The following is a 57,671-nucleotide window of genomic DNA, read 5'->3' as shown; positions in this document are numbered from 1 at the left end:
TCGGCCGCCCCGGACGCCTGGACGCGCGGCGCCCGCACCCTGGACGCCTGGCCCGCGCGCGGCGAGCTCGCCGGCGACCGGGCGTTCGTGCGGCGCGCCGCGGCCGCGTGGGCGGGCGCGCCCGGCGGCCGGCGCGCCGCGGGCGGCACCGCCCAGCTCCTCTACGCGGGCCGCCTCGACGGCACGCCCCTCGCCCTCTTGCGGCGCGGCGGCCTGCTGGCCCGCTACACCCCCGGCCGGCTGGACGTCGTCCCGGCCGGGACCGGTCCGTCCGCCCCGATCGCCCTCGGCGGCGGGCGCTACCTGCTCGCCCCGTGGGACGCCCGGCCCGAGACGCTCTCCGGCGACCGGCTGGCGGTGTCCGGCGGCGTGACCGCCCCCGCCCGCGCGGACACCGGCTGCGGGCGCGGCCCGCTGTTCCACCTCGGCTCCCGGACGGTCGGCGACCTCGGCGGCCCGCGCGCCGCCGTCCTCGGCTACCGCCCGCCCGGCCGGCGGCCGCGGGACGAGCGGCCGGAGCGCCTCGGCGGGCAGGGCCGGGAGATCTGGAACCGGCTGGCCTGCGCGACGCCGCGCCCGGCCAGCCCGGTGTCGGAGGCGACGGCGTTCGGCTTCTGGTCCGGGAGGCTGCCGCACGGCGGCGGGCACGCCGACTGGGTGTGCACCCGGCTGACGTACGCGGCGGGCGGGAGCACCGCCCGGGCGACGCTGCTCGGCGCGGAGGCCCGGCCCACGGGCGCGTGCGACGCCGGCCGCCCGGTCAGCGGCACGTGGTGGCGGGCGCCGTCGGACCGCTGGTACTACGTGGCCGCCGCCGGACGCGGCCTCGTCCCGCACGCCGACGGCGTGCGCCGCTCGACGACGCACAAGGGCCTGCTGGTCGCCACCGGGACCCCGAAGACCCCGGTGTCCCTCACCGCCCGCTGACCCGCACCCGAGTCAGCGCGCGCTTACCTGGATGGTGCACACTGGGGGAGACCGAACAAGATTCAGGGAGTCGCAGATGGGCAAGGGGCCGCTGTCCGGAGTACGGGTGATCGAGCTGGCCGGGATCGGACCGGGGCCGTTCGCCGCGATGCTGCTGGCCGACCTCGGCGCCGACGTGATCCGCGTCGACCGCGCCTCCGCCGTCCGGGAGGGCGAGACGGCCGGCGGCACCGACTTCACCAACCGCGGCAAGCGGTCGATCGCCATCGACCTGAAGAGCGAGCGGGGCCGCGAGGTCGTGCTCCGCCTCGCCGAGAAGTCCGACGTGCTGCTCGAAGGGTTCCGGCCCGGCGTCACCGAGCGCCTCGGCATCGGCCCGGACGACTGCCTCGCCCGCAACCCGCGGCTCGTCTACGGCCGGATGACCGGCTGGGGCCAGGAGGGGCCGCTCTCGCACACCGCCGGCCACGACGTCGGCTACATCGCCATCACCGGCGCCCTGCACGCCATCGGCCGCGCGGACGGCCCGCCGCAGGTCCCGATGAACCTGCTCGGCGACTTCGCCGGCGGCAGCATGTACCTGGTCGTCGGCGTCCTGTCCGCCCTCCTGGAGGCGAGGACGAGCGGGCGCGGCCAGGTCGTCGACGCCGCGATCGTGGACGGCACCGCCCACCTGTCGACGTTCATCCACGCGTTCCTCGCGGGCGGCCTCTGGGAGGACCGCCGCGGCGTCAACATGCTCGACACCGGCGCCCCCTGGTACGACGTCTACGAGACGTCCGACGGGAAGCACATGGCCGTCGGCGCCATCGAGCCGCAGTTCTACGCCGAGTTCCTCCGCCTCGCCGGCCTGGACGGCGAGGACCTCCCGCACCAGCACGACCGCGCCGGCTGGCCGGTGCTCCGCGAGCGGTTCGCCGCCGTCTTCAAGACGAAGACCCGCGACGAGTGGACGGAGATCTTCGTTCCCAGCGACGCCTGCGTGGCCCCCGTCCTGTCGCTGACGGAGGCGGCCGAGCACCCCTACAACACGTCCCGCGGCGTGTTCCCCGACCTCGCCGGCCACCGCCAGCCCGCCCCGGCGCCCCGCTTCTCCCGCACCGCCGCGGAGACCGACGGCGTTCCCGCCCTCCCCGGCGGCCAGACCCGCGCCATCCTGGACGACCTCGGCTTCGACGACACCGAGACCCTCCTGAAGGAGGGCGCCGTCGCCCAGGCGTGAGCCGCCCGCACCCGGCCTGCGGCGGATCGCCGCAGGCCGGGCGGTATGCGCGCCGATCCAATTGTGAGTCGGCTGACAAGGCCGCCCGGCAAACCGGCGGCCATTCCACAAGACCGCGCCCCGAAGCGGTCGTACGTTGTGGGAACTCCACCCCGATCATCACGGCGATGAGCGGCCGGACCCGGTGAATTCGTGCGGGTCGCGGCCTCTTTTCGGCGTGCCCTCACGAGGGAGATTCCCATGCGTTTCAGACGACTCCGGTCCTGGGCGGCGACCGCCGCGGCGGCGGCCGCCGTGCTCGCCGCGACGGGCCTGGCCGCGCCCGCCGCGCACGCCGAGACCAGCCCGGACGGCGCGAACGACTGGAACTGCAGGCCGTCGTTCTGGCATCCCCGGCCGGTCGTTCTCGTGCACGGGACGTTCGAGAACATGGCGTTCAACTGGCAGAAACTCTCTCCGGCCCTGAAGAAGGCCGGATACTGCGTCTACGCCCTCAATTACGGCGGCCCGGAGGACGGCCCTATCCAGGGAATCCATGACATTCCCGCATCGGCCGGAGAACTGTCGGCGTTCGTCGACAGGGTGCTCGCCTCGACCGGTGCGTCCAAGGTCGACATCGTCGGGCATTCGCAGGGCGGAATGATGCCCCGCTACTACATGAAGTTCCTCGGCGGCGCGGCGAAGGTCGGCAGGCTCGTGGGGCTCGTCCCGTCCAACCACGGCACCAACCTGGCGGGCCTCGTCCAGCTGGGCAGCCTGCTCGGCATCACGCAGGCCGTCGTCAAGGCCGCGCCGGCCGCGGGCCAGCAGATCACCGGCTCCGACTTCCTCAAGGAGCTCAACGCCGGCGGCGACACGGTGCCCGGCCCGGCCTACATCGTCCTCGCCACCAGGTACGACGAGGTCGTCACGCCCTACACCTCGGCGTTCCTCAACGGCTCGAACGCGCAGAACGTCCTGCTGCAGGACAAGTGCCCGGACGACACCAACGCGCACGTCGGCATCGCCTTCGACCCGGTGGCGATCAAGTTCGTGCTGAACTCGCTCGACATCTGGGGCCCGTACTGGCCCATCGACTGCGGCAGGCCGCTCGGCTGACCGCGCCCGGCCGCGGCGCCCGGCGGTCCCGCCCTTTCGCCGCCGGGCGCCGTCCCGCGTTCCTAGAGGCCGAGCCGCTTGGCCGCGATCTCGTTCATGATCTCGCTGGTGCCGCCGCCGATCCCGAGGATGCGGGCGTCGCGGTAGTGCCGCTCGACCTCCGACTCCCGCATGTAGCCCATCCCGCCGTGCAGCTGGACGGCCTCGTGCACGACGTGCTCGCAGGCGAGGACGGCGGTGTTCTTGGCGTAGGCGGTCTCGGCGAGCACGTCCTCGCCCGCGGCGTGGCGCTCGGCGACCGCGCGGACGTAGGTGCGGGCCACGTCCGTCTGCCGGGCCATCTCGGCGATCTTGTGCCGGACGAGCTGCCGGGACGCGAGCGGCCGGCCGAAGGTGTCCCGCTCCCGGACCCAGCCGAGCGTGAGGTCGAGGCAGCGCTGCGCCGTCGCGTACGCCTGCACGGCGAGGGACAGCCGCTCGGTCACGAAGTTCTGCACGATCTGCAGGAACCCGCTGTTCTCCGCGCCGACCAGGTTCGCGGCCGGCACGCGGACGTCGCTGAACGACAGCTCCGCCGTGTCCGAGCAGAGCCACCCCATCTTGCGCAGCGGCCCCGACACCGTGAAGCCGGGCGTGCCCTTCTCGATGACGAGGAGGGAGATGCCGTCGACGCCCGGTCCGCCCGTCCGGACCGCCGTGGTGACGAAGTCTGCGCGGACGCCGGAGGTGATGAACAGCTTGGCGCCGTTGACGACGTAGTGGTCCCCATTGCGGACTGCGGTGGTGCGGATGCCCGCCACGTCCGACCCCGTGCCGGGCTCGGTCACGCCGAGCGCGCCGATCGTCTCGCCGGCCAGCGTCGGCCGGGCGAACCGGTCGATCAGGGCGTCGTCGCCGGACGCGATGATGTGCGGCAGCGCGATCCCGTGCGTGAACAGCGAGGCGACGACGCCGCCGGACCCGCCCGCCTGGATGATCTCCTCGGCGACGATCAGCGCGTCGAACAGCTCGCCGCCGGACCCGCCGGCCTTCTCCGGGAACCCGGCGCCGAGCAGCCCCGCCTCGGCGGCCCTGGCGTGCAGCGCGCGGGGGAGCTCGCCGGCGTCCTCCCACGCGGCGAGGTGCGGGACGATCTCCCGCGCGGTGAAGTCGCGGACGAGCCGGCGCAGCTCCGCGCGCTCCGGGGTGTGCCAGGGGCCCAACGCAGCCTCCTCGATGTCAGAACGGGGTTCGGAATCTAACAGGAGGCGGCCGGCGGGCGGGGATGAGGGGCGGCGCGGTCCCGGCCGCCCCTCACCTCCCCCGGTTCAGGCGAGCGCGTCGCCGACGGCCGCGGCCCACAGGCCGAGGGCGTCGTCGATCTGCCGCTCGGTGACGATCAGCGGCGGGATCATCCGGACGACGTTGCCGTGCGCGCCGCAGGTCAGCAGGAGCAGGCCGCGCTCGGCGGCCGCCCGGTGCGCCCGCTGCGCGGTGGCCGCGTCGGGTTCCCCGCCGGCCGTGGTGAACTCGCTCGCCTGCATCAGGCCGAGGCCGCGCACGTCGCCGATCTCCGGGTGGTCGGCGGCGACCTTGCGGAGCCCGTCGCTCAGCCGCGCGCCCTGCCGGGCGGCGTTGCCGACGAGGTCCTCGTCGGCGATGACCTGGAGGGTGGCGAGCGCGGCCGCGCACGCCACCGCGTTGCCGCCGTAGGTGCCGCCCTGGGAGCCCGGCCACGCCTTCTCCATGAGCGCGGTGGGCGCCGCGATCGCCGACAGCGGGAAGCCGCTGGCCAGCCCCTTGGCGGTGATGAGGACGTCGGGCCGCGCGGCCGAGTGCTCGTGGCCCCAGAACCGGCCGGTGCGGCCGTAGCCGGTCTGCACCTCGTCCATGATCAGCAGGATGCCGTGCCGGTCGGCGCGCTCCCGCAGCCCCTCCAGGAACGCGGGCGGCGCCGGGATGTAGCCGCCCTCGCCGAGCACGGGCTCGACGATGAACGCCGCGGTGTCGGAGGCCGGGCTCGCGGTGACGAGCAGGTAGTCCAGCTCGCGCAGCGCGAAGCGGGTCGCCTCCTCCTCCGACCACCCGTACCGGTACGCCTGCGGGAACGGCGCGATCGCGGCGCCCGGCATCAGCGGGCCGATGCCCGCGCGGAACTTGGTGCCGGCCGTGGTGAGCGCGGCGGCGCCCATCGTCCGGCCGTGGAAGGAGCCGTGGAAGACGACGATGTTCTGCCGCCCGGTGGCGTGCCGGGCCAGCCGGACGGACGCCTCGACGGCCTCGCTGCCGCTGTTGAGGAAGAACAGCGAGTCCAGGCCGTCGGGCAGGACCTCGCCGAGCGCGTCGACCAGCCGCAGCAGCGGCTCGTGCATGACCGTCGTGTACTGCCCGTGGATGAGCGTGCCGACCTGCTTGCGCGCGGCCTCCACCACGCGCGGGTGGCAGTGGCCGGTGTTCGTGACGCCGATGCCCGCGGTGAAGTCCAGGTGCCGGCGGCCGTCGGTGTCGTAGAGGTACACGCCCTCGCCGCGTTCGGCCAGGACGGGAGTCGCCTGCTTGAGCAGGGGTGAGAGCCGAGCCATGCGCGTCCCCTCCGGTAGATTGTCGACAATCTGCAATGTAGGTGCCCCCGGGAGCGGATGTCCAGGGGGCGCCCCTCCGCTACGGACGGGAGGTGCTGAGCCGGCGGATGGAGTCGGTCATGTGCTCCTCGATGAGCGCGAGCAGCCGCTCCTCCTCCCCGTCGCCGATCGCGTCGACGAGCCGGCGGTGCTCCTCGACGAGGTCGGACGGCTCGGGGTAGGTGTCCTGCAGCGCGTTCAGGCACATGCGGGTCTCGACGAGCAGCGTGTGCGCCATCCGCTCCAGCCGGGGGCTGCCGGACGAGCTGACCAGCACCTCGTGGAACGCCTGGTCGGCGTCGCTCATCGCGACCCGGTCGCGCTGCTTCGCCGCCTCCACGAGCGCTTCGAGGGCCTCGGTGAGGCGGGCCACCGCCTCACCGCGGTTCCGCTCCATGATCAGCTTGCACGCCTCCCGCTCGATCGCCAGCCGGGCGCGGTAGACGTCCTCGACGTCCCCCTCGTCCAGGGTGATCACGAACAGCCCCCGATGCGGCTCGCTGACCAGCAGCCCCTCCTGGACGAGCCGCTGCATCGCCTCGCGCAGCGGGCCGCGGCTGATGCCGAGGCGGCCCGCGAGGTCGGCCTCGCCGAGCTGCGCGCCGGGCTCCAGCGACCCGTACATGATCGCCGAGCGCAGCTCGTCCGAGACGATCTCGACGGTCGACTTGCGGGGGACAGGTTCCAGCTCACCCAATCGGCCCATGCCGCGGGCCCCTTTCGTCATAGCTGCCAGGTATGTCGTCCCGGCCCGGCGGCGCTGCCGGCGGGGACGGCGGAGACGGCGGCGGGCACGGCGAACAGCCGGCCCAGCCCGGTGCGCGGCGGGAGCCCGCCGGGACCGGACGCGAGCCGCAGCCCCTCCCACACGCTCACCTGGTTGGCGGTCAGCACCGGCTTGCCGGTCCGCGCCTCCAGCTCGTCGAGCCAGGACACGGTGTGCAGCGCGGTGTCGGGCACCAGCACCGCCTCGGCGTCCGGATGGTCGTTGGCCGCGACGAAGGCGAGCACCTCCTCGCGGCCGAGCGTGCCGACCTCGGCGGCGGTCACGATGCCCCGGCAGGACAGCGCGACCACCTCGATGCCGGCGTGCCCGAGGAACGCGACGAACCGCTCGGCGACGTCGGACGGGTAGGTCGCGGCGACCGCGACCCTCCGCACGCCAAGCGCCTGCGCGGCGTGCACGAACGCGAACGACGTGCTGGACGCCGGCACCCCCGCCGCCTCCCGCACGCCCGCGACCTGCTGCGCCGCGCCGTCCCAGCCGAACACGAAGCTGCCGCTGGTGCACGCCCACACCGCGGCGCCCACGCCCATGCCGCGCAGCGCGCGGGCGCCCTCGCCGAGGACGTCGGCGCCGCCGATGTCCAGCAGCGCGTCGACGCGGTGCGCGTCCTCGCGCATGAGCGTGTGCACGACCGGCAGGCTCACCTCGCCCGGCCCCGAACGCCGGAGGGCGCGTTCCATGGCGGGGTAGTCGTCCTCGGCGCTGTAGCCCGGGTACAGGAACCCGGCGCGCACCGTGCTCTGCCGCATGTTGTCGACAATCCTACCTTCGCGGATCATGGCGGTCAGGCCGCCGTGGTCGGGGCCAGCTGCGCCAGCGACTGCCCGGGACCGGCCGCCGTGCGGCCCATCGCGCGCAGCGCCGAGCACATCGTGACCTGATTGGCGGTCAGCACCGGCTTCTGGATCATCTGCTCCAGCGGCGCGATGATGTCGTAGGTCGGCACGTTCGTGCAGCTGATGAAGACGGCCTCGGCCTCGGGGCGGTCGACCGTCGACACCGCCGACACGATCTCGCCGTAGCCGACCTTCCAGATGTGGCTGAGCAGCCCCATCCCGACCGACGACACGACCTCGATCCCGTACTCGCCGAGGAACGACACGAGCCGGTCGGTGACCGCGTCTATGTACGGCGTGACGACGGCGATGCGCGACACGTCGAGCAGCCGCAGCGACTCCACCAGCGCGCCGGACGTCGTCGTCGACACCGGCGCGCCGACCGACGTCATCGACTGGTGCAGCTCCAGCTCGCCCGCCTTGCCGCGGATGAAGCTGCCGGACGCGCAGGCGTAGGCGACCACGAGCGGCTCGGGCGCGAGGACGTCCCGGGTCGCCTGCCGGACGATCGACTGGTCGGACAGCGCGGACGCCATCTCCACGGTGACCGGGACCGGGACGTACGGGAGCCGGGTCATGAACAGCGACACGTCGTCGGGCGTCCACCGCCACAGCTCGCGGTCCAGGGCGAAGTCGAACGGCGCGACCACCCCGATACCGTGCTGGGCCAGCAGCTCGGGGCCGACGACCAGCGTGGGGTCGAATGCCATCTGCGAGGCCACCGCTCTAGGACTCGGCGCGGGTGTAGACGAGGCGCTCACCGACGCCCCCGGACCGCCACACGTCGTTGCACGCCTCGGCCATCCGGTCGAGCCCGTCCACGATCGTGGCGTACACGTTGCCCGGCACCCACCCGACGTCCGCGTTCAAGAGCAGGTTGTTGCGGCCGTAGAAGATGGCGAGGTCGATGACGCCGGGCAGCGCGTGGATGTTCTTCTCCTCCTTGAACTTGCGGTCGAGCATCCCGCCCGAGAAGGAGAAGTAGACGACGTCGCCCGGGATGGGGGTGACTGTCGGGTTCTCCAGGCCGACCTCTTCCTCGGAGAACCGCTCGACCATCGTGTAGACCTCGTTGCGCGCGTACTTGGCGTGGTACGCGTCACCGCCCAGAGGCAGGGCGCGCCAGACCGCCTCGCACGTCCGCGGCGCGTCCTTCTCCAGCAGCTCCGCGACGCATGAGACGCCGCGACGCTCCAGTGTGATGGTCATGAGCTTGGGCATGCTGGACCTCCCCGTGAACAGGGGTGGGCGAGAGCGTCGCCACCCGAAGGACTCTTCCTTTAGAGCGCTCTGGGATCCGTCCTGGCCTGTGCATGGGCAACGGTTGCGACGGTCTTGCAGCACGTGTCAGTGCGGTGAACCGGGGCCGCGGTGCACCGCGCTGATTGTTGACAATCCTACGAACGCTTCCTAGCGTGTCAATGCCTCCCCGAGTTGCCTTCACGTAAACTCCGCACACCCCGGAAGTGACGCCGATGGAGCCTGTTCAGCACGCCGCCGGTGGGCCGCCTGACGTGGTGGTTCTCGTGGGGGACGACCACCCGCGCGGAATGGCGGAGGCGGAGGGGCTCGCCCGTATCCGCTACGTGCGCGAAACGGAGCTGGCCGGGGCGCTTCCGGGAGCGGACGCCGTCTTCGTGTGGGACTTCCTGTCGGACGCGCTCGCCGGCGCGTGGCCGTCCGGGGACGCCCCGGGCTGGGTGCACATCGCGAGCGCCGGAGTCGACCGGCTGCTGTTCCCCGCCCTGGTCGAAGGCGACACGATCGTCACCAATTCGCGAGGGGTGTTCGACGAGCCGATCGCCGAGTACGTCCTCGGGCTCGTGCTGGCCTTCGCCAAGGACCTTCCCGCCACCCTGCGGCTGCAGGCGGAGCGGCGCTGGCGGCACCGCGAGACCGAGCGCGTCACCGGCGCCCGCGCGCTGGTCGTCGGCACCGGGCCGATCGGCCGCGCCATCGGCCGCCGGCTGACCGCCGCCGGGCTCGCCGTCACCGGCGCCGGCCGCACCGCCCGGCGCGCCGATCCGGACCTCGGGACCGTCCTGCCGATGGAGCGGCTGGACGAGGCGCTCGCCGAGGCCGACTACGTCGTGCTCGCCGCGCCGCTCACCCCGCGGACGCGCGGGATGATCGACGCCGCCGCGCTGGACCGGATGCGCCCGTCCGCGCGGCTGATCAACGTGGGCCGCGGCGCGCTGGTCGCCGAACCCGACCTCGTCAAGGCGCTGCGCGACGGCCGGATCGCGGGCGCCGCGCTGGACGTCTTCGAGGACGAGCCGCTGCCGCCGTCCTCCCCCCTCTGGGAGATGCCGAACGTCGTCGTCTCCCCGCACATGTCCGGCGACGTGGTCGGCTGGCGGGACGAGCTGGTCCGGCTGTTCACCGACAACCTCGGCCGCTACACGTCCGGCCGCCCGCTGCGCAACATCGTCGACAAGCGGCTCGGCTATGTCGGATCGAACCAGAGGGGGGAGCCATGACCGACGCGGCCGACCTGACCGCGACCGAACTGCTGGCGGAGTACGAGGCGGGGACGCTGTCCCCGGTCGAGGCCGCCGAGGCCGTCCTCGCGCGCATCAGGCGGGACGACCCGGAGCTCAACGCGTTCTGCCTGGTCGACGAGGAGACGACGCTCGACATGGCGCGGGCGGCGGCCGACCGCCGGGCGCGCGGCGCGGTGCTCGGGCCCCTGGACGGCGTGCCCGTGTCCATCAAGGACGTCCTGCTCACCCGCGGCTGGCCCACCCTGCGCGGCTCCACGACCATCGACCCCGCCGGCCCCTGGGACGAGGACTCCCCGGCCGTGGCGCGGCTCCGCGAGCAGGGCGCGGTGTTCGTCGGCAAGACGACCACGCCGGAGTTCGCCTGGAAGGGCGTCACCGACGGCCCGCTCACCGGCGTCACCCGCAACCCGTGGGACACCTCCCGCACGCCGGGCGGGTCGAGCGGCGGCGCCGCGGCGGCCGTCGCGGCGGGCATGGCGCCGCTCGCGCTCGGCACCGACGGCGGCGGCTCGGTCCGCATCCCCGCCGCGTTCACCGGCATCTTCACCATCAAGCCGACGTACGGGCGCGTCCCGCACTACCCGGCGAGCCCGTTCGGGACGCTCGCGCACACCGGCCCGATGACGAACACGGTGGCCGACGCCGCGCTGCTGCTGGACGCGGTGTGCGGCGCCGACGGCCGCGACTGGTCGGCGCTGCCGCCGCCGGACGTCCCCTTCGCCGGCGGCGGGCCGGACGACCTCACCGGCCTGCGCGTCGCGTTCAGCCCGGACCTCGGGTTCGCGGAGGTCGATCCGGAGATCGCGGCGTCGGTCGCGGCCGCGGCCGAGTCCTTCACCGAGCTGGGCGCGAAGGTCGAGCAGGCCGATCCGGGGCTCGGCGGCGACCCCGTCGAGGAGTTCGAGGTCCTGTGGTTCGCGGGCGCCGCCAAGGTCGTCGAGCACCTGCCCCCCGAGGCCCGGGCCCGGCTCGACCCGGGCCTGCGGGAGATCTGCGAGCAGGGCGCGCGGTACTCGGCCGCCGACTACCTCACCGCCACGGCCCGCCGCATGGAGCTGGGGCGCCGCATGGGCCTCTTCCACGAGCGGTACGACCTGCTGCTGACCCCGACGATGCCGATCGCGGCGTTCGAGGCGGGCCGGGAGGCGCCGGAGGGCTCGCCGTCCCCGCGCTGGACGAGCTGGACCCCGTTCACCTACCCGTTCAACATGACCCAGCAGCCGGCCGCGAGCCTGCCGTGCGGGTTCACCGCGGGGGGCCTGCCCATCGGCCTGCAGGTGGTCGGCGCCCGGCATGCGGACGCCCTGGTCATGACCGCCTGCGCGGCCTTCGAGCGGGCCCGCCCGTGGCGCGGCCGGCGGCCGTAGCGGACGCGCGGTTCACGCGAAGGCGATGACCGCGCGGCCGCGGTGCACGCCCTCGTCCATCGCGGCGAGCACGCGCGGCGCCTCGTCCAGCGTGACCGGGGTGACCTCGGGGACGATCCCGTGCGCCACCGCGAAGTCGAGGGTGTCGCGCAGGTCGTGCGGCGACCCGGACGGGACGCCCATCACCCGGATCCGGTTCATCACGAGGGCGGCGGGCGGCACGCTCACGTTCTCGGCGCCCATGCCGAGGTAGAGCAGGGTGCCGTCGGGGCGCAGGCCGCCGAACGCGGCGAGGCCGGTCGCGGTGTCGGGCGCGGTGTTGACCACCACGTCCGCGCCGCCCCACGCCTTCAGGGCCTCGGCCGGGTCCTGCTCGGCGGTCGCGACGAACTCCTCGGCGCCGGCGGCCAGCGCCTCCTTCTCGGCGCGGCGGGACCGGGACACCACGGCGACGCGGGCGCCCATCGCGGCGGCGAACCGGAGCGCCATCGTGCCGACGCCGCCGGTGCCGAGCACCGCGACCCGCGACCCGGCGCGGGCGCCGGCGTGCCGGAGCCCGTTGAAGGCGGTGATCCCGGCGCACATCAGCGGCGCGCCGGCCACCGGGTCCAGGCCGTCCGGCAGCGGGGTGACGAACCCGGCGCGGCCCACGAAGTACTCGGCGTAGCCGCCGTCGGTGCTGACGCCCGTGATCTGCTTGGGCGCCCCGGTGCACAGGATCTGGTCGCCGCGCGCGCAGTAGTCGCAGTGGCCGCAGGAGCCGTGGATCCACCCGGTGCCGACGGGGGTGCCGACCGCGGGCCAGTCGACGCCCTCGCCGAGCGCGGCGACGACGCCGCTGATCTCGTGCCCGGGGACGGTCGGGTACCTCCCGAACGGGTAGTTGCCGCGCAGGTGGTTGACCTCGGAGTAGCACATCCCGCACGCGGTGACCTTCACCAGGACCTCGCCCGGGCCCGGCTCCGGCACGGCGCGGTCGACGATCTCCAGCGGCTGGCCCGCGGCGGGCAGTACGGCGCTGCGCATGAGCGCATCCCCTCTCGTGTCTCCGGCGGCCGCGACCGGCCGCCATAGCGTTGGTATAGCAATGACTATAGTGGCGCTACACGCTTCTGCATAGCGATGCTCGCCAAATTTCTGTAACATTGATGTTGTGACTGCTCAGAAGGACCCCGACACGCGGGACCGGATCGTCCGCGCGGCCGCCAAGCTGATCGCCGAGGCGGACGGCGAGCCGGTCTCGACGCGCGCCGTGTGCGCGGCCGCCGGGGTCGGCGCGCCGACCCTCTACCACTACTTCGGCGACAAGCGCGGCCTGTTCGACGCCGTCGCCGCGCACGGGTTCGAGCGGTACCTGCGGAGCAAGCGGGCCCAGCCCAGCACCGGCGACCCCGTCGACGACCTGCGCCAGGGCTGGGACCTGCACGTCGAGTTCGGCCGCACGCACCCCGCGTTCTACACGCTGATGTACGGCTCGTCCCGCACCCCGCCCGTCGCGGAGGAGGCGGACCAGATCCTGACGGGCCTCGTGGAGGCGGTCGCCCGCGCCGGGCGGCTCCGCGTCCCCGTCGGGACCGCCGTCCGGATGATCCACGCCGCCGGGGTCGGCGTCACGCTGGCGCTCATCTCCGGCGAGGACGACGGCGAGCTGTCCGTCCGGACCCGCGAGGCGGTGCTGACCGCGATCACCATCCCGGAGGAGGACGCCGACGAGAGCACGCCCGCGGCCCGTGCGGCCGCGCTGCGCGCCGCGCTGAACGCCGGCCCGCCGCCCGCGCTGACCGCGGCGGAGGCGGCGCTGCTCGCCGACTGGCTCGACCGCATCGCGGCCGGCTGAGCGCTACTCGCCCTTCTCCAGCTCCGCGCGGCGCGCCCGCTCCGCGCGCTTGTCCGCCTTGCGCCTGCGGCGCTTCACGCCGACGCCGCCCCAGAGCGCGAAGCCCTTCACCACGACCGTGGGGGAGCCGGGCACCCCCGGGCCGCTCGCCCGCTGGTCGAAGCCGCCCATGATCCCGATGCCCTTGACGTGCACCGTGATGTCCTCGGGCACGATGATCTCGAACCCGCCCATGATCGCCAGCGCGCGGATCGTGACCTGCCCCTCCTCGAACCGGGCCTCGCGCAGGTCGATCTTGCCGCCGCCCCAGAACGCGAACGAGGTGAACTTCCGCGGGACGTTCCACACGCCGGCCCGCTGGAAGCCGCTCATGATCCCGATGCCGATGCGCCAGGACGGCGCGCCCTCCACGGGCCGCCAGTCCGCCCCGGCGGCGGGCGGCGCGGCGGCGCCCGGCGCCGGCAGGTCGCGGGTCAGCGGCGCCAGCTCCCCGTACGTCTTCGCCGCGTACACCGCGTCGAGCCGCTCGTCCAGCTCGGCGAGCGTCAGCCGCCCGTCCCCGGCGGCCTCGCGCAGCACCTGCGCGACCCGCTCCCGATCGGCGTCACCGGCCCGCATCTCCGGCGCCCCCGGACCCCCGGCGCGCTCGGGCAGATCACTCATGCCCGAAGCCTAAACCGGCCCGCGCCCGCCCCGCGACCCGCGCGGGCCGGGTCCGCCCGTCAGGACGGTTCGAGGCGGATGATCACGGACTTGGAGGTCGGGGTGTTGCTCACCGCGGCGGTGCTGTCGAGGGGGACCAGGACGTTGGTCTCCGGGAAGTAGGCCGCCGCGCAGCCGGGGGCGGTGGGGTAGGAGACGACGCGGAAGCCGGGGGCGCGGCGCTCGATGCCGTCGGTCCACTCGGAGACGAGGTCCACCGTCGCGCCGTCGGCGATGCCGAGGCCGGTGAGGTCGGCCGGGTTGACGAAGACGACGCGGCGGCCCGCCTTGACGCCGCGGTAGCGGTCGTCGAGGCCGTAGATGGTGGTGTTGTACTGGTCGTGGCTGCGGACGGTCTGCAGCAGGAGGCGCCCCGGCGGGACGCGGAGGACCTCCAGCTCGTTCACCGTCAGGTTGGCCTTGCCGGTGGCGGTGGGGAACCTGCGTTCGTCGCGGGGGGCGTGGGGGAGGGTGAAGCCGCCCGGCTCGCGGATGCGGGCGTTGTAGCCGGCGAAGCCGGGGACGACGCGGGAGACGTGGTCGCGGATCACGTCGTAGTCGCGCTCCATCGCGTCCCAGTCGATGCCCGTGGCGGGGAGCGCGGCCTTCGCGAGGCGGCAGACGATCGAGACCTCGGAGAGCAGGTGCTCCGACGCGGGGGCGAGGCGGCCGCGGGAGGCGTGGACCATGCCCATCGAGTCCTCCACGGAGACGAACTGCGGGCCGGACTCCTGGTCGTCGCGCTCGGTGCGGCCCAGCGTCGGCAGGATCAGCGCCAGCTCGCCGGTGACCGCGTGGGAGCGGTTCAGCTTGGTGGAGACCTGCGCGGTCAGCCGGCAGTTCCGCAGGGCGGCCTCGGTCACGGCGGAGTCGGGGGTGGCGCGGACGAAGTTGCCGCCCATGCCGAGGAACAGCCTGGCCCTGCCGTCCCGCATGGCGCGGATCGCGCCGACGGTGTCCAGGCCGTGCTCGCGCGGCGGGTCGAAGCCGAACTCGGCGGCCAGGGCGTCCAGGAACGCGGGCTTCGGCCGCTCCCAGATGCCCATCGTCCGGTCGCCCTGCACGTTGGAGTGGCCGCGCACCGGGCAGACGCCCGCGCCGGGGCGGCCGATGTTGCCGCGCAGCAGCAGGAAGTTGACGATCTCCCGGATCGTCGGCACCGAGTTGCGGTGCTGGGTGAGGCCCATCGCCCAGCAGACGATGATCCGCTTCGCGGTGAGGACGTCGCCGAGCGCGGCGGCGATCTCGCCGCGGGTCAGGCCGGTCGCCTCCAGGACGTCGCCCCAGTCGAGGGCGCGGACGTGCTTCTCGAACGCCTCGAAGCCGTGGGTGTGCGCGGCGAGGAACTCGCGGTCGACGGCGTCGGGCGCGTCCGATTCGAGCAGCATCCGGTTGAGGGCCTGGAACAGCGCCAGGTCGCCGTTCAGCCTGATCTGCAGGAACCGGTCGGCGAGCACCGTGCCCTGGCCGGTCACCCCGGACGGGCGCTGCGGGTTCTTGAACCGCATCAGCCCCGCCTCGGGCAGCGGGTTCACCGCGATGATCCGGGCGCCTTCCTTCTTCGCCCTCTCCAGCGCCGACAGCATCCGCGGGTGGTTCGTCCCGGGGTTCTGGCCGACGACGAAGATGAGATCGGCCTTGTAGAGGTCGTCCAGCAGCACCGAGCCCTTGCCGACGCCGAGCGTCTCGCTGAGCGCGGACCCGGACGACTCGTGGCACATGTTGCTGCAGTCCGGCATGTTGTTCGTGCCGAACGCGCGCGCGAACAGCTGGTAGGCGAACGCCGCCTCGTTGCTCGTCCGGCCGGAGGTGTAGAAGACGGCCTCGTCGGGGGAGTCCAGCGCGTTCAGCTCCGACGCCAGCAGCCCGAACGCCTCGTCCCATCCGATCGGCTCGTAGTGGGCGGACCCGGCGCGCTTCACCATCGGCTCGGTGAGGCGCCCCTGCTGCCCGAGCCAGTGGTCGGACCGCTCGGCCAGCTCGGCGACGGTGTGCCGGGCGAAGAACTCGCGCGTGACGCGCCGCGTCGTCGCCTCCTCCGCGACGGCCTTCGCGCCGTTCTCGCAGAACTCGGCGACGTGCCGGTGGTCGCCCTCCGGCCACGCGCACCCCGGGCAGTCGAACCCCTGCTTCTGGTTGACGCGCAGCAGCGTGAGCGCCGTCCGCCGGACGCCCATCTGCTCGTACGAGCTGCGCAGCGCGGCGGTGACCCCGGGGACGCCCGCCGCCCACGTCTTCGGCTTGGTGACCTCCAGACCCGATTCGTCGTAGTCTCCGGCGGGCGCCTTGCGGGCCATGGCATCCACTTCCTCGTGCTCGGGCGGTCGTCCCCCCACCACTCTCGCACGCCATCGGCGGTTTGACCCCTTACCGATCCGCACGATGGAAACGTGCTTTCGCGCGGCGGCCCGGACGCTACTGGGGAGGGCCCTCCGCGAGGCGGAGGGTGGTGCTCATGCGGGCGCCCTGGCGGGTCGTCCATTCGATGCGGACGGTGTCGCCCGGGTGGCGGTAGTGCATCAGGGTCGTCAGCGCGGACGGCGAGTCGACCGCGTCGTCGCCGAAGGCCACGATGGCGGCGCCGGCCGGGATGCGGGCGGCCTCCGCGGGCGAGCCGGGGACGACCTCGGCGACGAGCGCGCCGGGGGAGCGGCCGTTGGAGCGGACCTTGACGCCGAGCATGGCGGTCGGCCCGATGTGCACGGTCGAGGACGCCTCGCCGCGCTGGATCTGCCGGGCGATCTCCAGCGCCCGGTCGGACGGGATCGCGTAGCCGCGGTGGTTCTTCTTCTCCTGCGTCCCCTTCGCGGACGTTCCGGCGGAGGCAGCGGTGTTGACGCCGATGACCTTCCCGGCGGTGTCGAGGAGCGGGCCGCCGGAGTCGCCCGGCTTGATCGGCGCGTTCGTCTCGATCAGCCCGGTGAGCCGCTCGGACGTGCCGCTGCTGTCGTCGCGGGCCGTCACGGCCTGGTCCAGCGCGGTGACCCTGCCGGTGACGACGGTGGGCGCGCCGCCCTTGCCGCCCGCGTTGCCGACCGCGGTCACCACGTCGCCGACGTTCACCCCGGACGCGGAGGCGAACGCGGCGGTCTTGAGCCGGGCCGCGCCGGTCAGCCGGACCACCGCGATGTCGCCCGCCCGGTCGTAGCCGACGACCTCGGCGGGGTAGGTGCGGCGGTTGTCGGTGTCCGTCCCGGTGATCGCGGTGGCGCCCTTGATCACGTGGTTGTTGGTCAGCACCAGCCCGTTCGGGGTCAGCACGATGCCCGTCCCGGCGGCGCGGGTGCCGTTCAGCTCCTGCTCGGTCTCGATGTTGACGACGCCGGGCTTGCGGCCGCTGGGCTCGGCCTTCTCGGCCTCGGTGGTCCGGACCGGCGGCGGGACGTCCTCCGGCCCGCCGCTCTCCATCACCCGGCAGCCCGGGACGAGGAGGGCCAGCAGCGCGGCGAGCAGCATCGGTATCGCGGCCCGGACGCCGCGGCGCACGCGGTGGTCGCTCACCTCGCTGCCTCCTCCCGCAGGTTCCTCCAATGATTCCCGATTCCAGTGGATTAGTCCGAGATGTGGAGGAGGCAGGGAGATCGAGCAGTTCAGCGGGTGAAGTACCGCCGGGGGTTGTCGACCAGCATCTGGTCGAGCTGGGCGTCGGCGACGCCGGCCTCGCGCAGGGCGGGCAGGACGTCGTCGGTGATGTGGCGGAAGTTCCAGTTCGGCTGCATCGCCGGGACGGTCGCCGGGTCGGGGCCGAACCAGTCGATGAAGCAGCTCGCGTCGTGGCTGAGGACGATCCGGTCGGCGTATCCGCGCTCGCACAGCGACGCGATCGTCGCCACCCGGTTCTCCGTCGGGTTGATGATGTCGAGGCCGAACCGGTCCATGCCGAGGATCGCGCCGGTGTCGGCCAGCTCCATGAGGTAGTCGAGGTCGTTGCTGTCGCCCGCGTGCCCGATGACGACCTTGGCGAGGTCGACGCCCTCCTTGCCGAGGATGTCCACGACCGCGCGGCCCGCGTGGATCGAGCTCTCGGTGTGGACGGTGACCGGGGCGCCGGTCTCGCGGTGCGCCCCGGCGACGGCCCGCAGGACCCGCTCGACGCCGGGGGTGAGGCCGGGCGCGTCCACGGCGCACTTGAGGAACGCCGCCTTGACGCCGGTCCCGGCGATGCCCTCGGTCAGGTCGCGGGTGAAGAGCGCGATCATCGGGTCGGGGCCCTCGTCCAGCAGCGTGCCGGGGCCGCGGTAGTGGAACTGGAACGGGACGTCGTTGTAGGTGTAGATGCCCGTCGCGGCGATGATGTTGAGCTCGGGGACCTGCCCGGCGATCCGCTGGATGCGCGGGATGTAGCGGCCGAGCCCCCACACGGTCGGGTCGGCGATCGTGGTGACGCCGCGGTCCACCAGCTCGCGCAGCTTGGCGACGGCGTCGGCGACCTTCTCCTCCTCGTCCCACCAGTCGCCGAGCCCGTAGTTCTCGACGTTCTCGGTGCTGAGGACGAAGACGTGCTCGTGCATGAACGTGCGCCCCAGGCCGGTGACGTCGACGGGGCCGCGGACGGTCTCTACTGCGGGCATCGGCTCTCCTCGGGAAATCGCGACCGCCGGATGCATACCGACCAGTCGGTTTCTGGCAAGCTAAGACGAGGGACGCACCCCAGTCAATGCCCGCTCCCCAAGGAGGTGCCCAGGTGACGGACACGGTACCGGTGCCGGAGTCGACGGCCCCCGTACGGCAGAGCGCGGTCGAGCGGCGGATCCTGGACGCCGCGCTCCGCCTGTTCGCCGAGCGCGGCTTCGACGGCACGTCCGTGCAGGGCATCGTCGAGGCGGCCGAGGTCACCAAAGGCGCGCTCTACCACTACTTCGACTCCAAGGACGACCTCCTCTACGAGATCTACCACTCGCTGATCGCCCGCCAGCTCGCCGACCTCGGCGCCGTGCTGGCCCGCGGGCTGCCGCCGCGCGAGGCCGTCCACGCGGTGCTGACCGGGCTCATCCGCAGCACGGCCGAGCACATCGACGAGGCGAAGGTGTTCTCCCGCGAGAAGGACCGGCTGGACGACGCCCGGATGCGCTCGGTCCGCGCCGACCGCCGCCGCTACCACGTGATCTTCCGCGGCCTCGTCGAGCAGGGCCAGCGGGACGGCGTGTTCAGCACCGCCACCCCCGCCGAGACCGTGACGATCGTCGCGCTCGGCATGGTGAACCAGATGCCGTCCTGGTACCGCCCGGACGGCCCGAAGAGCGCCGACCGGCTGGCGGACGAGGTGGCCGGCTTCATCCTCGCCGCCCTGGACCGGTGAACCGCCCTGGACCGGTGAAGCGGACGGACGCGCTCAGCGCCTGGTCTGGAGGTGGAGGACGGCGTCGCGGACGTCGGCGAGCTCGGCGGCCCAGTCGTCCGGCGGCGCCATCGGCGCCAGGACGAACTTCGACAGCCCCGCCTCGACGAGCCGCTTGAGGTGCGCCTCCAGCCCGCCGAGATCGGGGACGACGTCGTCCTGCGGCGCCGGCCCGCTCACCCGGCGCACCCGCGCGAACCGGGCCTCCGCCTCCGGCGGGAGCGGCCCGCGCCGGTAGGGCACGACCGCGCCGAAGTGCTCCTCCTCGATCTCGCGCCCGGCCGCGGCCGCCGCCTCCTGGACGATCGCGCGGCCGCGCTCGCCCTCGGCGGGCGTCGGGAACGCGGCGAGCCAGCCGTCCGACAGGCGCCCGGCGCGGCGCAGCTCCGGCTCGGCCGTCCCGCCCATCCACACGTCGAACCCGCGCGCGGCCGGTTTCGGCAGGACGCGCAGGGCCTCGTAGCGGAACCGCGGCCCGTCGTGGGTGACCTCGTCCTCGGCCCAGAACCGGCGCAGCAGCGGCAGCGCCTCCTCGAAGACCGCCGCCCGCTCCTCGCGCCGCACCCCGAACGCCTGCTGCTCCCCCGCGTGCCGCTGCCCGAGCCCGAACGCGGGCAGCAGCCGCCCGCCGGACAGGACGTCCAGCGAGGCCAGCTCCTTGGCGAGCACGGCGGGGGCGCGCCCCGGCAGGGTCATCACGGCCATCCCGAACTTGATCCTGGACGTGAGCGCCGCCGCGTACGTGAGCGCCACGACCGGGTCGAGGGCCGGGCCGGTGACCCGCTCCGACACCCACAGCGAGTCGAACCCCTCGCGTTCGAGGCCGAGCGAGAGCGCGGTCAGCGGCTCGGGGCCGAGGGCGGACGCCGCCGGGGCCATGCCGATGCGAATGATCACTTCTCGACCGTACGCCGAGTCAGTTCTGTGACGCAACCTTCGCGGGCCGGGCGGCGGAGAGGACGTGCGTCGCGGCGGGCTCAGAACGGGAACCGCTCGGCCGCGGCGAGGACGGCCCCGGTCACGGTGGCGATGGTCAGGGCGGACACCCCGGACAGCACCGCCCAGCGCCCCACCTGGTACCCGGCCGGGACGCGGGCGGCGCCGCGCCCCCGCACCGGCCAGGGGGCGCGCAGCGGGGCCGTCCCGGGCGGTTCCTGCGGCGCGTCGGTGAGGGGCGCGTCGCCGTTGGACGCCGCGGCGGGGCCGAGCCCGGTCACCCAGCCGAGCAGGTCCGCGACGTCCGCCGGCTCGGTGGCCAGGCCGGACGCGAAGTACCGCACCTGCGCGGCGACCTGGTCGAGGGTGCGGACGGTGTTGCCGAGGCCGACCCGCCCGAGCCATTCGCGCAGGTCGGTGTCCTCGTCCAGGCAGCGGCCGATCTCGGTGCGGACCAGCAGGTCGGTCTTGGTGACGACGACGGCGACCCGCTTCTGCCGGCCCTGGTCGGGCCGCGACCGCAGGTCGTTCAGCACCCGCTGCAGCGTGTCGGCCGGGTCCTCCTCCGACGACACGGCGGCGTGGTCGATGAACTCGCGCTCGTCCCCGGTGAGGGCGCGGCGCAGGTGGGGGAGGGCGAACGGGTCGACGACGAACAGCAGCGCCTCGCTGTGGTCGAGGTAGCGCAGCGACTCGACCTCCGTCGCGCCCGTGTAGTGCTCGCCCGCCGGGTCGAACAGGTACAGGATGCGGCGGGCGCGCCCCGGCAGCTCGACGTCCACCATGGTGGCCAGGGGCAGCTCGGGGCCGGTCTTGGCGAGGCGCCCGCCGCGCTGGAACTCGCGGATCGCGCCCGCGTACGCCTGCGCGTGCCGCTGCTCCACGAACGCGAGCCGCCCGTGGACGGCGCGGGCGCGGGCGTGCAGCGCCCGGATGCCGAGGACCATGAACGTCGTCTTGCCGGCGGCGGGGCCGCCGACGAACGGCAGCGGCTCCACGCGGACGCGCCCGATCCGCTCCGGCAGCCGCCCGCCGCAGTGCGGGCAGTACGCGGCCAGCCGGAACCGCCCGAGCGGGACGGTCGTGGGCAGCCGCGCCCCGCAGCGGCACACGTTCCGGAACGCGCCGCGCGCGCCCGGGGTGAGGCGCCGGTGCCGCGCCCCGCATCCCGGGCACTCGTACTCCGGCAGGCCGATCCGCTCGTAGCAGAACGGGTGCGGGCAGGTCTGCAGGATCCGCCCGTACATCATGAAGCCGCGCTCCACCGCCGCGAGGACGAGCACGCACACCAGCCACGCCGCGAGCCCGACCGCCGCGACCACCCCGTACAGGGCGGTCAGCGCCAGCACGAACACCGACGCGGGCACGGCGGCGGCGACGATGCCCGCGCACAGCGCCAGCCAGACCGGGAGGACGAAGAACCCCCACGGCCCGCCGAGCAGCGTCCGCGTCAGCCGCACGACGATGGTCCGGGCCGTCCGGTACACCTGCGGGACGACCGTGCGGCTGATCGTCCACCAGTCGCGCCACACCTGGCCGAGCAGGTAGTGCCGGTACGCGACGTCGGGGGCGGCGACCGGCGACGGGCCCTCCAGGCTGGACGGCGCGAGCGTCCGGCACGCGTGCAGGTAGTACACCCCGAGCGCGGCCGCCCCGGCGACGACGAGCGTCGCGGCGAACAGCACCGGGAACACGTACATGAAGCCGAGCCACATGGCGCCCAGCCACACCGCGATCAGCAGCAGCACGATGATCGGATGCACGCGCTCACCCCCCGCCCTCGGCGAGGAGGTCGCGGAGCGCGGCGCGCAGCTCGGGGCTGCGCGCCAGGTGCGCGTCGAGCTGCTTGCCGGCCAGCCACCGCCCGGCCGCGGCCCGCGCCCACGCCTCCAGCGACGGCTCGGCGACGCCGCGCCTGCGCAGCCGCAGCACCACCTCGACCAGGTCGTTGCGCTGCTCGATCTCGCGGCCGAGCAGCGGGCCGCGGCCCGCGCGGGCGCGCCCGGTCAGCTCGGCGGTCCACCGCTCCGCGAGCCGGGCGCGGACCGGCGCCGGCACGGCCGCCAGCAGCTCCGCGCGGAACCGCGGCGGCCGCCCGGCCAGCCGCCGCGCCGCCCCGATGAACGCCTCGTCGGCGAGCTGCCGGGTCGCGCCGCCCGCGTCCGCGATCTCCGCCAGGGCGCGCGCCGCCCGCTCCGGCTTCGCGGTGATCGCCGTCCCGTACGCCTGGACGACGGCGGCGTCGCGCCCGGCGGGCCCGTCCGGCATGATCTCCCGGACCCGCTCGGCGAGCCGCAGCGTGCCGGTGTCGGCGAGGTGCTCGCCGCCGGGGAAGGCGAGCCGGGTGAACGTCCGGGACGGCAGCCCGGCCAGCGCGGGATGCGGCCCGTGCGCGTCCAGGAGGTCGGTGCACTCGCCCGCGGACGGCGGCGCCTCCCACACCTCCCGGAGCGCCGCGTCGAGGTCGGCGCCGTCCAGCCGCAGCAGCTCGCCCGTGACCGCGATGCGGCGGCCCGGATGCCTCCGGGCGACCGACGTCAGCACGGGCACCGCGACGCCGGGCACGGCCCGCAGCCGCTCGGCGTGCGGGTACAGCCGGTCGCAGGCGTCCGGCGTGAGCACGGCCGCCCGCCCCGCCGCGAGCCCGCCGATCAGCCCGTCGAGGACCGCGTCCCGCAACTCGGCGGGGGCCCGGCCGTGCACCGCGAGCGCCAGGTCGAGCCCCATGGACGGGACGCCCGGCACGAGGTCGCGCCACACCCATTCCGGGATGTCCGGCCCGTGCCGCGCCAGCAGGTCGGCCGCCGCGCGCTCCTCCGCCGCCGTGACGGTCGCGTCGCCCCGGCACAGCGCGAGCAGGGCGGCGGCGCCCTCCTGCGCGGGGTCGTTCAGCGGCGCCAGCTCCCCGAGGGCGTCCAGGCCGCCGAAGTCGGCGGCGCGCCAGCAGCCCGCGACGGTCCGCGCGAACCGGCTCGCCGGGCCCTCCGCGCCGCCCTTGTGCAGGTCGAACGCGGACGCGTGCGGCGCGTGGTGGCGCATCGCGGCCCAGATCGCGGGCGTGGTGCCGACGAGCCGCTGCGCGGCGCCGTCCGGGTCGGCGGTGTAGGTGACGAACGACAGCCGCGCCGCCGCCGCGACGGGCAGCGAGTACGACACGACCGCGATCCAGCGCGCGATCAGCTCGACGTCCTCGGCGACCAGCACGACGCGCCCGTGCCCGCGGCCGAGGACGCCGGCGACCGCGTCGACCAGCGCCGCCAGCAGCCCGTAGGGGTCGTCCGGGCCGGACACCGCGAGCCACGCGGCGAGCGCCTCGGGGGCGAGCGCGGCGCCCGGCGTCAGCTCCTCCAGCGGGTCGAGGACGGCGCCGGGCGCCGGCGACCGCGCCCAGTGCGCGGCGTGCCACAGCTCGGCGGGCCGCAGCCCCTCCAGCTCGTCGGGCTCCGCCACCACCGCGTGCGCGAAGAAGTTGCCGTAGCGCCCCGAGTAGTCGCGGCCGAGGTAGCGGCAGCGCAGCAGCAGCGGGCGCCCGTCCACCACGTCGTACAGCAGCGACACCGGGAACCGGCCGAGCTCGGCGTCGTCGGGGGCGGGCGGCGCGTCCGGCGGCGGCCGGTACGACAGGTACGGCGTCACGCCCGCGCGGACCCCGTCCGGCAGGCCGGGCGTCTCCGCGACGAACTGGAACCCGGCCCGGCCGGTCGGCCCGCGCCGCGCGGAGGTGTAGTGCAGCTGCCAGGCCATCAGCCGCCCCCGGGGCGGACGCCGTCGAGCATCCCGAACCGGTACAGCAGCCACAGCAGCGGATCCTCGGCCCGGTACGGCCGGACGCCGCCCGCGCCGACGCGTCCCCGCTCGGGGGCGCCGCCGAGCGCGGACAGCCCGAACAGCGCGTGGTCGGCGTACTGCTGCCCGAGGTAGGTGTCGAGCTGCCCGGCCTGCCAGTCGTGCAGCAGCGCCCGGACCTGCTCGTTCACCGCGTCCCTGTCGTCCAGGTCGAGGACGCCCTGCCCGGACCGCGACCGGTGCAGCGCCGACTGCTCCAGCAGCCCCGGCCGGAGCACGTCGATCTTGGTGAGCGCGACCGCGACCGGCACGGGCAGCGGCTCGCCCGGGCGGGTGCCGTGCCGCTGCCGCAGCGCCTCGGTCACCCGGGCGATGATGTTCAGCGGCTCGCTGTCCGGGTCCTCGCCCGCCGCGCGCGGCGGCGGCACCGCGTCCCGCACGCCCGCCCGCGCGCCGGGCAGCTCCAGCGGATCGACCAGGAAGATGATCGCGTCGGCGGCCTCCAGGTACCGCAGGTGCAGGTCGGTGACCTCCCGGCTGCGCAGGTCCTCGCCCGCCGTGTCGAACAGCACCAGCGCCAGCGACTCGTTGCGCGGCCGCGAGAAGCGCCCCCGCCGCGTCCGCGTCAGCAGGTACACCAGCGGCTCGCGCGGGCCGGTGGCGGCGCTGGCCGTCGTCGGCAGCAGCCGCCGCTCCTCCAGCAGGGGCCGCGCGAAGTCGCGCTTGTACCGCTCGATCGTCCGGTCGTCGCACGCGACGAGCGAGGCGTCCAGCTCCGTCCCGACCCGGTTCATCAGCTCGTGCAGCAGCACCGCGATGTAGGTGCTCTTCCCGGCGTTCTTCGCCCCGACCAGCGCGACGATGCGGCCCGGGGAGTCGCAGTACGCCGACGGCAGCGGGTTGTGGCACTCCGGGCAGGCGCGGTTCCCGGTCGGCAGCCCGCACTCCGGGCAGTCCGCCCGCCCCTTCCGCCCGGACGCGGCGAACACCGGCGGCAGCGACGCGCCCGCCGTCGACCCGGTGTACTCCGCCAGCTCCTTGTCGAGCACCGGCGCGCAGCCCTGCCGCCGCCCCACCTGGCCGCGGCACCGGAACAGCACCCGCTGCGGCGCCACGGACGCGAAGCAGTAGGGGCAGGTGATGCCCTGCCGGGACGGCATCCCGGGGATCCCCACCCGGGCCAGCGGGCGCGCCATCACGTGACCTGCAGCCGGCGGACGGGAGGGTCGCTCAGCTCGACGCCGTCGTCGTCGGCGAAGCAGCGCAGCCAGTACGGCCCGGACGCGTCCGGCGCCGCCAGGGACAGCTCGCCCGGCACCGGCACCTGCTCCCAGGCGCCCAGCGTGTCGCCGTCGCCGGGGCGGTGCGGCATGACCCGGCCGGCGCGCAGCACCAGCGACAGCCGCGCCACCCGCAGCGGGCGGGCCGAGGTGAGCCGGATCGTCAGGGAGCGCCGCCACGGCGGCCCGGACCGCAGCACGTCGTAGCGGACGATGGTGCGCGCCGCGACCACCTCGGTCACCGCCGGCCCGGTGACCCGCGCGCCGCCCACGGTCCCCGCCGCCGCGGCCGACACCTCCACGGCCGCGTCCTCGGGCACGGGCAGCCGCACCCCGCCCTGCGTGGCGTAGGAGGCCCGCGTGACCACCTCGGTCCGCGACTCGCCGCCGACCCGGTACCGGAGGTCGACCTCGGCGACGTCCGCCGGCCAGTCGAACCCGACGTGGACGTGCCCGCCGCGCCGCTCGACGACCAGCCGGCGCGGCGGCGGCAGGTTCACGTGCCGGTGGTAGGCGCCGATCGCGGCGGCGCCCTCCGCGACCGTCACCGCGAGCAGCCACCCGCCGGCCCCCGGCCGCGTCTCCAGCCCGCCCGGCAGCGGGGTGCACGCCATCCGCCGCGTCTCCCGCCGCACCTCCTCCAGCGGGACGATCGCGCTGCGCGGCCACGGCGGCGGCCCGTCCGACAGCACCAGCTCCACGGCCCCGTGCCGGGGCGGGTCGAACCGCACCCGCACCAGCCCCGGATCGGCGGGGTCGGTCTCCGCGCGCATCTCGTACACGGGCTCGGGCGGCGCGCTGGGCGTGGCCGACGCCCGCACCCCGTCGGTCACGACCTCGCGGCCGGACGCGTCGAGGTAGACGGCGCAGACCAGGTAGTGGTGGGTGCGCCCGTTCGGCACCCGCTCGCGGAACCCGTCCCGCCCCGCCGGCACGGCCTTGCCGTCCCGCACGACGACGACCCGCGCCGCCTCCGCCGGGCACCGCCACCGCCCGGTCACCTGCCCGTCACCGGCGATCAGCTCGACGTCCGACGGCTCGGGCCGCACCACGACCGGCCCGGTCACCGCCGGCGCGGCGACGCCTTCGCCCCGGACCGCGAACACGGCGTAGTACACGGGAGCGTTCACCGGCGGCCGCTCGTCCACCACGCCCGCGATCGGCTCCCCGTCCCGCACGTCCCGGGGCGCGCGCCCGGCGCGCCGCACCGCGTGGTACCCGATCTCGCCCGCGGTGGAGGGCGACGCCTCCCACGACAGCCGCACCGTGCCGCCGTCGACGTCGGCGCGCAGGGACGGGACGGGGCGGGGCGGGAGCCGGCGCTGGTGGTGGGCGGCGCCGGGCAGGTCGCGGACGAGGCGGAGGGCGTCGGCGAGGAGGCGGAAGGCGCGGTCCGGGTCGGGTTCGGCGGCCGCCGTCTCGCGGAGGCGCAGCGCGGTGTCGAGGCGGTGCCGGGCCTCGGCGGCGAGGACCTCCTCCTCGGGCGGTTCCCCGTGCTGGGAGGAGCCGTGCTGGGGGCCGGGGGAGGGGTGCGGGATTTTCGCGGCGTCGGCGAGCTCGGCGGCGGCGTACACGTCGCCCGCGTCGAGGAGGGCGCGCAGGCGCCCCGCGAGGCCGCCGCCCGGCCCCGACTCGCGCAGGAGCGCGAAGACCAGGCGGCGGGCGTCGCCCTGCTCGATGCCGAGGTCCTCGATCGCGTACCGCAGGAGGGCGCGCTCCGACGCGCGCTGCCGCAGCCGCTCGCGGAGGCGGTCGACCACGTCGAACAGCAGCAGGGCGTGCGGGTCGTCGGCCGAGCGCAGCGCGGCGAGGACCGTGTCGGCGTGGGTGGTGCTGGTGTCGCGGCTGCGCCGCGCCCATTCGGCGCCGGCGGCGGCCACGGCGGCGCCGTCGAGGCGCAGGTCGCCGCCGGGCGCGGCGAAGCCGCCGAGGACGCGGATCGGGCCGGCCAGCCGCGGCCCGAACAGGAAGTCGGCGAGGTGCCGCTTGCCGAGGACGTCCAGCGACTCGCGCACCTTCCGGTACGCGGGGTAGGGCGCGGCGGCCGGCAGCGGGTCGGGTTCGCGGATCTCGATGCCGTCGGCGGCGGCCAGCGCCGCCAGCTCGGCGCGGGTCACCCCGCCGGTGCGGGCGATCGCCTCGACCTCGGCGGGCGCCGCCGTGCGCAGCGCCCCGGCGGCGTCGGCGAGCCGCGCGCGGGCCTCGCCGCGGCGCCGCTCGGTGCGCTCCGCGCCGCCGCGCAGCCGCGCCTGCAGCGGGCGCAGGTCGCCGCGCTCGGCGGCGGCGAACAGCGGGGCCAGCTCGCGGTGCTCGGCCTCCAGCCGGTCGATCAGCTTGCGGTACTTCAGCTGCCCGCGGGCCCGCCGCCAGCACTGCCGGACCTGCTTCACCCGCGCCGCGACCGCCGCCGCGCCCAGGGAAGCGTCCAGCGCGTAGCGGACGCGCAGGTCCTCGGGGGGCTGGTCGCCGGCGGCCCGCGCGGGCTCCAGCACCTCCCGCCGGTAGTCGTCGTCGAACGCCACGGGCGCCTCCAGGGATCGGGCGGGCGCTAGCTGACCTGGACCCGCGAGAGGGCCTTCCGGGAGCGCTCGACCTCCTCCTCGGACATGCCGCCGACGTCCACCTTCAGCTCCAGCTTCTCGCCGGTCTCCTTCTCCACCGCGGTGACGTTCAGCAGCCCGGACGAGTCGAGCGCGAACGTGACGCCGATGGGCCAGCCCGCCTTCTTGCCCGGCGGGACGCGGATCTCCCCGGTGGCGATCTCGGTGTTGTCGATCAGGTCGGCGGACTCCACGACCCCGGCCTGCTCCATGACCCGGATGTCGGCGGACGTCTGGTCGTCGTAGACGGTGAAGAAGTCCTCGGTCTTGGCGGCGGGCAGCTCGTCGTTGGCGTGCACGAGGTGCGCGACGTTCTCGGCGCCGGTCTCCCGGTCGACCACGACGATCCCGAAGGCGTGCGAGGCGACCGTCTTGATCTGCCGCCCGGCGATCTGCTTCTGCTGCTCGGCGGACAGGCCGGCGCGCGCCGCCATCTCCTCCGCGCGCTCGGCGGCGCCCTCCCGGACGAGCCGCCGGTAGGTCTCCTCGAACGCGTACAGCGCGGCGCCCTTGGCGACCGCGAGGTCGGGGTCCTGGAGGCGGGGCGTGAGGCCCAGCTCGGTCTCCAGCCGCGCCGCGACCACCGGCATCTTCGTGGACCCGCCGACGAGGACGAGGTCGTCGTAGTCGTGCACGCCCTTCTCGGCGGCGGTCGCCAGCGTCCGGCCGGTGATCTCCACGGTGCGGTCGAGGAGGTCCTTGGTCAGCTCCTCCAGCTTCTCCCGCGTCACCTCGACCGCCGCGACCCGCCCGCCGTGCATCACCCGGACGGTGTGGGACGTGCGGGTGGTGAGGGCCTTCTTCGCGTCCTCGGCGTCGCGGCGGAGCTGCTGCTCGGTCTGCTTGTCGTCGAGCGGGTCGCCCGCGCCGGGGTGCTCCTCCCGGAACCGCTCGGCGAGGTGCTCGACGAGCCGCGCGTCCCAGTCGGCGCCGCCCAGCTCGTGGTCGCCGTCGGTGCACACGACCTCGATGTGCCCGTCGCGCAGCGCGATCACGGTGGTGTCGAACGTCCCGCCGCCCAGGTCGTACACCAGGATCGTGCGGTCGGTCTCCGGGTTGAGGACGCCGTAGGTGATCGCGGCGGCGATCGGCTCGGACACGATGTCGATGACGTTCAGCCCGGCGATCCGCCCCGCCTTGCGGGTCGCGTCGCGCTCGGCCGCGCCGAAGTACGCCGGGACGGTGATGACGACGTCGCGGGCGTCCTCGCCGGTGGTGGTGCGCGCGTCCGTCGCCAGCTTCAGCAGGATGAACGCCGACACCTCCTCCGGCGTGAAGTCGATCCCGTGGATCGGCCGCGTCACGTCCCGGCCCATGTCGCGCTTGATCAGGCTGACGACGTTGTCGGGCTCCAGCACCGCGGTGTCCTTCGCGGTGGCGCCGACGACGACGTTCTCGCCGCTCTCGAAGAAGACGACGGACGGCGTGGTGTCGGTGCCCTCCAGGTTCCGCAGGACCGCGGGCCGCCCTACATCGTCGATGGAGGCAATGCAGGAGTACGTGGTTCCGAGGTCGATCCCGTAGACAGCCATGTCCCTCTCACCTGTCGGTCCCGAGTCCTGAGTTGTGTGCGCGTCCGGTTCCAAGAGTCGCGCCGCGTTCCGCCCCCTCGCGGTGACTTGGGACGGTTTTGACCGCGGACCCCGATCCGTTCGCGCTCGCGTCCGCGCCCCTGTCCGCGTCCGCGTCCGCGTCCCCGTCGGCGTCCGCGTCCCCGTCCGCATCCGCGGCGAGCTTGCCGACGCTGACCGCCGCCTTGCGCAGCACCTTCCCGCCCTGCTCGAACCCGTCGGACTGGACGGCGGTGACGGTGCCGTCCGCGAGCGGGTCGGCGACCGGGGTGACGGCGACGGGGCGGTGCCGGGCGGCGTCGTAGGGGGCGCCGGGCTCGACCGTGAAGCGCTCGACGCCGAGCCGCGCCAGCGCGTCCGCGACGTCGTCGGCGAGCGCCGCCAGCAGCTGCGCGGTCCGCCGCGGGTCGGGCGGTTCGGCGAGGTCGGGCGAGGCGAGCCGGTCGGACTCGCGGCGCGCCTGGTCGTGCAGCCGGTACAGCGCGGTGCGGACGGGCTCCAGCATCCCCTGCAGCTCGCCGCGGCGCAGCCGCTGGTTCTCCTCGTGCAGCCGGTCGATGACGGCCTCGCGGTGCGCCGCCCGCTCGTGCTCGCGGTCGAGCCGCGCCGCCAGCCCGGCGAGGGCGTCCCGGACGTCGGCGCGGAACGCCTCGTCGGCATCGTCCCCCGCCGCGTCCCCCGCGCTCGCCGGCGCCGCGCCCGCCGCCTCGTCCCCGGCGGTGGCCGCCTCCGGCCCGGCTCCCTGGTTGACTGAGCACTTTTCATCCGGCCGGTCGCAGGCGGCGTCACCTTGCGCGGGCGGCCGAGGATGAAAGGCGTTCACTGGGGGTTCCCCGTCCCTCGACACGTGGAGTTACCTTAATGCTGGACGGCATGCGTACGGCAGGGTCTGATGATGACCTTGTCTGGACTCTAGTTTGACCCGTACCCGTCATTCCAGCACCGACTTGCGGCTCCGTTTTCTCTGGATGACACCTACGGGTAACACCGGGGAAACGGGTGTCGCCGAAGCTGGGGGCCTCCCGGGGACGTCCCGGCGGGAGAATTGGAGGTGCCCGATGTTGCTGCGGATACGCGTCCGGCTGCCCGACCGCCCCGGCTCGCTGGGGCAGGTGGCCCGCACCCTTGGCGCGGCGGGCGCCGACGTGGTGCAGATGGCGGTGCTGGAGCGCGGCAGCGGCCGGGCGATGGACGACTTCACCGTGGCGTGGCCCGCCGGCATGGGCATCGAGCGGCTCATGGAGGGCCTTGGATCGGTCCACGGGGTGGACGTCGTCGGCATCTGGCCGACCCTGGAACCGCAGGGCGCGTTCCCCGACGCCGCCGTGATCGGGCAGGTCGGGGCCGTCCCGGAGCGCGGCATGGAGATCCTCGCCGACGCCGTCCCGGCCCTGCTGAGCGCCGACTGGGCGGGTCTCGCCGAGCCGGTGGCCGGGGGCGGCGCGGTCCTCGTGCACGCGAGCGCGGGCGGGGTGTCCGGCGCCGACCTGCCGGGCCTGGAGCCGCTGCGGCCGCGCGCGTTCACCGCGCCGGACGGCACCCAGTACGCGGTCTGCCCGCTCGCCATGGGCGCGGTCGCGCTGGTCGCCGCGCGGACGGGCGCGCCGCCGTTCCACCGCACGGAGGTGTTCCGCCTGGAGCAGCTGGCCGGCGCCGCCGACGCCGTCCTCTACGGCGCCCCGGTCGCGCGGACCGCCCGCTGAGCCGCTGACCTGGCCTTCCCGGCGAACCGGCTCTAGAGTCGCAGATCAGGACTCCGCCGCGTTCCCAGGAGGTGGCCGATGGCCGCGCTGCTCCGCCCGTACGCAGACGCCAGGCCGGACGAACCCGCCATCACCGACGAACGCGGCACGACGTCGTGGCGGGAGCTGGACGCCAGAACCGGCCGGCTGGCGGACGCGCTGCGCGGGCTGGGCCTCGCCGCCGGCGACGCGATCGCGGTCCACTCCGGCAACCGGCGCGAGTACTTCGAGCTGATGTGCGCCGCCGGCCACATCGGCGTCCGGTACGTGATGGTCAACTGGCACTGGACGGCCGACGAGCTGCGCTACGTCCTGGCGGACTCGGGCGCGCGGGCGCTGTTCTCCGAGGACGCGTTCGGCGACGTGGCGCGGGAGGCGTCCGAGGGGCTCGGCCTCGCCGCCCGCGTCGCGTTCGGCGGCCCGGTCGAGGGCTTCACCCCGTACGAGGAGTTCCTCGCGGCGGGCGCGGAGGGGGACATCGCCGACCCGGTGATGGGCTTCCCGATGTTCTACACGTCGGGCACCACCGGGCGCCCGAAGGGCGTCAGCCGCAAGCAGCTGGGCGCCGGCGCGCCGATCGAGACGGCGAGCCTCGTCGGCGACGTGTTCGCCGAGCTGCTCCGGATCCCGGAGGGCGGCCGCTCGCTGCTCGTCGGGCCCGTCTACCACTCGGCGCAGTGGCTCTGGTCGCTGGTGTTCCTGCTGCGGGGGCGCTCGGTGGTGATGCGGCGGGACTTCGACCCGGCGGAGACGCTCCGGCTGATCGACGAGCACGCGATCACCAACGTCCATCTCGTCCCGACCCAGTTCGTCCGGCTGCTGCGGCTGGACGAGGAGGTGCGCGCGGCGTTCGGCGGGGCCGCCCTGGCGGCGGTCTGGCACGGGGCCGCGCCCTGCCCGCCCGAGGTCAAGCGGCGGATGATCGACTGGTTCGGGCCGATCGTCCACGAGTACTACGGCTCGACCGAGGCGTCGGTGAACAGCGTGATCACCGCGGAGGAGTGGCTGAAGAAGCCCGGCAGCGTCGGCCGCCCGCTGCCGACGACCGAGGTGCACATCCTGCGCGAGGACGGCGAGCCCGCCGCGGCCGGGGAGCCCGGCCAGATCTACTTCCGGTACACGAGCGGCGACGACGTCGAGTACTGGGGCGACGAGGAGAAGACCCGCTCGGTGCACCGCGCGGACGGGCTGTTCACCACCGGCGACGTCGGCTACCTGGACGCGGACGGCTACCTGTTCCTCGCCGACCGCGCCATCGACATGATCATCAGCGGCGGGGTGAACATCTACCCGGCGGAGATCGAGGGCGTGCTGATCACCCACCCGGCCGTCCGGGACGTGGCGGTGTTCGGCATCCCGGACGAGGAGTTCGGCGAGCAGGTGAAGGCCGCCGTCGAGCTCTCCGACGGCGCCGAGCCGTCCGGCGCGCTCGCCGCCGAGCTGATCGAGCACGTCCGGGCCTCGCTCGCCGGCTACAAGGCCCCGCGCTCGGTCGACTTCGTCGACCGGATGCCGAGGACCCCGACCGGCAAGCTCTACAAGCGCCTCCTCCGCGACCCGTACTGGGCGGGCCGGAAGCAGAAGATCTAGTCCAGGAGGGCGAGGACGGCGTCCAGGCCGGTGAGGCACGCGTCGGAGCCGAGCCCCCGGGCCACGGTCGCCGCGGCCGCCGTGCCCCAGCGGGCCGCCTCCAGGACGTCCCGCCCGTGGACGAGCCCGGTGATGAATCCCGCGCAGTACGCGTCGCCGCAGCCGGTGGTGTCGACCACCTCGACGGGCAGGGCGGGCAGCCGGTGGACGCCCCCGGCGGTCGCGACGAGGCTGCCGTCCGCGCCGAGCGTGACGATCACCGTGCCCGGCCCGCGCTCCAGCAGCGTCCGGGCGGCCTTCTCGGGATCGGCCTCGCCGGTCATCGCCGCGGCCTGCTCCTCGTTCGGCAGGAAGTGGTCGACGTACGGCAGGAACGCGGCGGCGCCGGCCAGCAGGTCGGGCATGTTGGACAGCAGGTCCATCGTGACGACCGTGCCGCCGCCGCGCGCGGCCGAGAGCATCGCGAAGAACGCCGGGTCGTTCAGCCCGAACGTGACGTCCGGCCCGCCGAGGTGCACGACGCCCGCCGCGCTGAGCAGGCCGGGCCCGACCGCGCCCGGGCCGAGGGTCAGGTTGGCGCCGGGGACGTGGAAGCTGGGCCGCCCCCCGTCCGGCCGGATCGGCAGGATCGACGCGCTCGTCTGGTCGGCCGTCCGCCGGACGAGGCCGGTCGCGTCCACCCCGTTCCGGGTCATGATCGTGACGAGCAGGTCGCCGAGGTCGTCGTCCCCGATCGCGCCGACCGAGATGACGTCGTTGCCGAGGCGGGCGAGCGCCACGGCGGTGCCGGCCGCGGCGCCCGCGGCGGTCACCCGGATCTGCTCCACCACGACGGTGTCCTGCCCGTCCGGGATGCCCTCGACGGGACGGGCGAGCACGTCCAGGATGTGCGCGCCGAGTGTGACAACGGTCATGACCGGCCCCTTGGCGGGCCCCTGCCGGCCTCGGTCGACACGGCGGGCGCCGGTCGGCGGAACACCTCGGACGGGGGGCCCGGTGATCGTCAGGGCCGTAGCGTACGCGGTGGAGACCGGGAAACGTGAGAGGTATTCGCATGTTGTTGAAGGATGAACGGCGTGAGCTGTGCGAGACCGGCCGGCGGCTGGCCGGGAGCGGCCTCGTCACCGGCGCGTCGGGCAACATCAGCGTCCGGGCGGGCGACCTCGTCGCGGTCACGCCCGCCGGGATGATGCTCGACCGGATGGAGCCCGCCGACTGCCCGGTGGTGAACCTGTCCTCGCAGCTCGTCGAGGGCGAGCGGGCGCCATCGTCGGAGACGCCCATGCACCTCGCGCTCTACGCCGCGACCCCGGCGGCGGCGATCGTGCACACGCACTCGACCTACGGCGCCGTCGTCGCCGCGACCATGTCCGAGCTGCCGCCGATCCACTACAACACCCTGCTGCTGGGCGGCGTGGTCAAGGTCGCCGAGTACGCCACCTACGGGACGCCCGAGCTGGCGGAGAACGTCCGGGCGGCCATGGAGGGCGGCAAGCGCGCCGCGCTGATGGCCAACCACGGCGGCGTCACGATCGGCCGCGACCTGGAGGAGGCGTACGAGAACGCGCGGCTGCTGGAATGGCTGTGCGGCGTCTACGTCCGGGCCAAGGCGATCGGGGAGCCGCGCGTCCTGACCGAGGCCGAGCTGGCGGAGGTGGTCGAGCGCGGCCTCGCGCCCCCGGAGTTCCCGCGCGTGTAACCTAACGCTTGTTAGGTTCACTCCGGGAGGCCCGCTTTGCCCTTCGTCCTGATCGACAAGCCGCGCCCGCACATCACCCTCATCACGCTCAACCGCCCCGAGCGCATGAACGCGATGGCGTTCGACGTGATGGTCCCGTTCCGCGAGGCGCTGGAAGAGGTGAGCCTCGACAACGGCACCCGCGCCGTCGTCGTCACCGGCGCCGGGCGCGGCTTCTGCTCGGGCGCCGACCTGGAGAACCCCGGGGACATCCCCGGCATCGACGGCCTGACCCTCCCCACCATCGCCCTCCGCTCGATGGAGCTGCTGGACGACGTGGTCCGCGCGATGCGCCGCGTCCACCAGCCGGTCATCGCCGCGGTCAACGGCCCGGCGATCGGCGGCGGCCTGTGCCTGTCGCTGGCCGCCGACATCAGGATCGGCGCGGAGACGGCGCTGTTCCGCGCCGCCGGGATCAACAACGGCCTGACGGCGAGCGAGCTCGGCCTCAGCTACCTGCTGCCGCGCGCGATCGGCTCGTCCCGCGCCTTCGAGCTGATGCTGTCGGGGCGGGATGTGGACGCCGCCGAGGCCGAGCGCATCGGCCTGCTGTCCCGCGTCGTCCCCGGCGACAAGCTGCTCGACTCCTGCTACGACCTCGCCGAGCGGATCGCCGCGTTCAGCCGCCCCGGCGTGGAGCTGACGAAGCGGATGCTGTGGTCCGGCCTGGACGCGGCGAGCCTCGACGCGCACATGGGCCAGGAGGGGCTCGCGCAGCTCTACGTCCGCCTGACGACGCAGAACTTCGAGGAGGCGATCAGGGCACGCAAGGAGCACCGCCCGCCGGACTTCAAGGACTGAACGTGGCAGGCTGGCGGTGTGCCGAAGCTCTCGCCGGACGAGGCGCGCCGCCTCCTGACGACCGTCCCGGTCGTGCGCCTGGCGACCGTGGGGGAGGACGGGCGCCCGCACATCGTCCCCGTGACGTTCGCCGTCCACCGGGGCAGCGTCTACACGGCCGTCGACCACAAGCCGAAGAGCACCCGCGACCTGCGGAGGCTGGCCGACGTCCGCGCCAACCCGCGCGTGGCGCTGCTCGCCGACCACTACGAGGACGACTGGTCCCGGCTGTGGTGGGTCCGCGTGGACGGCGCCGCCCGGATCGTCGCGGACGCGGCGGGCATGGCCGGGCCCGTCGGGCTTCTCGCGGACCGCTACGCCCAGTACCGCGACCGCCCGCCCGAGGGCCCGGTCATCGCGATCACGATCGACGGGTGGACGGGCTGGTCGGCGACCTGAGGCGGCCGCGGATCAGTCCCAGGCCCCGCCGATCCGCGCCAGGTCGTGGGCGTACTCGATGCGCGCGGCCCAGCCGGCGGGCCAGGCGTCCATGCCGAGGCGGGCGCCGGCGAACGCGCCGGCCAGGCAGGCGATCGAGTCGGAGTCGCCGGAGCTGGCGGCGCCGCGCCGGATCGCCTCGACCGGCTCGTCCGGGAACAGCAGGAAGCACAGCAGGCCGGTGGCGAGCGCCTCCTCGGCGACCCAGCCCGCGCCGGTGGCCTCGCACGGGTCGGACGCGCGGTCGCCGCGCCGGACGGCCTCGTCCAGGCGGTCGAGGACGCCGAGGCAGTCGTCCCAGCCGCGGGCGATGAACGTCTCCGGAGCGTCGGCGCCGGACCGCCGCCACAGGCCGGCGAGCCACCGCTCGTGGTAGACGCCGCGCTGGCCGTGGCACCGCGCGCGGAGCGCCCCGGGGAGGTCGGCCGGATCCATGCCGTCGGCCAGCCACCGGATCGCGAACGCGGTCAGCTCGCTGGCGGCGAGCCCGGTCGGGTGCCCGTGGGTGAGGGCGGCCTGGAGCTGGGACGCGCCCGCGCGCGTCTCGTCCGTCAGACCGGGGGCGAGGCCGACCGGGGCGACGCGCATGTTGGCGCCGCAGCCCTTGGAGCCGGCCACGGTCGCCTCCACCCAGGGCCGTCCGGCCTCAAGGTCCCGGCACGCGCGCAGGCACGTGTTGCCGGGCGCCCGGTTGTTGTCCGGGCTGTTGAGCCAGTCGACGAAGCGCCGCCGCCACATGGGAGTGATCAGGTCCGGGGTGAGCGGCGGGTTCGCCAGGGCGTCCAGGAGCCCGAGGCCGACCGCGATCGCCATCTGCGTGTCGTCGGTGACGAGCGCGGGATCGCCGTCGAGCCCCGCGGGCCCGCGGTCGCCGAAGCGCCGCCCGATCTGCTCCATGGTGAGGAACTCGGTCGGCGCCCCCAGCGCGTCGCCGTACGCCAGCCCGAACATCGCCCCGCTCGCCCGTTTCATACCGGGCATTCTTCCTAACCGGCGCGCTGGAAGCGGCCGGGCGACACGCCGTAGCAGCGGACGAACCAGCGCGTCAGGTGGCTCTGGTCGGCGAACCCCGTGCGGGCCGCCACGTCCCCGATCGCGCCGCCTCCGGCGAGCAGGCGCCGGGCCGCGCGCAGGCGGAGCTGCCGCTGGTAGTCGCTCGGCGCCATCCCGTACGCCCGCCGGAACCCGCGGTAGAGCGCGAACCGGCTGCATCCCGCCGCCTCGGCCAGCTCGCCGGCGCCGACGTCGTCCAGGTACCTCTCGTCGAGGTACCGCCTGGCCCGCTCGACGACCCCGCCGGCCCGCCCGGCGGTGACCCGCCGGGTGGCGGCCCGGTCGACCATCGAGCCGACCGTCGCGGCCAGCAGCTCGTCCCGCCGCAGGGCGGGCGCCCCGCCGAGCAGCGCCGCGTGCAGGTTCCGCAGGTTCCGCGCGAGGACGGGATCGTCGATGACGGGCGAGGCGAACAGCGGCGGCCCGGTCCTCCCGCCCGCCATGTCGGCCAGGACGTCCGACACCAGCTCCGGGCCGATGTGCACCATCCGGTAGGTGAAGCCCAGCTCGTCGGCGGCGTGGCCGTCGTGCGGGTCGTCGGGGTTGAACGCGATGACCATCCCGGCCGCGCTGGTGTGGGCGCCGCCCCGGCAGCGGAACGCCTGGTAGCCGTCCTCGGTCACGCCGAACGAGTACGTGTCGTGGCTGTGCCGGTGGTAGACGTGCCGCTCGAAGTGGGCGTGCATCGCCTCCAGGGGGCGGTCGGGCGCCCGCCAGTACCTGCTCCAGTCCACGCGTCCAGTGTGGCGCGGCGGCGGCCGGGACCGCACCAGCGTTCAAGACGGGGCGGCCTCCCGCGCGCCACCCTGGGCGGCATGCGTTTCGACACCAAGATCGGGATCGTGGTCCGCGACGACCTGGCCGCGTGGCAGCGGCTCAACGTGACCGCGTTCCTCGCCGGCGGCGTGGCGGGCGGGGTGCCCGGCCTCATCGGCGAGCCGTACGAGGACGCGTCGGGCAACCGGTACCTGGCGATGTTCCGGCAGCCCGTCCTGGTCTACGAGGCCGGCGCCGAAGCGATCGTGAAGGCGCACGGCCGCGCCCTCGCCCGCGGCATGGACACCGCCGTCTACATCGAGGACATGTTCAAGACCGGCCACGACGAGGCCAACCGCGCGACCGTCCGCGCGGTCGCGGCCGGGGAGATGCCCCTGGTCGGGTTCGCCGTGCACGGCCCGAAGAACGGCGTGGACAAGGTCCTCAAGGGGTTGCGGCTGCACCCGTGAGCCCGGCGAGCGCGGCCAGCCGCTCCCGGTGCAGGGCGGGCGGGCCGAACAGCTGCCGCGACCCCTGGGCGCGCTTGAAGTACAGGTGCGCGTCGTGCTCCCAGGTGAACCCGATGCCCCCGTGCAGCTGGATGGCCTCGCCCGCCGTGCGGAAGTAGGCGTCCGAGCAGTACGCCTTCGCCAGCGCGGCGGCGGCCGGCAGCTCGCCCGGCCTCTCGTCGGCGACGCCGGCCGCGTGCAGCACCGCCGACCGCGCCGACTCCACCAGCACGAACATGTCCGCGCACCGGTGCTTGACCGCCTGGAACGAGCCGATCGGGCGGCCGAACTGGTGCCGCACCTTGGCGTACTCGACGGTCATGTCGAGGGTCTGCTGCGCGCCGCCGAGCTGCTCGGCGGCCAGCGCGACCGCCGCGACGTCGAGCGCCCGCCGGGCGGCGTCCTCCCCGCCGACCTTCCGCGCCGGGACGCCGTCGAGCTCGATGCGGGCCAGCTTGCGCGTCTGGTCGAGGGTCGGCAGGAGCGTCCGGGCCGTCCGCGGCACGTCCTCCGCGGCGTAGACGCCGACGCCGTCCTCGTCCCGCGCCGCGACGAGGACCAGGTCGGCGATGTGCCCGTCCAGGACGAAGTTCTTGGCGCCCCGCAGCCGGCCGTCCTCGAACGCGGCCCCGACGTCGGCGAGATCCCAGGACCCGCCGTCCTCGGCCACGGCCAGCGTCGCGACGACCGACCCGTCGGCGATGCCGGGCAGCAGGCCGTGCCCGCCCTCCCCGGCCTGGAGCGCCGCCGCGGCCGTGACCGTCGCGAGGAACGGCGCGCACACGAGCGCCCGCCCCATCTCCTCGAACACGACGGCCAGCTCCCGCATCCCGAACCCGGCGCCGCCGTGCTCCTCGGGGATCGCGAGCCCCTGCAGCCCGAGCTGCCCGGCCATCTGCGCCCACACGGCCGGGTCGTGGCCCTCGGCGGTCTCCATCAGCCGCCGCACCTCGGCGGCGGGGGACCGGTCGGCGAAGAAGCGCCGCAGCGCGTCGCGCAGCGCCCGCTGTTCCTCGGTGTCGACGAGCTCCATTCCGGCGGCCTCCCACACGCGTCCCGGGGTTTCCGGGCCATCGTGCCGCGCGCCGGCCGCGCGCCTCACCGGCCCTCCCATCCAGCGGGACGGTCAGGGCGCCCAGTCGTGCGGCCCGAGCACGTACCCCCGGCTGGTCGAGTGCAGGTGGTTGATCGACACCAGATGGCCGAGCGCGGCCCACAGATCCTCTTCCGGCGCCTCGACGAGCGCCCCGATGGTCTCGAAGTCGGCCGCGCCGCGCTCCTTGTCGATCTCCGCCACGGTCTCGTACACGACGAGCTCGAAGTCCGACAGCTCCTGGACGTCCCCGCGTCCGGTAAATCGCTCATCCATAGCCAAACCGTGCCCACTCGGACACGTTCTATCTGCCCGCCGAGCCGAAAGCCGTAGGCTGATCCCGCAAGGCCCCGTTGCCGCGGTCTGCCGAGCGGACCGGGTACGCGCGCGGGCATCCCGTTCTACCTCCCGGTGGACCGGGGCGAGCGAACGGTGACGCTGTTCGGCCGCCGTCGATGGGCGGTGGTGAGGGGGGATCATGAAGGCCGTACGCATCCATCAGCGCGGCGGGAGCGAGGGGCTGGTTCTGGAGGACGCGCCCGACCCGCGTCCGGCCACGGGGGACGTGGTCGTGCGGGTGCACGCGGCGGGGTTCGTGCCGGACGAGCTCGACTGGCCCGGCACCTGGGTCGACCGCGCCGGACGCGACCGGACGCCGTCGATCCCCGCGCACGACGTCGCCGGCGTGGTCACCGAGGTCGCCTACGGCACCACGGGGTTCGCCGTGGGCGACCGCGTGTTCGGCCTGACCGACTGGCACCGCGACGGCGCGGCCGCCGAATACGTCGCGGTGGAGGCCCGCAACCTCGCCCGGCTGCCCGACTCGCTGACCTTCACCGACGCGGCCGCGCTGCCGCTCGCCGGGCTGACGTGCCGGCAGGCGCTGTTCGTCCACGGCGGCCTGGAATCCGGGCAGACCGTCGTCGTGCACGGCGGGGGAGGCGCCACCGGCAGCCTGGCCGTCCAGCTGGCCCGCGACGCCGGCGCGCACGTCATCGCCACCGGCCGGGGCCGCGCCGCCGACGTCGCGATCGAGATGGGCGCGCACACGTTCGTCGACCTGGAGCGGCAGAGCTTCGAGGACGCCGTCGAGCCGGTCGACCTGATCTTCGACACCATCGGCGGCGACCTCCTCGCCCGCTCCGCCGCCAAGGTCAAGCCGGGCGGCGCGCTCGTCTCGATCACCGCGCCGCCCCCGGTCGAGCCCGCGGGCGGACGCGCCGTCCTCTTCATCGTCGAACCGAACCGCGACCAGCTCGCCGAACTCGCGGAGCGGGCCGAGGCGGGCCGGCTCCGCGCCCACATCGGCGCCGTCCGCCCCTTGGCCGAGACGCGGGAGGCGTTCGCGGCCAAGCAGAAGGGCGTCCCCGGCAAGGTCGTCATCGAGGTCTGACGCTCACCCGGCCCCGGCCCGGGTGAGGAAGAAGTCCCGGACGTCCCCGGCGAACAGGTCCGGCACCTCCATCGCGGCGAAGTGGCCGCCGCGGTCGAACTCCGACCAGTGCCTGATGTCGTACAGCCGCTCGGCCAGCGGGCGCACCGGCTGGGTGATGTCGTGCGCGAACACCGCCACGCCGACCGGCGCCCGGCACCGCGCGACCTGCCCCCGCGGGGCGTCGTGGTGCAGCCGCGCCGAGGAGGCCGCGGTCGCGGTCAGCCAGTACAGCGAGACGTCGGTCAGCATCCGGTCGTCGTCGACCGGCGTGTCCGGGCCGGTCCACTGCGCGAAGCGCTCGGCGATCCAGGCCAGCTGGCCGACCGGGGAGTCGGTCAGCGCGTAGCCGACGGTCTGCGGGGTGAGGGCCTGCAGCGCCTGGTAGGGCGGCCGGTTCGCCATCAGCTGCCGGATCTTGTCCAGCCGCGCCTCGTCGCTCTCGGACAGCTCGACACCGGCGTCCGGGTCCGGCCGGGTCGGCAGGTAGTTGACGTGCACCCCGGCGACCTGCTCGGGCGCCGCCGCGCCGAGCGCCAGCGAGATGCCCGCCCCGAAGTCGCCGCCCTGGGCGCCGTACCGCTCGTACCCGAGCCGGCGCATCAGCTCGGCCCAGGCCCGCGCGATCCGGGGGACGCCCCACCCGCGCTCGCGGGTCGGCCCGGAGAACCCGTAGCCCGGGATGGACGGGATCACCAGGTGGAAGTCGCGCGACAGCGGCTCGATCACGTCGAGGAACTCCACGAACGAGCCGGGCCAGCCGTGCGTGAGGATCAGCGCGAGCGCGTCCGGCCTCGCCGACCGGACGTGGACGAAGTGGATGTTCTGCCCCTCGATCTCGGTGGTGAAGTGCGGCAGCTCGTTGAGCCGGGCCTCGTGCGCGCGCCAGTCGTAACCGGTGCGCCAGTACTCGGCCAGCTCCTGCAGCCGCGCCAGCGGGAAACCGTAGTCCCACCCCGCGTCCGCGACCTCGTTGGGCCATCGGGTGCGGGAGAGCCGGTCGGCCAGGTCGTCGAGGTCGGCCTGGGGGACGTCGATGCGGAACGGCTTGATCATGTCTCAGCTCCCGGCTAATTGTTGGATCGACCAACGTTGACTCGACCAACGATAACACATTGTTGGCCGAACCAACGATCGGCGGGAGCCCGTCGCCGGCGCGAGCGCATCGCCGGCTCGCCGCCGGGTCAGCCGGCGAGCGTCGCCGAGACCAGCCGGCGGATCGCCGCGAGGTCCACGGCCTCGGGGAGGGCCTCCTCGGCGGGGTCGTCCCCGACCGCCTCCTCGATGTTGAGGAGCGTGCGGAACAGGCGGGGGAGCACGGTGCGGGCGAGCAGGTCCTCCGCGAGGGAGGCCGAGTCCGGGTCGTAGTGCTCGGCCAGGTAGGCGGTGAGGATCTCCCGGGTGGTGGCGAAGATGCCGTCGAAGTAGGCGCGTGCGCTGCCGGGGAGGCGCTCGGCCTCGGCGATGCACAGGCGGCAGGTCCGCACCTGGGGCTCCCACGTCATCAGCTGCAGGAACCGGCCGCAGAACAGGGCCACCGCCTCCGCCGGGTCGCCGGCGTAGTCGTCCGGGGTCTTCAGCTTGACCAGGTACAGCTCGCGGACGAGGCTGAGGACGGCGAGGAACAGCTTGTCCTTGTTCTCGAAGTGCGCGTACAGCGACCGCTTGGAGGTCCCGGCGCGCGCGGCGACGGTGTCCATCGACGCCCGCTCGTAGCCCGTCTCCAGGAACACGTCCTTGGCCACGAACAGGATGTGGCGGCGCAGCTCCTCGCCCCGCCGCTGCCGGCCCCGCGCCGGCGACGCACTCTCTCGGCTCATCGGGTTGCGTCCTCAAAAATAAACGGTACGGTAGAGTTTACTTCTTGCCCCGCCACCCTTGGAGGGAAGGCATGATCGTCATAACCGCTCCCACCGGAAACATCGGGCACCAGGTCCTCGACCGCGTCCTCGCCGCCGGCCGGCCGGTCCGGGTCGTCGCGCGCGATCCGGCCAAGCTGCCCGCCGGCGTCCGCGAGCGGGCCGAGGTCGTCCAAGGGTCGCACGGCGACGCGAAGGTCGTCGCACGAGCCTTCGACGGCGCCGACGCCGTGTTCTGGCTGCTGCCGCCCGATCCGCGCGCCGCCTCTCTGGACGACGCGTTCGAGGGCTTCACCCGGCCCGCGGCCGAGGCGATGCGCAGGTTCGGCGTCAAGCGCGTCGTGGACGTCAGCGCACTCGGCCGCGACACCCCCCACGCGGCCAAGGCCGGGTTCGTGACCGCCTCGCTCGCCATGGACGACCTGATCGCCGGCGCCGGCGTCGCCTTCCGCGCGCTGGCCGCGTCCGGCTTCATGGACAACGTGCTGCGGCAGGTCCAGCCGATCAAGGAGCAGGGCCTGTTCTTCGACGTGGTCTCCCCCGACCGCGGGCTGCGCATCGTCGCCACCCGCGACATCGCCGCCGTCGCCGCCCGCCTGCTCCTCGACGAGACGTGGACCGGCAGGGAGGAGATACCGCTGCTCGGCCCCGAGGACCTGTCCTACGACGACATGGCCGCCACGATCTCCGACGTGCTCGGAACCCCCGTCCGGTACCGGCAGATCCCCGCGGGGGCTCTCGAAGAGCGGCTCGCCGGCCGCGGCATGTCCGCGGCCATGATCCAGGGCATGCTCGACATGATGGAGGCCAAGGAGAACGGCCTGGACGACGCGATCGCCCGCACGCCGCAGCACGCGATCGACACCCCCACCACGTTCCGCCAGTGGTGCGAGGACGTCCTCAAGCCCGCGGTCCAGGCCCTCTGACACCGGGGACGCGCGGGCCTGGACACCCTGGTCGGCCCCTGGTCATCGGGCGGTCCAGGCCCCCGTCCCGCTCGGCTCGCGCGCGGCCGCGGAGCGTCAGCCGTAGCGCTTCAGCTCGTGGAAGAAGCCGGGGACGGTGTGCAGGGCGCCGGACGACGACACCTGGTCGTAGACGTACTTGGCCACGGCGAGGTCGAGGACGCCCAGGCCGAAGGGGGAGAAGACCACCGGCTTGCCGGCAGGCGGCGCCGTCTTCTCCGTCAGCACGTCGTACAGGGTGCCGGCGACGAAGTCGCGGTTGCCTACCTTCTGCTCCGCCAGGTGCGGGGACGTGTTGGCCTTCATGCAGTGCTCGACGTCGTCCACCACGTTGTAGGACGACAGGATGATCTCCGGTGAGAGGTCGCGCAGCGACACGTGCAGCACGAGCGGGTTGTGCTCGAACCAGGCCGGGTCGTGGACGTGCGGCTCGCCCGCGACGGTCGCGAACACCACGAGGTCGGACGAGCGGATCAGCGACTCCGCCGAGTCGTGGATCGCGATCTCCCCCTTCTCCGACCGCTCCAGGTACCCCTTGAAGCCCTCGGCGTGCTCCCGGGACAGGTCGTGGACGCCGAGCTCGTCGAACGCGAAGCCGTTGCCCGCCAGATACGTGTGGATGTAGCGGGCGATGAGCCCGACCCCGACGAAGCCGACGCGGCGCGGGCGGGCGCCGCGGGCGTCGGCGAGCGCGGCGGCGGCGAGGGCGGCGGACGCGGCGGTGCGGGCCGCGGAGATGATCGAGCTCTCCAGGCACGCGAACGGGTAGCCGGTCTCCGCGTCGTTCAGGATCAGCACGGCCGAGGCGCGCGGGATGCCGTTCGCGACATTGCCGGGGAAGCTGGAGATCCACTTGATCCCGTGCACGCCGACGTCGCCCTTGACCGAGGCGGGCAGCGCGATGATCCGGTCGGACGGGCGGTCGGGGAAGCGCAGGAAGTAGGAGTCCGGGTTGACCGTCCGGCCCTCGCCGTGCAGCCGGTAGGCCGCCTCGACCATCCGGGTGACCTCCTCCTCGCGCCCGGCGACCGCCTCGTGGACCTGGGCGCCGGAGATCACGGCGAATGCTGGGACCTGCGTCATGGTGGGAAACTCCGTCTTTTCTCGATGATCAGTCGGCGAGGGCGCCGGGCGCGCCGGAGAGCAGGTCGCCGAAGTGCTCGCGCACCCAGCCCTCCGCGTAGATCGAGTCCAGGTAGCGCTCGCCGAGGTCGGGGGCGATGGCGACCGCGACCGGGTCCTCGCCGGGGTACTTGGCGTCCAGCCAGCGGGACGCGCCGGACACGACGGTGCCGGTGGAGCCGCCGAACAGGAACCCGCGGGCGGCGAGCGCGTGGACGGTCCGGATCGTGTCGGTCTCGGGGACGTGCACCACGTCGTCGATGAACGACTCGTCCACGAGGGCGGGCCGGCTGCTCGTGCCGAGCCCCGGCACCATCCGCCGCTCCGGGATGCCGCCGAACGTGACGGAGCCGACCGCGTCGACCGCCACGATCGTCACGGGGCGCCCGCGCTCCCGGAAGTAGCGGGCGCAGCCCATCAGCGTGCCCGTCGTCCCCGCGCCGACGAAGAGGACCTCCAGGTCGGGGAACTCGCGGTCGATCGCCGGAGCGGTCCCGCGGTAGTGGGCCAGCCAGTTGTTGCGGTTGGCGTACTGGTTCAGCCACACGTACCGCTCGTCCGACGCGCACAGGCTCCGGACGAAGGCGATGCGGCCGCCGAGGTAGCCGCCGTTGGCGTCCTTGTCGGACACGACCCGGACCTCGGCGCCGAGCGCCCGCATGACCCGCATCGACGCGGGGTTGCAGCGCGGGTCGGTGACGCAGACGAACTTCAGGCCGCGGCTCGCGGCGATGAGGCTGAGCGCGATCCCGAGGTTCCCGGACGACGACTCCACGATCACCGAATCGGCGGTGAGCGCGCCCTCGCGTTCGGCCGCCTCCACCATCGCGGCGGCGGCCTTCAGCTTGACCGAGCCGGCGAAGTTGAAGCCCTCGCATTTGAGGTACAGCGGCCGGTCGATGACGTGCCGCAGATCGACGTAAAGGTCGTCGACATTGAATTCCTGCGGCGAGGTGATTATCGGCACGCGTCCACCCTCAAATGAAGAAACAATTCCCTCATCTTCCCCCGAGTTCGCCGCGGGCTTCACGCCGGAGCCATGCGGAGCATCACCGTACCTTCGTGCATCTTCCTGCCGCAACCCTCTGCTTACCCATCGGTAGGGTGGAATGCGAGGTGCTTCTGGCGAACGCCGGACATAAGCTATGGCCTCCGCTTGTAATGCCGTTACAGCGGAGTGGTTCTACATCACGGAGAGTTATGATGAGTGCTCGCGGACCCGCCGTGGACCGGCTGCTCCCCACGGCCGCACTGCCCGGCCTGAACGTCCCCGCGGCGCAGGCGGAGCGGGCCCGGGAACTGGCCGCCGCGCACGGGATGCTCCGCGAGCGGGACGTCGACCTCGCCGACCCCGTCATCGCCCGGGTGGAGCGGTTCGCCGCCGAGCGCGACCGCCCCGCGGTCGCCGACGCGCACCGCACGCTCTCCTACGCCGAGCTGGCCGCCGAGGCGCGCCGGCTGGCCGCGCTGCTGGAGCGGGAGGGCGTCGAGCCGGGCACGGTGGTCGGCGTCGGCGGCGGGCGGTGCGCCGCGGTCATCGCAGCGTTCCTCGCGATCGAGCTGGTCGGCGCCCTGTACGTGCCGGCGGACGAGACCTGGCCCGCCGCCCGCGTCCGCGACGTCCTCGGCCAGGCGGGCGCGTCCGTGCTGGTCGCCGTGGACGGCGAACGCGCCGCGCCCGCCCTGCTGGAGGGCGCGGCGGAGGCCGGCTGCCGGGTCGTCGGGGCCGCCGATGCGGACGGCCTCGCGCCCTGGCCGGGCCGCCCCCGGCTGGACGCGCTCGACCAGCCGCGGTACGTCCTGTTCACCTCGGGGTCGACCGGACGCCCCAAGGGCGCGGTCGTCGAGCACCAGGGCATGCTCAACCACCTCTGGGCGAAGATCATCGACCTGGAGCTGACCGGCGCGGACGTCGTCGCGTTCACCGCCCCGCTCGGCTTCGACATCTCGATCTGGCAGATGCTCTGCCCGCTGCTGCTGGGCGGCCGGGTCGACGTGATCGGCGACGACGTCGCCCACGACTCGGAGGCGTTCGCCCGCGCCGTCGACGCCCAGGGCATCACGATCGTCGAGCTCGTCCCCACCATGGTCAGGCATCTGCTGGACGACCTGGCGCCGAGCCCGCCCCGCCCCGGGGAGAGCGCCGCCGAAGCCCCCGGCGGGGGCTCGCTGGGCTCCCTGCGCTGGATGATCGCGACCGGCGAGGAGCTGCCGGCCGAGCTGTCGCGCCGCTGGCTCGAGGCGATGCCGCACGCCGGGCTGCTCAACGCCTACGGCCCGACCGAGTGCTCCGACGACGTCACCCACCACACCGTGACCGCCGGCGACCTGGATCTCCTCCGCCTCCCGATCGGCACGCCCGTCGTCAACGCGCGCCTGTACGTGCTGCGCGAGGAGGACGACGGGACCTGGGCGGCCTGCGGGATCGGCGAGACCGGCGAGCTGTTCGTCGGCGGCGTCGTGGTCGGCCGCGGCTACCTCGGCGACGGCGAGCGCACCCGCGAGGCGTTCTACCGCGACCCCTTCGACGCGGCGTCCCCGACCGGCCGCCTGTACCGGACGGGCGACGCGGTGAAGCTGCTCCCGCCGGGCGCGGGCGGCGAGGACCGGCCCGTCCTGCAGTACCTCGGGCGGGTCGACCGGCAGGTCAAGATCGCCGGGGTGCGGATGGAGCTGGGCGAGATCGAGGCGGTCCTGCAGCGGCACCCGGGGGTGGGCGCCGCGGCCGTGGTCGTGCACGAGTACCCCTCCCGGTAACGGTCACGCTGAGTGACCCGATTGGGTCGATTCGGTTGTCAACCTTTGTCAGCCGGTGAGCGTCGCGTCGCCGTCGGCGCAGGGCGGCGACCGGCCGTTTTGTCACTCCTGTTAGCAACGGGACCGGCCAAGTTCTACTTTTGAGGGGATTGCGAGGCATGTGACAGGCTGGTTGACTGTGACTCCGCTACTCCTGAGTAGTACGCGGGTCGAGGGCGGATCCGGTCGAGAGCGGAAAGCGGCGCCGCTCTGTATTGGCGGGAGCACAGCGCGTTGACTCCGGGAAAGCGCGGGCCGATCGCGTTCCCGGCGGCGACTCGGGGTGAAAGGGGACGGGGAAAGCCCGATCAGTTCTGTGGTCATTCTTTCTGATTTTCTGCCCGCCGGTGCCGTACCGGTTCCGGTGCCGGGCGCAAAGGAAACCCCCTTCGACCGGGAAAGTGCCGCTTGATGTCCACCGAGTACGTTCCTCTTTCGGCCGCTCAGCAGAGCGTCTGGTACGCGCAGCAGCTGGCGCCGGAAACGCCGATTCACATCGCGCAGTACATCGAGATCGAGGGGCCGGTCGACCACGAGCTGTTCGACCGGGTGGCGCGGATCGCCGCGCACGAGGCGCCGGCGATGAACGCGCGGCTCGCGGAGGAGGACGGGGTCCCGCGGCAGATCCTCGACCCGGACGCGAGCGTGTCGATCCCGCTCGTGGACCTGTCCGGGGAGCCCGACCCGGACGCCGCGTCGCGCGCGTGGATGCGGGAGCGGATGTCGGCGCCGCTGCCCCTCGACGGCGACCGGCTCTTCCACACGGCGCTGCTGCGCCTCGCACCGGACCTGCACCGGTGGTTCCTGCGCGCGCACCACACGATCCTGGACGCCTACAGCGGCCTGCTGATCAGCCGCCGCGCCGCCGAGATCTACACGCTGCTGGCGGGCGGCGGCGAGTACGTCCCGGCCGAGCGGGGCGACTACCGGGCGCTGCTCGCCGCCGAGGAGGAGTACCGGCGGTCGGAGAAGTTCGAGCGGGACCGCGCCTACTGGACCGAGCGGTTCGCCGACAAGCCGGTGGCGGTGTCGCTGTCGGACGAGATGGCCGAGCCGACCTCCGACTACCTCAGCCGCATCACCGTCGTCCCGCCGGAGCAGACCGCCGCCCTGGCGGCCGGCGCCCGCCGCCTGCGCACCGCCACGCAGGGCCTCGCGATCGCCGCGACGGCCGCGTACGTGGCGCGGATGACCGGCACCGAGGACGTGATCCTGGGCCTCGCGGTGTCGGGCCGCACCTCGCAGACCGCCCTGGAGACCCCGGCGATGCTGTCGACGGTGCTGCCGCTGCGCGTCGCCGTCCGGCCGGACATGACGGTCGAGCAGCTGGTCCGCACGGTGACGCGGGCGAGCGCGCGGGTGCTGCGCCACCAGCGCTACCGGCGCGAGGACCTGCTCCGCGACCTGAAGCTGCTCGGCGAGCGCCGCCGGCTGTACGGGCCGGTCATCAACATCATGGCGTTCGACTACCGGTTCGACTTCGCGGGCCTGCCCGCGCGGACCCACGCCATCACCACCGGCCCGATCGACGACCTGTCGATCAACGTCTACGACAACTTCGACGGCAACGGCGTCCGCATCGACTTCGAGGCGCACCCCGACCTCTACACCGAGGACGAGGTCTCCGCGCACCAGGACCGCTACGTCCGGTTCCTGCGGGCGCTGGGCGACGCCGACCCGGCGACGCCGCTCCGGGACGTGGAGCTGCTGGACGCCGCCGAGCGGTCCCGCGTCCTGGACGAGTGGAACGACACGGCGATGCCGGTCGAGCCGGCCGTCGTCCCCGAGCTGTTCGAGGCGCAGGCCGCCCGCACGCCCGGCGCCCCCGCCGTCACCGGGCCGGGCGGCGCCGTCCTCACCTACCGGGAGCTGGACGAGCGGGCCAACCGCCTCGCCCGCCACCTCATCGCGCGCGGCGCCGGCCCGGAGGACTTCGTCGCGCTCGCGCTGCCGCGCGACGAGAACCTCGTCGTCGCGGCGCTGGCCGTGCTGAAGGCGGGCGCCGCGTACCAGCCGATCGACCTGGCCTACCCGCCCGACCGCATCGCCTACATGCTGGAGGACGCCGCCCCCGCCTGCGTCATCACCACCTCCAGTGCCGGCCTGCCGGGCACGACGCCGCGCGTCGAGCTGGACGCCCTCGACCTGTCCGGCGAATCCGCCGAGGCCCCGGCCGACGCCGACCGCGTCCGGCCGCTCCGGCCCGGCAACGCGGCCTACGTCATCTACACGTCGGGTTCGACGGGGCGCCCCAAGGGCGTCGTCGTCTCCCACGCCGGCGCCGCCGACCTGTGCGCGTGGGCGAAGAAGGACTTCGGGCCGGAGCGCCTCGCCCGCGTCCTGTTCTCCACCTCCCTCAACTTCGACGTGTCGGTGTTCGAGTGGCTGACGCCGCTCACCATCGGCGGCCACATCGAGGTCGTCCGCGACCTGCTGGACGTGGCGGAGCGCGGCGGCTGGCACGGCACGCTCGTCTCCGGCGTCCCGTCCGCGGTCTCGGCCCTCCTCGCGGCGGGGCCGCTCGACCTCAAGGCCGGCGACATCGTCCTCGCGGGCGAGGCGCTCCCCGCCCGCCTCGTCCAGGACCTGCGCGCCCTCGTCCCGGACGCCCGCATCTCCAACATCTACGGACCGACCGAGGCGACCGTCTACGCCACCGCCTGGTTCGACGACGGAAACGCCGCGGGCCACGCCCCGATCGGCGGCCCCGTCGCCAACACCCGCGCGTACGTGCTGGACGGGGCGCTCAATCCCGTCCCGGCGGGCGTCCCCGGCGAGCTGTACCTCGCGGGCGGCGGCCTCGCGCGCGGCTACCTGCACCGCCCCGGGCTGAGCGCCGAGCGCTTCGTCGCCTGCCCCTTCGGCGGGCCGGGCGAGCGCATGTACCGGACGGGCGACCTCGTCCGCTGGAACCGGCACGGCCAGCTCGAGTACCTCGGCCGCCTCGACCACCAGGTCAAGGTGCGCGGCTTCCGGATCGAGCTCGGCGAGATCGAGACCGCCCTCGCGGCGCACCCGGCCGTGACGCAGAGCGTCGTCGTCGCCCGGCGGGACGGCGCGGGCGACACCGTCCTCGTCGCCTACGTCGTCTCCGCGGGCGTCGACACCGCCGAGCTGAAGCGGTCGGTCGCGGCGGTCCTGCCCGACTACATGGTCCCGGCGGCGATCGTCGTCCTGGACGCGATGCCGCTGAACCCGAACGGCAAGCTCGACCGGTCCGCGCTGCCCGCGCCCGACTTCGCCGCGTCCGCCGCGGGCCGCGCGCCCCGCGACGCGCGCGAGGAGGCGCTGTGCGCGGTGTTCGCCGAGGTCCTCGGCGTGGAACGGGTCGGCGTCGACGACAGCTTCTTCGACCTCGGCGGCGACTCGCTGAAGGCGACCCGCGTCGTCGCCCGCGCCCGCGCCGCGCTGGGCGCGGAGCTGCCCGTCCGGGCGCTGTTCGAGGCGCCCACCGTCGCCGCGCTCGCCGCGTCCATCAAGGACGCCGAGGAGGAGGCGAGGCCGAAGCTCGTCCCGGCGGAGCGCCCCGACCTCGTCCCCGTCTCCTACGCGCAGCGCCGCCTGTGGTTCATCCACGACCTGGAAGGCGCCGGCGCGACCTACCACATCCCGATCCCGCTGCGGCTGACCGGTTCGCTCGACCTGGCCGCCGTCCGCGCCGCGATGCGCGACATGATGGCGCGGCACGAGGCCCTCCGGACCGTGTTCGTGCAGGTGGAGGGCGAGCCGTACCAGCGCGTCCTCGCCATGGACGAGATCGGGGCCGAGCCGGAGGTCACCGAGTGCGGCCCGGACGGGCTCCAGGACGCGGTGTTCCAGGCCGCGACCCGAGGGTTCGACCTGGCCGCCGAGCCGCCCGTCCGCGCGCACGTCTTCCGGATCGCCGCCGACGACCACCTGCTCCTCCTGGTGATGCACCACATCGCCGGGGACGGCTGGTCGATGGAGCCCCTCGCCGCCGACCTCATCACCGCCTACGCCGCCCGCGCCGCCGGCGAGGAGCCGCGGTGGGCGCCGCTGCCCGTCCAGTACGCCGACTACGCGCTCTGGCAGCGCGAGGTCCTCGGCGACGAGGCCGACCCGGGCAGCCTCATCAGCCGGCAGCTCGCGTACTGGCGGGAGGCTCTCGCCGGGCTGCCCGAGGAGCTGGCGCTCCCGGCGGACCGGCCCCGCCCGGCCCGCGCCACCTACCGGGGCGCGCAGCACCCGTTCACGCTGCCGCCCGGCCTGCACGCCGCGCTCACCGCGCTCGGCCGCGACCACCGCGCCAGCCTGTTCATGGTGCTGCAGGCCGCGCTCGCCGGCCTGTTCACCCGCCTCGGCGCCGGGACGGACGTGCCGATCGGCTCGCCGGTCGCGGGCCGCGGCGACGAGGCCGTGCACGACCTCGTCGGCGTGTTCGTGAACACGCTCGTGCTGCGGACCGACACCTCCGGGGACCCGACGTTCGCCGAGCTGCTCGGCCGGGTCCGCGAGACCGACCTCGCCGCGTTCGCCCACCAGGACGTCCCGTTCGAGCGGCTCGTCGAGGTGCTGAACCCGCAGCGGTCGATGGCGCGGCACCCGCTGTTCCAGGTGATGATCTCGATCCAGAACAACCCGTCGGCGCGGGTCGAGCTGCCCGGCCTGACGGTCGCGCTGGAGCCGGTCGACCCGGGCGTGTCCCGCTTCGACCTCGCGCTGCTGGTGGACGAGACCCGCGACGCGGCCGGCGCGCCCGCCGGGATCGACTGCCGCCTGGAGTACGCGCTCGACCTGTTCGACCCGGAGACCGCCGCGTCGATGGCGGCGCGGCTGGAGCGGCTGCTCGCCCAGGTCGCCGCCGACCCGTCGCTGCCGCTCAGCGCCGTGGACCTGCTGGACGACGCCGAACGCGACACCCTGCTGAACCGCTGGAACGACACCGACCTGCCGGTCGCCCCCGCCGTCGTCCCGCGGCTGGTCGAGCGCCAGGCGGCCCGCACCCCGGACGCCACCGCCGTCATCGCGGGGGAGACCCGGCTCTCCTACGCCGAGCTGAACGCCCGCGCGAACCGGCTCGCCCGCCACCTCATCGGGTGCGGCGCCGGCCCGGAGGACTTCGTCGCGCTGGCCCTGCCGCGCGACGAGAACCTCGTCGTCGCAGCGCTGGCCGTGCTGAAGGCGGGCGCCGCGTACCAGCCGATCGACCTGGCGTACCCGCCGGACCGCATCGCCTACATGCTGGAGGACGCCGCCCCCGCCTGCGTCATCACCACGTCCGGCGCCGGCCTGCCGGGCACGACGCCGCGCGTCGAGCTGGACGCGCTCTCCCTGGAGTGCCTCCCGGCGGAGGACGTCACCGACGCCGACCGCGTCCGGCCGCTGCACCCCGCGAACCCGGCGTACGTCATCTACACGTCCGGGTCGACGGGCCGCCCCAAGGGCGTCGTCATCTCCCACGCGAACGTCGTGGACTTCTGCGCCGAGTCGATGGCGAGCTACGGCCCCGACCGGATGCGGCGCGTGCTGTTCTCCACGTCGCTGAACTTCGACGTGTCGGTGTTCGAGTGGCTGGTGCCGCTCACCATCGGCGGCGAGATCGAGGTCGTCCGGGACCTGCTGGAGGTCGCCGAGCGCGGCGGCTGGTCCGGGACGCTGATCAGCGGCGTCCCGTCCGCGGTGGCGGTCCTGCTGTCGCGCGGGGAGCTGCGCCTGGAGGCCGGGGACGTGGCGCTCGGCGGGGAGGCGCTGCCGCCGCAGCTCGTCCGGGACGTCCGGGCGCTGCTGCCGGACGCCCGCATCTCCAACATCTACGGGCCCACCGAGGCGACGATCTTCGTCACCGGCTGGTACGACGACGGCAACACCGAGGGGCTCGCCCCGATCGGCCGCCCGATGGCCAACACCCGCGCGTACGTGCTGGACGAGCGGCTCCAGCCCGTCCCGGTCGGCGTGCCCGGCGAGCTGTACCTCGCGGGCGACGGCCTGGCCCGCGGCTACCTGCGCCGCCCCGCCCTGTCCGCGGACCGGTTCGTCGCGTGCCCGTTCGGCGGGCCCGGCGAGCGGATGTACCGCACGGGCGACCTCGTGCGCTGGAACCGCGCCGGGAACATCGAGTACCTCGGCCGCCTCGACCACCAGGTGAAGGTCCGCGGCTTCCGGATCGAGCTCGGCGAGATCGAGACCGCCCTCGCGGCGCACCCGGCCGTCACGCAGAGCGCCGTCGTGGCGCGCCGCGACGCGGTCGGCGACAACGTCCTCGCCGGCTACGTCGTCGGCGACGTCGAGCCGGCGGAGCTGCGCGCGTTCGTCGCCGGGACGCTGCCGGACTACATGGTGCCGTCCGCGATCGTCGTGCTGGACGCGATGCCGCTCAACCCGAACGGCAAGCTCGACCGGTCCGCGCTGCCCGAGCCGGACTTCGCCGCCGACCTCACCGCGCGCGGCCCCCGCGACGCCCGCGAGGAGATCCTCTGCGGGATCTTCGCCGACGTCCTCGGCCTGGACCGGGTCGGCGTCGACGACGGGTTCTTCGACCACGGCGGCGACTCGCTGAAGGCGACCCGCGTCGTCGCCCGCGCCCGCGCCGCGCTGAACGTGGAGCTGCCCGTCCGCGCGCTGTTCGAGGCGCCGACCGTCGCCGGCCTCGCCGCGCGGATCGCCTCCGCCGCCGGCGCCGCGCGGCCCCCGCTGCGGCCGGCGGAGCGGCCCGCCCCGGTGCCGGTGTCGTACGCGCAGGAGCGGCTCTGGTTCCTGAACCGGCTGGAAGGGCTCACCGCCACCTACAACATGCCGATCCCGCTGCGGCTCACCGGCGAGATCGACCACGGCGCGATGCGGGACGCGCTCCGCGACGTGGTCGCCCGGCACGAGTCGCTGCGGACGCTGTTCGGCGACGCCGACGGCGAGCCGCACCAGGTGATCCTCGCCCCGGAGGAGGCCGAGCCGCGGCTCACCGTCTCCGCGCCCGCCGACCTGCACGGCGCCCTGTTCATGGACGCCACCCGCGGCTTCGACCTGGCGAAAGAGCTGCCCGTCCGCGCCCACCTGTACCGGGCCGGCGAGGACGAGCACGTGCTGCTCATCGTCATGCACCACATCGCGGGGGACGGCTGGTCGATGGCGCCGCTCGCCCGCGACGTCATCACCGCCTACCTGGCCCGCCGCGAGGGGCGCGCCCCCGAATGGGCGCCGCTGCCCGTCCAGTACGCCGACTACGCGCTCTGGCAGCGCGAGCTGCTCGGCAGCGAGAGCGACCCGGACAGCCTCGCCGCCCGCCAGATCGCCTACTGGAAGGACGCCCTCGCCGGGCTGCCCGACCAGATCCGGCTGCCGCACGACCGGCCCCGCCCCGAGCGGGCGTCCTACCGGGGCGGCCAGGTCCGCTTCGAGGTCCCGGCGGAGCTGGCGGACGGGCTGCGCGCGCTGGCCCGCGACCACCAGGTCAGCGTGTTCATGGTGCTGCAGGCGGCGCTCGCCGCGCTGCTGACCCGGCTCGGCGGCGGCACGGACGTGCCGATCGGCTCGCCCGTCGCGGGCCGCACCGACGAGGCCCTGGACGACCTCGTCGGCGTCTTCGTCAACACGCTCGTGCTGCGGACCGACACCTCCGGCGACCCGTCGTTCGCCGAGCTGCTCGCCCGCGTCCGGGAGACCGACCTGGCCGCGTACGCGCACCAGGACGTCCCGTTCGAGCGGCTCGTCGAGGTGCTGAACCCGGCCCGGTCGCTGTCCCGGCACCCGCTGTTCCAGGTCATGCTGACGCTGCAGAACAACCCGGAGGCCTCGGTCGAGCTGCCCGGCCTGCACGTCGCCGTCGAGCCGGTGGACGCCGGGGTCGCCAAGTTCGACCTGGAGTTCCTGCTGGAGGACGCCCGCGACGGGTCCGGCGCCCTCGCCGGGACCCTGGAGTACGCGCTCGACCTGTTCGACCGCGGCACCGCCGAGCGGCTCGCCGGCTGGTTCCGGCGGACGCTGGAGGCCGCCGTCGCCTCGCGCGGCGCCGTCACCGTCGAGGGGCTCGACCTGCCCGGCGCCGCCGCCGTCGAAGCGGCCGGGGACGCCGGGGCCGCCGGGGGGCCGACCGAGAAGCGGCTCGTCGCGTACGTCGTCGCCGCGCCCGGCCAGACGCTCGACCCCGAGGAGCTGCGCGCCCACATCCGGGAGAGCCTGCCTGAGTCGATGGTGCCCGCCGCCGTCGTCGTGCTGGACGAGATGCCGCTCACCCCGAACGGCAAGGTCGACGTCAAGGCGCTGCCCAGGCCCGAGCTGGCGCCCGCCCCGGCGACCGCGTACCGGGCCCCGTCCGGGGAGGCCGAGGAGACCGTCGCCGCCGTCTTCGCCGAGCTGCTCGGCGTGGACCGGGTCGGCGCGGACGACGACTTCTTCGCGCTCGGCGGCAACTCGCTGATCGCGATGCGCGTCGTCAGCCGCGTCCGGCGCGCGCTGGACGTGGAGCTGCCCGTGCGGGCGCTGTTCGAGGCGCCGACCGCCGCGGGCCTCGCCGCCCTCCTCGGGCGCGGCGGCCGCCCGGCCCGCCCCCCGCTGGAGCGGCGCGAGCGCCCGGACGTGGTCCCGCTGTCGTACGCCCAGCAGCGCCTGTGGTTCCTCAGCCGGTTCGAGGGGCCGTCCGCCACCTACAACGTGCCGACCGCGCTGCGCATCCGCGGCCCGCTGGACGCCGGCGCGCTCCGCGCCGCCGTCGGCGACCTGGTGGAGCGGCACGAGACGCTCCGCACGATCCTGCCGGACGCCGGGGGAGTGCCGCGCCAGCTCGTCCTCGACCCGGCCGCCGCCCGCCCCGAGCTGGAGGTCGTCGAGACGACCGAGGCGGAGCTGCCGACGCGGCTCGCCATGGCCGCCGGCTACGCCTTCGACATCACCGCCGAGCCGCCGCTGCGCACGCACCTGTTCCGGCTCGCGCCGGACGAGCACGTCGCGCTGCTGCTCATGCACCACGTCGGCGGCGACGGCTGGTCGATGGCCCCGCTCGCCCGCGACTTCATCACCGCCTACGCGGCGCGGGCGGGGGGCGAGGCGCCCGAGTGGGCCCCGCTGCCCGTCCAGTACGCCGACTACACGCTCTGGCAGCGTGAGCTGTTCGGTTCCGAGGACGATCCCGAGAGCTTGATCTCGCGGCAGATCGCGTACTGGAAGGACGCGCTCGCCGGGCTGCCGGAGGAGCTCGCGCTGCCGACCGACCGGCCTCGTCCGGCGGAGGCGTCCTACCGGGGCGGGACGGAGCGCTTCCGGCTCGGCGCCGATGTCCGCGCCCGGCTGCTGGACCTCGCCCGCGAGACCGGCGCCAGCCCGTTCATGGTCGCCCAGGCCGCGTTCGCCGCGCTGCTGACCCGCCTCGGCGCCGGCACGGACGTGCCGATCGGCTCGCCCGTCGCGGGCCGCACCGACGAGGCCCTCGACGACCTGGTCGGCATGTTCGTGAACATGCTCGTCTTCCGGACCGACACCTCCGGCGACCCGTCGTTCCGCGAGCTGGTGGGCCGCGTCAAGGAGACCGACCTGGCCGCCTACGCGCACCAGGACGTCCCGTTCGAGCGGCTCGTCGAGGTGCTGAACCCGCCGCGCCACCTGGCCCGGCACCCGCTGTTCCAGGTCGGGCTGACGTTCCAGAACAACCCCGAGGCGCGCCTGGAGATGCCCGGCTTCAGCGCCCAGGTGGAGCCGCTGAACGCCGGGGTGTCCCGGTTCGACCTGCTGATGATCCTCACCGAGCGGGCCGACGGCCTCGACGGCGAGCTGGAGTACGCCCTCGACCTGTACGACCCGGCCACCGCGCGGCGGCTCATCGAGCGGTTCGAGCGGTACCTGTCCGCGCTGCTCGCCGACCCGGACGCGCCCATCGGCGCCGCCGAGGTCCTGTCCGCGGAGGAGCGGTCGCTGATCCTCGGCGAGTGGGCCGGGGGCGCCGCCGCCCCCGTGGAGCGGGCCACGATCCCGGCGCTGTTCGAGGCGCAGGCGGCGGCCCGTCCGGATGCGCCCGCCGTCACGTTCGAGGGTGTGTCGTGGACGTTTGCGGAGGTCAATGCGAGGGCGAACCGTCTTGCGCATCGGTTGATCGGTCAGGGTGTGGGGCCGGAGCAGTTCGTGGCGCTGGCGTTGCCGCGCTCGGCTGATCTGGTGGTGGCGATTCTGGCGGTGCTGAAGGCGGGGGCGGCGTATGTGCCGATCGACCCGGATTATCCGCAAGATCGCATCGCCTACATGGTCGAGGACGCCAAACCGGTCCTCACCCTCGGCCCGGAAGATCTCGACGCCACCGGCTACGACGACACCGACCCCGGTGTGGCGATCTCGCCGGACCACCCGGCGTATGTGATCTACACGTCGGGTTCGACGGGGCGGCCCAAGGGTGTGGTGATCCCGCAT

General features: G+C 74.4%; 44 protein-coding genes and 2 pseudogenes (1 of these 46 running past the window's edge). 19 read left to right on the top strand and 27 right to left on the bottom strand.

The window, feature by feature from the left end:
- The 3 genes from ABTW95_RS26810 to ABTW95_RS26800 form a co-directional block, all read left to right on the top strand.
- Positions 1-927, top strand: the 3' portion of a protein-coding gene (locus ABTW95_RS26810) for a hypothetical protein (protein WP_500227734.1). It extends 558 nt beyond the left edge of the window; 927 of the gene's 1,485 nt are visible here — the last part of the coding sequence; the start codon falls outside the window, past its left edge; its stop codon occupies positions 925-927.
- Positions 928-1,003: 76 nt separating this feature from the next.
- Positions 1,004-2,149, top strand: a complete 1,146-nt coding sequence (locus ABTW95_RS26805; RefSeq protein WP_500227733.1) for a CaiB/BaiF CoA transferase family protein — start codon at positions 1,004-1,006, stop codon at positions 2,147-2,149.
- Between the two features lie 240 nt (positions 2,150-2,389).
- On the top strand, positions 2,390-3,247 hold the full coding sequence (locus tag ABTW95_RS26800; protein WP_500227732.1) for an esterase/lipase family protein: 858 nt from the start codon (positions 2,390-2,392) through the stop codon (positions 3,245-3,247).
- 62 nt (positions 3,248-3,309) lie between these two features.
- Here ABTW95_RS26800 and ABTW95_RS26795 read toward each other — a convergent pair whose 3' ends face one another.
- The 6 genes from ABTW95_RS26795 to ABTW95_RS26770 form a co-directional block, all read right to left on the bottom strand.
- On the bottom strand, positions 3,310-4,449 hold the full coding sequence (locus tag ABTW95_RS26795) for an acyl-CoA dehydrogenase family protein (RefSeq protein WP_500227731.1): 1,140 nt from the start codon (positions 4,447-4,449) through the stop codon (positions 3,310-3,312).
- 105 nt (positions 4,450-4,554) lie between these two features.
- Complete coding sequence (locus tag ABTW95_RS26790) at positions 4,555-5,808, bottom strand: aspartate aminotransferase family protein (RefSeq protein ID WP_396451577.1); 1,254 nt, start codon at positions 5,806-5,808, stop codon at positions 4,555-4,557.
- A gap of 79 nt (positions 5,809-5,887) precedes the next feature.
- Complete coding sequence (locus tag ABTW95_RS26785) at positions 5,888-6,553, bottom strand: GntR family transcriptional regulator (protein WP_396451578.1); 666 nt, start codon at positions 6,551-6,553, stop codon at positions 5,888-5,890.
- Positions 6,554-6,570: 17 nt separating this feature from the next.
- Complete coding sequence (locus ABTW95_RS26780) at positions 6,571-7,383, bottom strand: maleate cis-trans isomerase family protein (RefSeq protein WP_500227730.1); 813 nt, start codon at positions 7,381-7,383, stop codon at positions 6,571-6,573.
- A gap of 35 nt (positions 7,384-7,418) precedes the next feature.
- Positions 7,419-8,180, bottom strand: a complete 762-nt coding sequence (locus tag ABTW95_RS26775; protein WP_396451581.1) for a maleate cis-trans isomerase family protein — start codon at positions 8,178-8,180, stop codon at positions 7,419-7,421.
- A gap of 16 nt (positions 8,181-8,196) precedes the next feature.
- Positions 8,197-8,679, bottom strand: a complete 483-nt coding sequence (locus tag ABTW95_RS26770) for a DUF3830 family protein (RefSeq protein WP_396451600.1) — start codon at positions 8,677-8,679, stop codon at positions 8,197-8,199.
- A 266-nt stretch (positions 8,680-8,945) separates the two neighbouring features.
- Here ABTW95_RS26770 and ABTW95_RS26765 point away from each other — a divergent pair, with 266 nt between their 5' ends.
- Positions 8,946-9,950: a D-2-hydroxyacid dehydrogenase gene (locus ABTW95_RS26765; RefSeq protein WP_396454896.1), complete on the top strand. Its 1,005-nt coding sequence runs from the start codon at positions 8,946-8,948 to the stop codon at positions 9,948-9,950.
- Complete coding sequence (locus ABTW95_RS26760; RefSeq protein ID WP_396451585.1) at positions 9,947-11,341, top strand: amidase; 1,395 nt, start codon at positions 9,947-9,949, stop codon at positions 11,339-11,341. The genes ABTW95_RS26765 and ABTW95_RS26760 overlap by 4 nt, the downstream gene beginning before the upstream one ends.
- 12 nt (positions 11,342-11,353) lie before the next feature.
- Here the strand turns inward: ABTW95_RS26760 and ABTW95_RS26755 are convergent, their stop codons facing one another.
- Positions 11,354-12,367, bottom strand: coding sequence for an alcohol dehydrogenase catalytic domain-containing protein (locus tag ABTW95_RS26755; RefSeq protein ID WP_500227729.1), 1,014 nt, complete (start codon positions 12,365-12,367; stop codon positions 11,354-11,356).
- A gap of 127 nt (positions 12,368-12,494) precedes the next feature.
- Here ABTW95_RS26755 and ABTW95_RS26750 point away from each other — a divergent pair, with 127 nt between their 5' ends.
- The gene (locus ABTW95_RS26750) at positions 12,495-13,178 is read left to right on the top strand and encodes a TetR/AcrR family transcriptional regulator (RefSeq protein WP_500227728.1); all 684 of its coding nucleotides are present in this window, start codon (positions 12,495-12,497) and stop codon (positions 13,176-13,178) included.
- 3 nt (positions 13,179-13,181) lie between these two features.
- On the opposite strand, the gene ABTW95_RS26745 is transcribed toward ABTW95_RS26750, so the two are convergent.
- The 4 genes from ABTW95_RS26745 to ABTW95_RS26730 form a co-directional block, all read right to left on the bottom strand.
- Complete coding sequence (locus ABTW95_RS26745; RefSeq protein WP_500227727.1) at positions 13,182-13,841, bottom strand: DUF1707 SHOCT-like domain-containing protein; 660 nt, start codon at positions 13,839-13,841, stop codon at positions 13,182-13,184.
- 59 nt (positions 13,842-13,900) lie between these two features.
- Positions 13,901-16,177, bottom strand: coding sequence for an FdhF/YdeP family oxidoreductase (locus tag ABTW95_RS26740; protein WP_500227726.1), 2,277 nt, complete (start codon positions 16,175-16,177; stop codon positions 13,901-13,903).
- Positions 16,178-16,295: 118 nt separating this feature from the next.
- Positions 16,296-17,381 (bottom strand): S1C family serine protease, encoded by a 1,086-nt coding sequence (locus ABTW95_RS26735; protein WP_396448803.1) that lies wholly within the window; start codon positions 17,379-17,381, stop codon positions 16,296-16,298.
- Between the two features lie 89 nt (positions 17,382-17,470).
- Complete coding sequence (locus ABTW95_RS26730) at positions 17,471-18,451, bottom strand: phosphotriesterase family protein (protein WP_500227725.1); 981 nt, start codon at positions 18,449-18,451, stop codon at positions 17,471-17,473.
- A gap of 113 nt (positions 18,452-18,564) precedes the next feature.
- Between ABTW95_RS26730 and ABTW95_RS26725 the strand changes: the two genes are divergently transcribed.
- On the top strand, positions 18,565-19,179 hold the full coding sequence (locus ABTW95_RS26725) for a TetR/AcrR family transcriptional regulator (RefSeq protein WP_396448801.1): 615 nt from the start codon (positions 18,565-18,567) through the stop codon (positions 19,177-19,179).
- A 33-nt stretch (positions 19,180-19,212) separates the two neighbouring features.
- Here ABTW95_RS26725 and ABTW95_RS26720 read toward each other — a convergent pair whose 3' ends face one another.
- The 7 genes from ABTW95_RS26720 to grpE form a co-directional block, all read right to left on the bottom strand.
- Complete coding sequence (locus ABTW95_RS26720) at positions 19,213-20,115, bottom strand: LLM class flavin-dependent oxidoreductase (RefSeq protein WP_396448800.1); 903 nt, start codon at positions 20,113-20,115, stop codon at positions 19,213-19,215.
- Between the two features lie 80 nt (positions 20,116-20,195).
- A complete protein-coding gene (locus tag ABTW95_RS26715; RefSeq protein ID WP_500227724.1) occupies positions 20,196-21,917 on the bottom strand; it encodes a TRAFAC clade GTPase domain-containing protein in 1,722 nt (573 codons plus the stop codon).
- 4 nt (positions 21,918-21,921) lie between these two features.
- Positions 21,922-23,898 carry a GAP1-N2 domain-containing protein gene (locus ABTW95_RS26710; protein WP_500227723.1) on the bottom strand — a complete coding sequence of 659 codons (1,977 nt, stop codon included), beginning with the start codon at positions 23,896-23,898 and terminating at the stop codon, positions 21,922-21,924.
- Entirely contained in the window at positions 23,898-25,136 is a 1,239-nt protein-coding gene (locus tag ABTW95_RS26705) for a TRAFAC clade GTPase domain-containing protein (protein WP_396454340.1), read from the bottom strand. The genes ABTW95_RS26710 and ABTW95_RS26705 overlap by 1 nt, the downstream gene beginning before the upstream one ends.
- Positions 25,136-27,742 (bottom strand): SaeA-related protein, encoded by a 2,607-nt coding sequence (locus tag ABTW95_RS26700; protein WP_500227722.1) that lies wholly within the window; start codon positions 27,740-27,742, stop codon positions 25,136-25,138. The genes ABTW95_RS26705 and ABTW95_RS26700 overlap by 1 nt, the downstream gene beginning before the upstream one ends.
- Before the next feature lie 26 nt (positions 27,743-27,768).
- Positions 27,769-29,352, bottom strand: a complete 1,584-nt coding sequence (locus ABTW95_RS26695; protein WP_500227721.1) for an Hsp70 family protein — start codon at positions 29,350-29,352, stop codon at positions 27,769-27,771.
- 7 nt (positions 29,353-29,359) lie between these two features.
- Complete coding sequence (grpE, locus tag ABTW95_RS26690) at positions 29,360-30,214, bottom strand: nucleotide exchange factor GrpE (protein WP_500227720.1); 855 nt, start codon at positions 30,212-30,214, stop codon at positions 29,360-29,362.
- A 235-nt stretch (positions 30,215-30,449) separates the two neighbouring features.
- Between grpE and ABTW95_RS26685 the strand changes: the two genes are divergently transcribed.
- On the top strand, positions 30,450-31,094 hold the full coding sequence (locus ABTW95_RS26685; protein WP_396448795.1) for an ACT domain-containing protein: 645 nt from the start codon (positions 30,450-30,452) through the stop codon (positions 31,092-31,094).
- A 78-nt stretch (positions 31,095-31,172) separates the two neighbouring features.
- Entirely contained in the window at positions 31,173-32,723 is a 1,551-nt protein-coding gene (locus ABTW95_RS26680) for an AMP-binding protein (protein ID WP_500227719.1), read from the top strand.
- On the opposite strand, the gene ABTW95_RS26675 is transcribed toward ABTW95_RS26680, so the two are convergent.
- Positions 32,720-33,637 (bottom strand): carbohydrate kinase family protein, encoded by a 918-nt coding sequence (locus ABTW95_RS26675; protein WP_396448793.1) that lies wholly within the window; start codon positions 33,635-33,637, stop codon positions 32,720-32,722. The genes ABTW95_RS26680 and ABTW95_RS26675 overlap by 4 nt on opposite strands.
- A 140-nt stretch (positions 33,638-33,777) precedes the next feature.
- Between ABTW95_RS26675 and ABTW95_RS26670 the strand changes: the two genes are divergently transcribed.
- Genes ABTW95_RS26670 through ABTW95_RS26660 form a run of 3 tightly spaced genes read left to right on the top strand, consistent with a single transcriptional unit; the run spans position 33,778 to position 35,700 of the window.
- Positions 33,778-34,422 (top strand): class II aldolase/adducin family protein, encoded by a 645-nt coding sequence (locus tag ABTW95_RS26670; protein WP_500227718.1) that lies wholly within the window; start codon positions 33,778-33,780, stop codon positions 34,420-34,422.
- A gap of 36 nt (positions 34,423-34,458) precedes the next feature.
- On the top strand, positions 34,459-35,262 hold the full coding sequence (locus ABTW95_RS26665; RefSeq protein WP_396448791.1) for an enoyl-CoA hydratase: 804 nt from the start codon (positions 34,459-34,461) through the stop codon (positions 35,260-35,262).
- Between the two features lie 18 nt (positions 35,263-35,280).
- Positions 35,281-35,700, top strand: a complete 420-nt coding sequence (locus ABTW95_RS26660; protein ID WP_500227717.1) for a TIGR03668 family PPOX class F420-dependent oxidoreductase — start codon at positions 35,281-35,283, stop codon at positions 35,698-35,700.
- Between the two features lie 12 nt (positions 35,701-35,712).
- On the opposite strand, the gene ABTW95_RS26655 is transcribed toward ABTW95_RS26660, so the two are convergent.
- Both ABTW95_RS26655 and ABTW95_RS26650 read right to left on the bottom strand, forming a co-directional pair.
- On the bottom strand, positions 35,713-36,711 hold the full coding sequence (locus ABTW95_RS26655; RefSeq protein ID WP_396448789.1) for an ADP-ribosylglycohydrolase family protein: 999 nt from the start codon (positions 36,709-36,711) through the stop codon (positions 35,713-35,715).
- Positions 36,712-36,725: 14 nt separating this feature from the next.
- On the bottom strand, positions 36,726-37,526 hold the full coding sequence (locus tag ABTW95_RS26650; RefSeq protein ID WP_396448788.1) for an AraC family transcriptional regulator: 801 nt from the start codon (positions 37,524-37,526) through the stop codon (positions 36,726-36,728).
- Between the two features lie 81 nt (positions 37,527-37,607).
- Between ABTW95_RS26650 and ABTW95_RS26645 the strand changes: the two genes are divergently transcribed.
- Positions 37,608-38,018 carry a DUF2000 family protein gene (locus tag ABTW95_RS26645; protein WP_396448787.1) on the top strand — a complete coding sequence of 137 codons (411 nt, stop codon included), beginning with the start codon at positions 37,608-37,610 and terminating at the stop codon, positions 38,016-38,018.
- Here the strand turns inward: ABTW95_RS26645 and ABTW95_RS26640 are convergent.
- On the bottom strand, positions 37,993-39,090 hold the full coding sequence (locus ABTW95_RS26640) for an acyl-CoA dehydrogenase family protein (RefSeq protein ID WP_396448786.1): 1,098 nt from the start codon (positions 39,088-39,090) through the stop codon (positions 37,993-37,995). The two genes, ABTW95_RS26645 and ABTW95_RS26640, sit on opposite strands and share 26 nt — an antisense overlap.
- A 93-nt stretch (positions 39,091-39,183) precedes the next feature.
- Positions 39,184-39,426, bottom strand: coding sequence for a hypothetical protein (locus tag ABTW95_RS26635; RefSeq protein WP_396448785.1), 243 nt, complete (start codon positions 39,424-39,426; stop codon positions 39,184-39,186).
- A gap of 202 nt (positions 39,427-39,628) precedes the next feature.
- Between ABTW95_RS26635 and ABTW95_RS26630 the strand changes: the two genes are divergently transcribed.
- Positions 39,629-40,543 (top strand): NADP-dependent oxidoreductase, encoded by a 915-nt coding sequence (locus ABTW95_RS26630; RefSeq protein ID WP_500227716.1) that lies wholly within the window; start codon positions 39,629-39,631, stop codon positions 40,541-40,543.
- Positions 40,544-40,546: 3 nt separating this feature from the next.
- Here ABTW95_RS26630 and ABTW95_RS26625 read toward each other — a convergent pair whose 3' ends face one another.
- Together ABTW95_RS26625 and ABTW95_RS26620 are read right to left on the bottom strand one after the other, a co-directional pair.
- Entirely contained in the window at positions 40,547-41,638 is a 1,092-nt protein-coding gene (locus ABTW95_RS26625) for an epoxide hydrolase family protein (protein WP_396448783.1), read from the bottom strand.
- A 128-nt stretch (positions 41,639-41,766) separates the two neighbouring features.
- Positions 41,767-42,402, bottom strand: coding sequence for a TetR/AcrR family transcriptional regulator (locus ABTW95_RS26620; RefSeq protein WP_396448782.1), 636 nt, complete (start codon positions 42,400-42,402; stop codon positions 41,767-41,769).
- 71 nt (positions 42,403-42,473) lie between these two features.
- On the opposite strand from ABTW95_RS26620, the gene ABTW95_RS26615 reads away from it, so the two are divergent.
- Entirely contained in the window at positions 42,474-43,367 is an 894-nt protein-coding gene (locus ABTW95_RS26615) for an NAD(P)H-binding protein (protein WP_500227715.1), read from the top strand.
- A 96-nt stretch (positions 43,368-43,463) separates the two neighbouring features.
- Here ABTW95_RS26615 and sbnB read toward each other — a convergent pair whose 3' ends face one another.
- Both sbnB and sbnA read right to left on the bottom strand, forming a co-directional pair.
- Entirely contained in the window at positions 43,464-44,489 is a 1,026-nt protein-coding gene (sbnB, locus tag ABTW95_RS26610; RefSeq protein ID WP_500227714.1) for a 2,3-diaminopropionate biosynthesis protein SbnB, read from the bottom strand.
- A gap of 28 nt (positions 44,490-44,517) precedes the next feature.
- Complete coding sequence (gene sbnA / locus ABTW95_RS26605) at positions 44,518-45,495, bottom strand: 2,3-diaminopropionate biosynthesis protein SbnA (RefSeq protein WP_396448779.1); 978 nt, start codon at positions 45,493-45,495, stop codon at positions 44,518-44,520.
- Positions 45,496-45,731: 236 nt separating this feature from the next.
- Here sbnA and ABTW95_RS26600 point away from each other — a divergent pair, with 236 nt between their 5' ends.
- The 4 genes and pseudogenes from ABTW95_RS26600 to ABTW95_RS26585 form a co-directional block, all read left to right on the top strand.
- Positions 45,732-47,285, top strand: coding sequence for an amino acid adenylation domain-containing protein (locus ABTW95_RS26600; RefSeq protein ID WP_500227713.1), 1,554 nt, complete (start codon positions 45,732-45,734; stop codon positions 47,283-47,285).
- A 450-nt stretch (positions 47,286-47,735) separates the two neighbouring features.
- Positions 47,736-49,040: pseudogene (locus tag ABTW95_RS26595) on the top strand (condensation domain-containing protein); the annotation flags it as partial.
- Between the two features lie 42 nt (positions 49,041-49,082).
- Positions 49,083-57,176: pseudogene (locus ABTW95_RS26590) on the top strand (amino acid adenylation domain-containing protein); the annotation flags it as partial.
- A gap of 45 nt (positions 57,177-57,221) precedes the next feature.
- Positions 57,222-57,671 (top strand): AMP-binding protein (locus ABTW95_RS26585; protein ID WP_500227753.1); only part of this gene is annotated, 450 nt, incomplete at its 3' end.

The sequence above is a fragment of the Spirillospora sp. NPDC127506 genome (assembly GCF_040302145.1).
In the GTDB taxonomy this organism is placed as follows: Bacteria; Actinomycetota; Actinomycetes; order Streptosporangiales; family Streptosporangiaceae; genus Spirillospora.
This window is presented reverse-complemented; position numbering and strand designations above follow the sequence as displayed.

Coding starts and splice junctions, on each gene's coding strand:
- ABTW95_RS26780 (WP_500227730.1), bottom strand. CDS start 7,383: ATGCGGCAGAGCACGGTGCGCGCCGGGTTCCTGTACCCGGGCTACAGC.
- ABTW95_RS26760 (WP_396451585.1), top strand. CDS start 9,947: ATGACCGACGCGGCCGACCTGACCGCGACCGAACTGCTGGCGGAGTAC.
- ABTW95_RS26630 (WP_500227716.1), top strand. CDS start 39,629: ATGAAGGCCGTACGCATCCATCAGCGCGGCGGGAGCGAGGGGCTGGTT.
- ABTW95_RS26730 (WP_500227725.1), bottom strand. CDS start 18,451: ATGCCCGCAGTAGAGACCGTCCGCGGCCCCGTCGACGTCACCGGCCTG.
- ABTW95_RS26695 (WP_500227721.1), bottom strand. CDS start 29,352: ATGGCTGTCTACGGGATCGACCTCGGAACCACGTACTCCTGCATTGCC.
- ABTW95_RS26635 (WP_396448785.1), bottom strand. CDS start 39,426: ATGGATGAGCGATTTACCGGACGCGGGGACGTCCAGGAGCTGTCGGAC.
- ABTW95_RS26600 (WP_500227713.1), top strand. CDS start 45,732: ATGAGTGCTCGCGGACCCGCCGTGGACCGGCTGCTCCCCACGGCCGCA.
- ABTW95_RS26775 (WP_396451581.1), bottom strand. CDS start 8,180: ATGGCATTCGACCCCACGCTGGTCGTCGGCCCCGAGCTGCTGGCCCAG.
- ABTW95_RS26740 (WP_500227726.1), bottom strand. CDS start 16,177: ATGGCCCGCAAGGCGCCCGCCGGAGACTACGACGAATCGGGTCTGGAG.
- ABTW95_RS26625 (WP_396448783.1), bottom strand. CDS start 41,638: ATGATCAAGCCGTTCCGCATCGACGTCCCCCAGGCCGACCTCGACGAC.
- ABTW95_RS26785 (WP_396451578.1), bottom strand. CDS start 6,553: ATGGGCCGATTGGGTGAGCTGGAACCTGTCCCCCGCAAGTCGACCGTC.
- ABTW95_RS26745 (WP_500227727.1), bottom strand. CDS start 13,841: ATGAGTGATCTGCCCGAGCGCGCCGGGGGTCCGGGGGCGCCGGAGATG.
- ABTW95_RS26655 (WP_396448789.1), bottom strand. CDS start 36,711: ATGAAACGGGCGAGCGGGGCGATGTTCGGGCTGGCGTACGGCGACGCG.
- ABTW95_RS26620 (WP_396448782.1), bottom strand. CDS start 42,402: ATGAGCCGAGAGAGTGCGTCGCCGGCGCGGGGCCGGCAGCGGCGGGGC.
- ABTW95_RS26615 (WP_500227715.1), top strand. CDS start 42,474: ATGATCGTCATAACCGCTCCCACCGGAAACATCGGGCACCAGGTCCTC.
- ABTW95_RS26670 (WP_500227718.1), top strand. CDS start 33,778: ATGTTGTTGAAGGATGAACGGCGTGAGCTGTGCGAGACCGGCCGGCGG.
- ABTW95_RS26705 (WP_396454340.1), bottom strand. CDS start 25,136: ATGGCGCGCCCGCTGGCCCGGGTGGGGATCCCCGGGATGCCGTCCCGG.
- ABTW95_RS26675 (WP_396448793.1), bottom strand. CDS start 33,637: ATGACCGTTGTCACACTCGGCGCGCACATCCTGGACGTGCTCGCCCGT.
- ABTW95_RS26680 (WP_500227719.1), top strand. CDS start 31,173: ATGGCCGCGCTGCTCCGCCCGTACGCAGACGCCAGGCCGGACGAACCC.
- ABTW95_RS26765 (WP_396454896.1), top strand. CDS start 8,946: ATGGAGCCTGTTCAGCACGCCGCCGGTGGGCCGCCTGACGTGGTGGTT.
- ABTW95_RS26770 (WP_396451600.1), bottom strand. CDS start 8,679: ATGACCATCACACTGGAGCGTCGCGGCGTCTCATGCGTCGCGGAGCTG.
- ABTW95_RS26645 (WP_396448787.1), top strand. CDS start 37,608: ATGCGTTTCGACACCAAGATCGGGATCGTGGTCCGCGACGACCTGGCC.
- ABTW95_RS26685 (WP_396448795.1), top strand. CDS start 30,450: ATGTTGCTGCGGATACGCGTCCGGCTGCCCGACCGCCCCGGCTCGCTG.
- ABTW95_RS26800 (WP_500227732.1), top strand. CDS start 2,390: ATGCGTTTCAGACGACTCCGGTCCTGGGCGGCGACCGCCGCGGCGGCG.
- ABTW95_RS26755 (WP_500227729.1), bottom strand. CDS start 12,367: ATGCGCAGCGCCGTACTGCCCGCCGCGGGCCAGCCGCTGGAGATCGTC.
- ABTW95_RS26710 (WP_500227723.1), bottom strand. CDS start 23,898: ATGGCCTGGCAGCTGCACTACACCTCCGCGCGGCGCGGGCCGACCGGC.
- ABTW95_RS26640 (WP_396448786.1), bottom strand. CDS start 39,090: ATGGAGCTCGTCGACACCGAGGAACAGCGGGCGCTGCGCGACGCGCTG.
- ABTW95_RS26805 (WP_500227733.1), top strand. CDS start 1,004: ATGGGCAAGGGGCCGCTGTCCGGAGTACGGGTGATCGAGCTGGCCGGG.
- sbnB (WP_500227714.1), bottom strand. CDS start 44,489: ATGACGCAGGTCCCAGCATTCGCCGTGATCTCCGGCGCCCAGGTCCAC.
- ABTW95_RS26790 (WP_396451577.1), bottom strand. CDS start 5,808: ATGGCTCGGCTCTCACCCCTGCTCAAGCAGGCGACTCCCGTCCTGGCC.